Genomic DNA, 57,671 nt, shown 5'->3' with positions numbered 1-57,671 from the left:
CGTGTTGTCCACTCTTCATCATTTAGAAGACTTCAAGCAAAAACACAAATTTTCCCTAGTTTTGAAAATGACTTTTTTAGAAATAGGCTTACTCACTCTCTAGAAGTAGCGCAAATAGCTAAATCTATAGCTGTTAAACTCAACACAGAACATGGTCTAAATTTAGATTATGATCTAATTGAAACAGCAGCACTCTGTCATGATATTGGTCACCCTCCTTTTGGTCATAATGGTGAAGTTGCCTTAAATAAAAAAATGCGTAATTTTGGTGGTTTTGAAAGTAATGCTCAGACGCTACGACTAATATCACATACTGCGAAAAAAGATATTGATCAGAAGCAAACTTTTGGTTTAAACCTAACATATAGAACTCTCGCAGCAACTATAAAATATGATCAGCTTATTCCACCAATTAGTGATCTAGGTAAGCTTACGAAGGGCTACTATAATGAAGAATCAAGACTAGTTGAAGATATCAAACATAAGCTCCTCGAGCCCTATGGCATAACAACTACAGAAAACTTCAAAACTATAGAATGTTATATTATGGATGTAGCAGATGATATTGCTTATTCAACTTATGATGTCGAAGATGCTCTTAAAGGCGGATTTATAGATCCACTATCTATGGCAAGTATTGATAACAAGCTTCTAGATAAAATCTATAATGCAATGCCTAACGATTTAGAGATAACCAAAGATGAAATTCGAAATATCCTCAAAGATATATTTTCAGATTATATTGATTTCAATATAGATAGCACGGAGATATACAAGATATCAAAAAATATTGCTAATAATAGCTTGTTACGTACAAAACTAACCTCGAAACTAGTCAATAGTTGCATTCAAAATATTGAGCTAGACCTAAACCTAGAAGTTCCTATTATTTCAAAGGTATATTTAAATAATGAAATTAGAAAACAAGTCGAAGTACTTAAAAAATATATTTTATTTAAAATAATAAAATCACCTAAACTTAATGTCTTAAGGTATCGTGGTCGAGAGATAATTTCAGAGATTTTTGATATTTTGATTAGCTCAACTCCGGATGAAAGCCTACTACCAGATGATATTGGTGCTATATTCTATAACACTCATAGCTCTCATGGTAAAGCCAGAATAATAAGCGATTACATATCATCTATGACCGATAGATATATAATAGAACTATATAATCAATTCAAATCAGACCCTTCAGCAATGATTTTTAAGCCTTTCTCATAAACCAACTAGCCGTAGCAATCCCAAAAAATGATACAGCTCCAGCAAATACAACTAAATACACTGGTACTAAAAGGCTATTAGTTGTAGCTATAAGTGATATTGTCAGAGCAGGTATACCTGCAGAAAATATCAGATATCCCAAATTATAGGCAATACCATAACCACGACATCTATACTCTAATCTAAAAAAATTTGTAATAATCACATTGTATGTTGAAGCAAAAAATCCCATTATAATTGACAAAATAATAAAACATGCAAAAACATCAGTTCCGGCAATCATATTTTTATAGAAGATTGGGGTTACTGCTATACTTATCAAAATCAATAGCGCCATCATCTTAGACTTAGATACATAATCACTAATAAAACCACCTAACAAACAACTAACCGCCATAATTATAGAACCAGTTAGAAGTAAACTAGAAATATCATAATTTGACTCTACATACATTTGTTTATACGCGGGTAAAAACATATATAGCTGAGTAGTTAACATAGCAATACAAGCAACTAAGGCTATACCAACAATTACTTTCACAATAAACATAGAGTTTTCAGAGCGAGGTTTATCTAACATTTCAGTAACTTTAGGAATATCTACAATATTTTTTCTCAAGAAAAATAATATAAATGTAAAACAAGCACCTATAAAAAATCCAATCCGCCAACCGTAATTTTCGATAAAGCTTTGGCTAGTAAAATGATTTAATATAAACAGTACAAGTGATGTCATCATAATCCCAATACTCAAACAACAAAACACTATACTTGTCATAAAGCCTTGTCTTTGAGGGTAGTTCTCGACAATATATACTACTGATACTGGTATCTCAGCACCTACTGCCAATGATTGTATACAGCGCAATCCAACAAACAAAATAGTAGCTAAAACACCAATACTTTCTATCGTGGGTAAAAAAGCCAATGCAAGAGTTGCGAAGAATAGTAAGAACATATTAAGCCTCAAGACAAATGCTCTACCCTTCTTATCAGCGATATATCCAAACCCCCAAGCACCAATAGGACGCACAAGATATCCAACGATATAAACTAAAAAAACCAATAAAGTATTACTTATAGAACTACTTTTATCAAAAAACTTACTACCAATAGCTACAGCAAATACAGAATATATTGCAAAATCATAGAACTCAAAAGCAGCACCTAATGATGAAAATAGTAATCTATTATAGTTTTTCATTAATTTTCTAATATCTAAGTTTGAAGATTTTAGTATATATTAGTGAAATAATAACGATAATCAAATATTAATTAGCATAAGCAGTAGATAGCTCCATCAACTCTAAAGTTACACTATAATTGTCTAGATTAACTTCAGAATTTAATAATTGGCGAATTTTAGCTTTCAATTGTTGTGAGATTTCTTCTAGATGCTCAGGCTTTCTTCCTTTTAGAACTTTAATATGCACATGGATTACATCTAAGCTATAATCTCCTGCTACACTACTAAAACTGTACCTATAAACTCTACTTTTAAAGGTTTCTAATCTAGTTGGTAACTTCTCTACCAAAAATTGCTGCGCTAAATTTATTACCTTCTTTGCTAATTCTGTATCAAATTGTTGAGGTACTTCTAAGATTATATGCGGCATTTAAACTCCTTTTTTAATATACTCACCTAGTGGAGGCATCAAAAATACTGTTCTAGCTATATAGAATAATATTAGCGCAATCCATAAGCCATAATTTTCATAGGGTTGTAATAAAAAAACAAAAGCAATATACACTCCTGATGATAAAATCATCGCATTTCTCATTGCTACAGTCTTTAGGAGACCTACAAACACACCATCTATCCAAAAGCTAAAACTTGCAAATAACGGCATAAGAAACGAAAAAATAATATATTTATTTATCTGGATCTTAACATCTACAATATCGGTAAAGATTGATATTATATAACCACTAAAAGAAAAATAAACCAAAGATAAAACCAGAGTTAGTATCATACTTTGCACAAATGTTTTGTAAATAGTTTCTCTCAATAGGCTAGTATTTTTATCAACGTACGCTTGAGCAACTAACGACTCAGTTGTATTAGCAAGAGCATCTAGAAACATCGCAAAAAACATACCTATTTCTACAAGTATAGTATTTGCTGCTAGAATAGTTTTTCCGTAATTCGAAGAAAATATATAAAAAGAATTAAATGCTAATAATAAACATAAAGAACGCACAAAAATATTTATATTAAGTTGAAGAAAAGGCATATAACTACGCAAATTTAAGAGCTTATAATCCACCAACTTTTTGATACTAAAACTACCTAATTTATAGAAATATCTAAATATTTTTGTACTCAGATAAATACTACAACTAGCAGAGGCTATAACTAAAGAAATCGCTACACCAACAACATTGTAATTTAAAATAACCACCAAGAGCGTGCTCAAGCCTATTGCTACACTCATGTAGATAATAGAACTATAAAGTACTACTCTAGGATTTCCAACACCAATAAAGAAACCAATAAAAATATAATTTAGTAATGAAAAAAGCAAAATATAAATAGCAATATTATAAAAGTTTGCTAGTAACATTTTTATATCAAATGAAGTATTTACTATTTTTAATACAACAACCAGAATCACACTTTTAAGACTAAAAACAATTATTGATATTAGTAATGCAATTAACACGGCCTTTATAACTATTTCTAGCATCTTTTCAAGATTATTTAATGACTGAGCTATCAACCCTGTCAAACTCATTCTAAAAAATGAAAACATGAAACAAATAACATTTATTATTGAAACTCCTAAGCCTATTGCAGCAAGATAATTGCTGTCACTGAGATGTCCAATTAATGCAGTATTGACAATACCAACCATTGGTAAAACTAGATTCGATAGTATAAGTGGTAAAGATAATAAAAATATTTTTTTGTGCATCTAAAGAATCAAAAATCTACTTATGAACAAAATTATAGCATTTAAAAATATATAACAATTCCATTAGTTATAGATATTTTAGCTATTAGTTTTTACAGCCAGCTATTAGTTTTTGATAATTAACAATTTATCACAATATGTTATATTGTGTCGCAATCAATAATACATAACCAGCTTTAAAGAAAAATTAATATTTATTTATGCAAATCATAATAAACATCAGGAAAAATATTTTTTTCTTGATTAGCTTTATTTCGTAAGCATAAAATTAATTTGTAAGCAATACGCTTACGGTTATTAATACTTGTATTAGGAGAATTCCATTATGAAAAATAAACTTAAACTAACACCTACTATGGTTTGTGCTTTGATAGGTATAGGATCATTTTCAATAGCTAATGCTACTGATGCTTGGTCTACTGCAAACCTAAAGTCATATGTTGCAGGCTCTCAAGTAACTGATGGTGGCAAAACATATAAGTGTAAAGGCTGGCCAGCTTCTGGTTGGTGTCAAATTGCTGCATATAAGCCTAGTGGAACATATGGTTCTGATGCTTGGGATGTTATTGGTAATGATCCATCTCCGACTCCGGAGCCTACACCAGAGCCAACTCCGGAACCGACTCCTACACCAGACCCAGTAAATCCTGGTGATTCAGTACAACAATGGGATGCGAATACTGTATACAATCCAAGCGACAAATCCAAACCTTCTCAAGCTATATATAATGGTAACTTATATACTGCTAAATGGTGGACACGCGGAGAAAATCCTGGCCAATCTGGACAATGGGGGGTATGGAAAAATGAAGGACCTGTAACTGAACAAGGTAAAGCAACTGTCTCAATAGTACTACCTGCAAAACCTGACTTCATCGCAAAAGACAAATTAGCAGATGTTCAGATCCTAAAAGATGGTCAAAAAATAGCAGAATCAACTAATGCTAAATGGGGTTCTACTACTAATCTAGAAGTTGTAGTTGGAAATAGCTCAGATTTAACAGTAAGTGTACCAGCTATTGATGGTGCTACAGGTTCTGCTACACCAGCCTCATTCACTCTTGCTAAAAATGCCTCTAAAACAGTCAATATAGAATACACAGCTCCTAAGCCTGCCGAAGAAGGATCTATCAAAATAAATGCCTCAGCGGAAGTAACAGGCAACCCTACAGCTACGTATACTCTTAAAGATACCAATGGAAACGTTGTTAGTAATGGCAATCTTAAAATCAATGACTCTACAACTTTAGATCATATCCCTTCATCTGAAAGTGGTACAGGCTATACTCTTACTATAGGTAGTTTTACAACTAATGGTTATAACTATACTCCTAGCAAGACTTACGCTATAACTGTTACTAATTTTAATACAACAGCAGTTGATGTTACATTTGCTAAGAAACAGGTTCCTACCGAGAGTATTTCGATAGCAGTAGAAGGCCTGCCAAAAGATAAAGCAACAACTCTTACACTAACTAACGAAAATGGTGATACTAAAGAAGTTGATATTAAGAGTAACTCTTCAATTACTGTAGAAGTACCAAAAGACGGAAATACTTGGAATATTGCAGTAGCCGCAATTGCTGGATTTAAACTTGCTGTGACTCCAACATCTTTCACAGCTAACCAAGATACTCAACAAATCTCACTAAAAATTACTGAAAATAGCTCGTCAAAAGATGGCTGGCCTGATAGAGTTGTTGTAGGTTATGTTAAAGGCTACAACTCTACATGGTATAGTCAACCAGATACCACAAATCAAATGATTTCAACAGCTCTTGACAGAGGCTACAATGTACTAGTATATGCTTTTATTGGTCAAGATACTGACGGTACAGTTTTCTTTGACAGTCCTTTTGAGGTAGATAACATGCAACTTAAATGGGAAGATAGCCTAATTGCCCAGCTGCCTACTCAAATGGAAACAATTCATCAAAAAGGTGGTATTGCTTTAATAGCTATTGGTGGAGGAGTCAACTTCTTCAGACCTGATATGAGTGGAGAAAAAGCAGTATCTGCTGGTAAAGCTATGGGTAAATTCATTGCAGGACACAACTTTGATGGTTTAGATATAGATGTTGAGCACCCTGTTGGATCAGCTAAAATAGATGCAAACTTCTTACGCTATATCGAAGCAACTAGAGCCGAGTACAAAAACATCACTGGTAAAGACATGTATCTAACGGCAGCTCCTCAAATACAAGGTTGGTATGGAAGCGGTCAATGGGCAAGTGGTAGTGCTAAGTTTGCTGAACCTATGTATACTCAAAACTTTGTAAATAATGCTCACTTTGACGCTTTCTTTATACAAACATACAACCAGTATGGTGGTGCTAACTTCTCTGGACTTAAAGGACAAGATGTTGGCTTCTTGACCAAAACATTTGAGCTACTAAGCCCTCAAACACGCGATAAAATGCCTGGCGTACCTGCTGACGCATTTTATGTACCAGAAGAAACAAAGATAGTCTTAGGAGTACCAAACTTTAAAGATCCATCAGTATCTGAGTCTGAGTACAGAACAGGAACTTGTTTAGCGACAGCTGAATGCTCAGGTTCAGGATTATACAAACCTGCTGATATAACTAAAGACATTACTAACGGTGGTCTTGGTAACTATAGTCAATACGGCGGTGTAATGACTTGGATTCTAAATTCAGATGACTATCAAGGCTGGACTTGGGTTGATGGCATCAAAGGAGTAGCCTATAACTAATTCAGTCTAAAATTCTCAATTATCTTCTATAATTAAATTTCCTGATATAAATTTTAGCTTTTTAGATTAGTACTTTGCTTTACATTAACAACCTGTAGGGCAAAGTCTCTTAAAGAATTACTGTTTTATTATTGTAAATAAAAATTCTATCATTAAGAACTAGGCTCAAAGCTGTTGATAAGACATTTTTTTCAACATCATGTCCAGCATCTCGCATGTCTTGCCATGAGTAATTATGATCTACCCTAATTATATCCTGAGCTATAATTGGTCCTTCATCCAAGTCATCTGTGACAAAATGACTAGTTGCACCAATTATTTTCACCCCTCTTTCATAAGCCTGCTTATAAGGATTAGCCCCGATAAATGCTGGTAAAAATGAATGATGAATATTAAGTAACTTACCTTGAAATTGCTCAACAAAATTTGGAGACAATATTCTCATATACTTTGCAAGTACAATTACATCATAATCATAAGTTCTTATGATGTTTTGGACTCTTTCCTCATGTTCTTCTCGAGAAATCCTCTCATGAGAAACATACTCAAATGGGATATCAAACTTCTCTACCAGATTCTTAAGATTATCGTAGTTTGATATTACTGCGGTAATATTCGCATCTAGTTTTCCTTCCGCATGTTTTATGAGCAAATCCCCTAAGCAATGCATTTCTTTTGTAGCCAAGATAACTATATTTTTCTTAGAAGAATCTACTAGTTTAATCTCTGAATCAGTAGGTAAAGTACTCTCTAAATCAACCAGCATTTGCTCAATATTTACTTCTCCAGAAAACTCAGTACGCATAAAAAATTTATTATGCTGTTTATCAACGAATTCAGAGTTTCTCTCAACATTGAGATTATTTTCATAGATAATTTTTGAAACTTTATAAACCAAGCCTTTTTGGTCATCTGTCTCAATCAATAAGCGATACTTTTGCATTATATATTTTTAAAAGAAATTAATAGTAACCATAAACTATAATACATAATTATTATTTTAGTTAGATTTTTAGTTATTTTTTTGACTTATTTAGTTCCAAATATCTTATCCCCAGCATCACCAAGACCTGGAATTATATATTTTTTCTCATTTAGATGACTATCTATAGATGCTGTGTATAACTCAACATCTGGATGAGCATTCGCTAATGCTTCTATACCTTCTGGCGCAGATACCAGAGTAATAATTTTGATATCTTTTGATCCTGCTTTTTTTAATAATGTAACAGTCTCAATCATAGACCCACCTGTCGCCAACATTGGATCCACTATTAGTGCCACTCTCTCATCAAGCTTATCACAAAGTTTAGCAAAATAAGCCACTGGTTTAGCAGTTTCTTCATCTCGATACATACCAACCATACTAACTTTTGCAGCGGGTACATGCTCAAACACTCCATCCATCATACCAAGTCCAGCACGAAGTATAGGTACAACAGTCAATTTCTTACCTTTAATTTGATCAACTTCAATATTTTCACCTTGCCAGCCTAAAATTTCTGTTTTTTCAAGTTCAAACCCTGCTGTGACTTCATAAGTTAATAAGCTAGTTATTTCCTGAGTTAATCTTCTAAACTCTTGTGTGCTAATCACCGATGCGCGCATAAGACCTAATTTATGTTTAACCATAGGATGATTGATTTCAACTACTTTCATAATTTTCTCGAGATAGACTAATTTATTTAATTATAACAAAAGTTTATTAAATTAAGTGTTTTGAATTAGTTTATTACGATCTTTAAAATAAATAACCTCCTTACTGAATATTCAGGAGGTATATTGAAATAGGAAATAATATTATTTAGAATTTTTAGACAAAAGATTATTACTGTTTTTCCCAAACATTGCTGTTTGACGGAGTATCTCCTTGAGTCCACCATTTAGCTTTGTATGTAGATCCTTGATAAGTCACTGTTTGACCTCCAGAGTAAGCAACGCCACTCTCCCAAGCACCACCAGCTACAATAGGTTTCTTCCAAGCGCCACCATCAGAAGGCTTGTTACCTTGAGTCCACCACTGTGCTTCATAACTTACACCATTATAAGTTACTTTATCGCCTTTATTATAGACTTTTGTAGCATCCCAAGTACCTGAAGCTGATGAGTTATCATTATCATTACCTTGGTTTGTATCAGTATTACCTTGATCTGTGTTTCCTTGATCATTACCCTGGTCCGCGTCATCACTTTGGTTATTATCTTGGTTATCAGTCTGACCAGAAACTGTACGCCATACACCCCACTGACCTGTTTGAGTAGGATTCTCGCCTTGAGTCCACCATTGCGCTTCATATGTTACACCATTCATAACTACTTTGTCGCCTTTGTTGTATACTCCATCAGCTGTCCAAGTATTTGCTGCTCCATTATCAGTATTTTGATCATCACCTTGATCTTGATTTTGATCATCGTTATTGTTTTGATCATCATTCTGATCTTGGTTTTGATCATCAGCTGGTTCTGCACCTACAGTCTCAAAAGTTAGACTATCTTCTCTAGATGTAGCAGATGTATTTGCGATAACCTCTACATTATATCTTGTTCCTTTTTCTAAATTAGTCAGTACATAATTAAGGGCTGTAATATTCTCAGCAACCACATCACCATTAACTACTATCTTGTATCTAATAGAACCATCTAATTCTGGTTTATTCCATGATACTGTCGCTGAGTTTTCTGTAATATCTGTTACCGAAACATTAATTGTGTCTGATGCATAGACCTTAGCAACCGCATTTATTAATGATTTATTTGGATCTGTAGAATCATTGTCTGCTTGCCAGAACATAGTACCACCAAGATTTCTACTCTTAGTATATTTAGTCTTTTCACCTACAGACCATACGTCATCATAAGTTATAAATGATTTAGTTGATGGACTATATGCCCAAGGTTGCATAGCAACTTTACCATATTTGTTAAATACATCAACATTATGACTAATATCATAATACTTAAGATTAGATAGACCACTAACAGGCTTAGCTGTACCACATCCTGTTACAGGATCATTTACTGGATTCACTAGACATTTATAGTCAAATACACCAGCTTCGTAGTCACCAATACCTGGTGCTGTAATAGTCTGGAATAGACCACCATCAACATCACTATCAACCGTCATTGATCTAGCATATAACGGTAAACCAACAATTAACTTCTTAGCTGGCACACCTGCTGCAATATACGCATCTACAGATCCTTTGATTGACCAACCACCTTCTTTACCAATAGCTTGATCTAGAGTTACTCCATCAGCTGCAACATCAGTAACATTATCAACAGCATCAGTAGGACCTTTTCCAGCTGAGTACACTCTATTACTATACGGAGTATTACTAGGGAAATCAGTTGACGCTTGGAAGTATGCAGGGAAACCAGTACCCCAACCACCTTGATAGTCATAAGTCATAATATTGATTTCATCCATCAGCTCACCAGTTTGCTTCCAGAAATCTGATACGCTATTTGGATTACTCGGATTTTCCATTGCCTCGATACGACTTCTAGCACCGTTCACAGCTATAGCAAGATAGTATTTTTTACCATCTGCTTTACCTGCCTTGTCCAATTCAGTACGAAGAACTTTGAAGAAAGCCAACATCTTCTTAGCTGGCGCCACATCATTACCATAATCTGACCACCACTCCCAGTCGATATCAATACCATTAAAACCAAGCTTACGCATTAATTCAATCGACTGATCTGCAAAGTTTTGCATACTTTGCTGACTAGAAGCTAGCTTTTCAAACATTGGAGCCGTTGTAATTCCATTATTAGTCCAACCACCAAACGACAAGAATGACTTTAAGTATGGATACTTTTTAGCTGCTCTAGCTGCTGCAGACAGACCCCATGAGTCTGCTGAAGCATCTAATGTTTTGATATTACCAGTATTTTTATCAAACCCTATAAACGCATAAATTATAGTGTTTAACTTATCGTATTTGAAATCATACGGATTATATTTACGACCCCAGACAGCCCACTGTGCGTAGTATGCAGCATTTGTATATCCTGGAGTTGGATCCTCACAGACATTGTTTTCACACGGTCTTTGAATATCTAGATCTTTACCATCTACTTTTAGACTGCTTACGATGGGAACTACTACCCCTGGCAGCACAACTGCATTACCAGAGTCTGTACCCATGATGTCACATGACTGGCTAAAGTTAAATGATGCAGTATCATCTTTTAATGTCATTTTTGTTACAAAATCACCACTGGTATTCTGAGTAGTATCAAAATTAACATTATCAACAGTTGTACCAAAACAATTACCCCAACCTGCTTTAGGTTTAAAGTTACTTGTAAATTCAACTGTTTTACCAGATGCCACATTATTAATACTTAAAACAATTTTATTATTATAGTCCTTAAATGGTGCTTTAAAATCATAAGTTTTAACATCATTTACTGGAGCCGCTTCAGCTACTGCAAAAGAACCAACGCCCATCAAAGCGCATACCATTGAAACTAATTTTGTTTTGTTCATGAATTTCTCCTTATACAAACATTAATAACTGTAAGTTTATTGCTTACAGATTCATTTTATGCTTATCAAATCAAGCAAATCAAGCAAATTTTTTTTCAAAACCTATTTATTATGATTTGCATAAATAAATATTAATTTTTCTTTAAAGGTCCTGCTAGATTCTTATTGAGACACAATATAACATACAGCCAAAAATAAATAATTATCAAAAACTAATAGCTCCAGATAAAAAATAATAGCTGAAACTCGAATACGAAGATTAATTTATAGTTACATAATGAAATAAAAAACAAATAAATTATTAATAATTCAAATAGTTTTCTTTGCGCAAATTTACAGATTACGATCTAGCAAAAAGAAAATAACATTTATTGACAATATAATTTGACATTAAATTGTTTTAAAACTTATGTTTATTAGCTAATATTCTAAAGTCGAATATATTTTAAATTCTAATTTTTTGAGAGGAAACTAATCATGAATAATAATTTCTATACTAATGTAAATAATAAAATACTAGAAATAAAAGAAGCAGGCACATACAAAAGTGAAAGAATAATAGCTACTCCACAAGAACCTGTAATTAATCTAGAAAATGGTGAAACACTAATTAACTTCTGTGCAAACAACTATCTTGGCTTTGCAAATAATCCAGAAATAGTTTCTTATGCAAAAAACCATATTGAAGAATGTGGTTATGGTATGGCATCAGTTAGGTTTATCTGTGGTACAAACTCTGTGCATAAGCAACTAGAAAAAGAACTAAGTGAGTTCTTTGAGTTTGAAGATACAATCCTATATCCATCATGTTTTGATGCCAATGCAGGGCTTTTTGAGACACTTCTTACAAAAGAAGATGCTATTATAAGTGATTCTCTTAATCATGCTAGTATTATTGATGGTGTTAGATTGTGCAAGGCGATGCGTTTTAGATATAACAATAATGATATGCAAGACCTTGAAACAAAACTTATAGAGGCTGATCAAGCTGGAGCAAGATTTAAAATGATTGCTACAGATGGCGTCTTCTCAATGGATGGTATTATTGCTGATCTAAAATCGATCTGTGACTTAGCTGATAAATATAATGCTATTGTTATGGTTGATGATTCTCACGCTTCAGGGTTTGTTGGTAAAAATGGTAAAGGTTCAATTGAGCACTGTGATGTTATGGGTAGAGTTGATATCCTAACTGGTACTTTAGGCAAAGGATTAGGTGGCGCTTCAGGTGGATATATTTGCGCTAAAAAAGAAGTTGTGGATTTACTTAAAAATCTTTCTAGACCATATCTTTTCTCAAATGCTTTAGCTCCTATAATAGCTAAAACATCTATTAAAGCTTTAGAAATAACTAAAAATTCAAATGAATTAAGAGAGCAATTACAGGCAAATCAACAGAGATTTAGATCAAAAATGACTGCTGCAGGCTTTGATTTAATACCAGGAGAACACCCTATTATTCCTGTAATGATATATGATGAGAAAAAAGCAGCTGAATTTGCTGATAAGCTACTAGATTATGGTATATATGTAATTGCTTTCTCATATCCAGTGGTACCTAAGGGTAAAGCCAGAATTAGAACACAAATGTCTGCTGCCCATACTTTTGAGCAAATTGACAAAGCTGTTGATGGCTTTACAAAAGCTGCCAAAGAATTAGGTATTATATAGTTAATAGGAATCAAACTATGAAAGCACTTGCTAAATTAAAAAAAGAACCTGGTATTTGGATGTTTAATGATGCTCCTATACCAGAATATGGCTACAATGATGTTTTAATTAAAATTAAAAAAACAGCAATTTGTGGCACTGATTTACATATTTATAATTGGGATAAATGGTCTCAAGCTACCATACCTGTACCAATGATTACTGGACATGAGTTTGCTGGTGAAGTTGTAGCCAAAGGAAATGGTGTTACAAGTGTAGATGTTGGCGATAGAGTATCTGGTGAAGGTCATCTTGTATGTGGACAATGTCGTAATTGTAGGGCAGGTAAGCGCCATCTTTGTAGAAAAACCATAGGCATAGGTGTAAATGTACAAGGAGCTTTTGCTGAATACTTAGTAATGCCTGCTGTCAATGTTTTTAAGATTCCTGATTCTATCAGTGATGATATAGCTAGTACATTCGATCCTATGGGTAATGCTATTCATACAGCACTTTCATTTAACCTAACTGGTGAGGATATACTTATAACTGGAGCTGGTCCTATTGGACTTATGGCAGTCAAAATAGCAAGATTCTGTGGTGCTCGTAGAATAGTTATCACGGATATTAATGAATATCGTCTTCAGATGGCTAGAGACTTCGGAGCTACTGTTGCAGTAAATGTATCAGAGTTTCAAAATCAACAACAATTGACAGCACAAATGCGTAAAGTCATGTCAGAAATTGGCATGACAGAAGGGTTTGATGTAGGTTTAGAAATGTCTGGGATTAACTCAGCAATATCTATGATGCTTGATGTTATGAATCATGGTGGCAAGCTGTCACTTTTAGGCATATCAGCTGGAGATATCTCTGTTGACTGGGGAACCATTTTGTTCAAAGGTCTTACTCTTAAAGGTATTTATGGCAGAGAGATGTTTGAAACATGGTATCTAATGACTAGTATGCTTCAAGCAGGTATGGATATGGAACCAATCATCACACACAGACTTCATATCGATGATTATCAAAAAGGATTTGAAATAATGAAAAGTGGTCAATGTGGCAAAGTGATATTGGATTGGAGTAACTAAATGGAGAATTCGAATCACACAGATACAACTAAAGTTGATATACAGTGGATTTTTACACTATTTGGTACTGCTATCGGAGCTGGATTATTATATCTTCCTGTTCAAGCTGGGCATAGTGGGTTATGGGCTTTAGTAACAGTCCTTATTTTTGCACTACCATTAACATATTATTCACATAAGAATATGGCGAATATAGTTTTATATACAGATAATGGTGGCATCACAGATGTTTTCACACATAATCTTGGTAAGCTATTTGGGCTAATTTGTGTAGTCCTATATTTTTTTGCTATATTTTTAAATATGCCGATGTACTCAATTGGTTTAAATAATGAACTAAGTAACTTCTTATTAAACTATCATATTGTTAACACCAATCTTTCGACTAATATATGGTTTAGCTTTAGTATTCTTGCTGGACTATTAGTTATTGTTTCTTTAGGGATCAATTTAATCCTTAAATTTATGCAACTAATAGTAATATTTCTAATAATATTAGTAATTACACTGTCACTATATATAATTCCATATTGGAACTTTGAGTTTATAACTGATAGTCATTTTGACACTATTAGTTATATCACAGGTGTATTAATGGTCTTGCCAATTTTGATATTATCAATGAATCATTCACCGGTTATTTCTAGTCTAGTAATATTCTATCGTGATTATGTAAAAGTAGAGCGTTCGCAAGAGAAGTACAAAGTATATAAAATCCTTCAGATTAATGCATTGATTCTTTTTATATTTGTACTATTATTCGTAACATCTTGCTTACTCAGCACCACAATACATGACCTTGATAGAGCGAATATAAATAACCTCTCAATAGTAACTCTAATACAAGAACAACATCCAGGGACATTACTAAACATTCTAGCTCCTATGATAGTTTTTACAGCTATTATAAGCTCATTTATCGGTTGCTATATTGGCTCTAAAGAAGCATTAAAATATTTATTCAAATACTTTTTTAGAAATATCTATAAGATCAATATCACAGAAGCAGTCATAAATAGAATTTGTGTCGGTTTAATATTTATGATTTTATGGGTATGTACAATCTGTAATTTCAAGATACTTAACATTATAGGAATATTAGTCGCTCCTACCGTAGCTTTCTTATTGTACGTATTGCCCGTGATAATAATCTACAAAAACATACAATACAAAAACTACAGACGTGTAGTACTTGATTCTATTTTATTTATAATGGGATTAGTAATAATATTTGGATATGTAATAGGTTTACTACTAAAATAGATAACTAGCTAATCTGCCAGTTAGCAAACTCTAAATCATCTTGGGTTGTGATTTTAATATTCTTTCTAGAGCCTTCAACGACTATTGGGTTTATACCATACAGCTCCAAAGCCGATGCTTCGTCTGTTATTTTATCTATGAGATTATTTGTATAACAAAAATCAAATGCTTTTTCTAACTGACCAAGTCTTGATAGTTGTGGAGTCTGTGCAAGCCAAATATCTTGTCGATCAATAGTCTTAGCTATAATCATCTTTATAGCTACCTTTTTAACCGTCTCAAATGCTCTAATAGCCAAGATACCAGCTTGAGTATGAGAGTCTTGAGTTTGATTATAAAGCGCTATGACATCTTCTATATTCACACAAGGTCTAGCCGCATCATGTACAAATATCCAATCATCACTTTTACGATCACCGATAAATTTAAGCGCACTATAAACACTATGGAACCTTGTAGCACCACCTACACAGTATTGAACTTTTGGATGATCAAAATACTCAGAAGTATTCCAAAGATTATCGCTATCACTAATCGCCACAATAACTTTGTCAAAGAAAGAATCTTCCACAAATTTTTCTAAAGTATTATCAAGTATAGTTTTACCATTAATGAGTTTGTAATATTGCTTAGGAATATCCAACTCCATCCTTGAGCCTATACCAGCAGCTGGAATTATTACATACTTATTTGACACTATAAAAAATCTCTCCCTGCTTTATCAACCCCATATTTTCACGAGCCAAACTCTCAAGCACTTCACTATTTTTACGCAGCGAAACTACTTCTGAATACAGTTGAGCATTGGTCTGAGATTTATGCTTGATTTCTTTTGTCTGTGTAGCAATTGATTTTTTTAAAATCTCATACTTTAATAAGCCTGTATTACTAAACCAAAGTTGATATTGTAATAAGGCAATTAATAATAAAACTATTGAAATAAAAATATAAAAAAAAGAATTAGATTTTATACTCATGAAACTATTATTCTTCTACTTGAACCACAACTTTTTCAGTTTCACTTTCTTCTACAACAATTTCTTGAACTTCATGATCAGCTTCTTCTGAACTAAAGACAAATGCCTTAACACCTGGATAGATAGCATTTTCACCTAGCTCTTCTTCAATTCTGATTAGTTGATTGTATTTAGCTATACGATCAGACCTAGATAAAGAACCTGTTTTAATTTGTCCTGAACATGTTGCTACTGCCAGATCTGCAATGATAGTATCAGATGTCTCACCTGAGCGATGAGATACTACACATGTATAACCCGCTTGACCAGCCATTGCCATTGCTTCGAAAGTCTCAGTTAAAGTACCTATTTGATTTAGCTTAATCAAAATTGAGTTAGCGACACCTTGCTCGATACCTTTAGCTAGGATACTTGGATTAGTAACAAATAAATCATCTCCAACTAACTGTACTTTATTACCAAGTTTCTCAGTCATTAGTTTCCAACCAGCCCAATCTTCTTCTGCCATACCATCTTCGATAGATACGATAGGATATTTTTCTACCCATTTAGCATAGTATTCAACCATTTCTTCAGAGTTTAGAGACTTCCCTTCAGATGCTAGCTCATATTTACCATCTTTGTAATACTCACTACTTGCTGGATCTAAAGCTATAAATACATGTTTGCCTGGCTCATATCCAGCTTCCTTAATAGCTTTTAAAATCGCTTCGATAGCTGCTTCATTAGATGGCAAATCTGGAGCATAACCACCTTCATCACCAACACCAGCGACACTGTAACCGTCTGCTATTAGCACTTTCTTAAGTGTATGAAAAACCTCTGTTCCACATCTTAACGCTTCAGAGAATGTCTCAAAACCAGCAGGAACAATCATAAATTCTTGCATATCAACATTATTATCCGCATGTGACCCGCCATTAATAACATTCATCATCGGAACTGGCATCAAATACTCTTTAACATCCATTAAGTAACGGTAGAAAGGTTTTCTCAACTGAGATGCTGCAGCTCTAGCTGTTGCCAATGAAACACCTAGAATAGCATTAGCTCCAAGATTACCCTTATTCTCTGAACCATCAAGCTCTATCATAGTCTTGTCTATTAATCTTTGATCTAACGCATCCAAACCTTTAACAGCTTGAGCAATTTTTGTATTAACATTCTCAACTGCCTTGTAGACACTTTTACCCAAGAAAAGAGATTTATTACCATCTCTTAATTCCAATGCTTCTCTAATACCCGTAGAAGCTCCTGAAGGAACAGCAGCACGACCAAAAGCACCACTTTCTAAAATCACATCCACCTCAACAGTAGGATTACCACGCGAATCTAATATTTGTCTAGCAAAAACTTGCTTGATTTGTGATGACATAACTATAATCTCCTTTAGATAAATTAAGTCTTATTATGAATTTAAAAAAATCCTATCAATTATAAGCTAGCAATGTATGCTTTGCAATTTAATATACTTAGATTATTTTTCTGAAACTATCTCCTGAGCCTCACTAAAGTTAAGACTCTCTGGCGTAACTATGGTGAATGAAGAAGTATCTACCGCTGACTTTCTTACAAAAATTCTATATATTGAATACACACACAGAATAGCACTAAGTATTGCTGTTATGATAAAAAATCCAAATGGCCCAAATACAGACATAACACTAGATATTATAATAGGACTAGCAACGGATCCTATACCATAAGCAATTGTTAAAACCCCTATTGCTCCTAGCACCTCATTCTCCTCCAAAAAGTCACTAGCATGTGATATTGACAATGGATATATCACAAAAGCACAACCACCAAATACAAATATCACTATTGCAAATATTAAATAAGATGTGTGGAATAGAGCTATAAGAGAAGATGCTATAAATATACCGGCACCTGCTAATAATATTACTTTTCGTCTATCGATAAGATCTGAGATTTTACCCATAGGAACTTGTAGTAACATTCCTCCAAGAATAGTTGTCATCATTAACACGGAAACCATATCATGATCAATATTTACTCTAACCATAAATATTGGTAACAAAGTATAGATAGAACCTAAAAGGGATCCACCTATAACACTGGCAGCCATAGCAAGAGGTACTTTCTTGATAATTTTTATTGGTGAACAAACCTCCTCAGAATGTGGTACCGGAGCAACTGTTTTTGTGAATGCCATCAAAACAATTGCAATACTACAAAGCGACGATATAAAGCAATATGCCAATAGTCCACTGCTAAAATGAACATTTATCATTAACTGTGATAATGCTTGAGTCCCATAATATACAAATAGATATATCGAAAATACTAAACCTCGATTTTTTTTCTCTGCAGATAAAATACACCAACTCTCTATAACGATAAATAATGCTGCAAGAGAATACCCACATACAAATCTGAAAAACACCCAAACAGGTACGCTTTTATTGACACCTACAATCAATGTACTAATTGCCATAAGAGACGCAAATAAAACAAAAGCACGAATATATCCGACTCTAACTATCGTAAATTGAGAGAAATATGATCCTGCTGTCATTCCAAAAAAATAGGCTGCTGATATTATACCTATCATTAAGTTAGAACGACCAAGGCTATTTAGCTCTATTGATGAGTAAGTTGTGAAGAAACCATTGCCAAATGATAGTACACACATTGCAACTATAGGAGTAAGAATAAGAAATAGAGTTTGTCTAACAGTCATTGCTCTACCCTCCGTAAGATATATAATCAATACAGCAGATTATATAGAAATGGACTAAGTAAGTTAAGCAAATTATAGGAAAGTTTTTATAAGAAATTCTATATGTCTTTTTTAAGCTTTAGCCAGTTTATATAGCCATATATTGCATTAAATAGATATATCAACCACATCGCCAAAAATGCGACACCATCCCCTGAACCAGAAAAATACTGTTGCGCCCATATAACTGTTGAGAGAGTATTAATAACTATCCATAATACCCACTGCTCAATATATGCTTTAACCATCAAAATAATTGCTACAACTGATACCACACCAGTTAGAGAGTCAGCAACTAAGCCTATCTGTTGATGAAAGTATCCTTTTAGAATGAAAAAACCATACAAAAATGCAGCTAGCACAATTCCACTAATAAGATAAATCCTATATTTGTTAGATAGCGTTTTTGTGATGATATCACTATTTTCTGTTATATTCTGAGGCTTAGTCCAAGTATATAAACCATAAAATTGCATTGGAAAAAAGAAAAATGCAAAAAGTAAAAACTGTCCATAAATACCCTGAGTATAACAAATGTAAGCATAAGTAAGATTATTTACAAACGCAAAAAAATAATTAAGTATCTTACCTTTAGCAACTAACAATAAATTTAACATACCAGTGACTGTAGCTATAACTGTGAGCACTAAATAATCATCTGTAGTCAAAATACTTATGACAGCTAGAATACTCACAGAAGCTATAAGCCATACTATCTCAAAAATATTCCAATCATTAAAAATTTGCGTCAAACTTATATTTCTAAAGCCTTTAAAATAAGCAGACAATTGAGAAAAAAACTCACTTAGAACACGAGTCATATTAATATAATCCTAATTAGATTAACCAGCAACTAACTCCATAGCACCATAAATTCCTGCTTGATCCCCGAGCTTTGCAAGTTTAAATTGACACTCTGCATAAATATCAGCAAATGAATTTCTCATAGCAGCTCTTTTGATTTGTGGTAAATATTGTTCACCAATAGCTTCCATAACACCACCTCCTAATATCACCATCGAAGGATTTATCATATTTAAAGCACTACCTAATCCAGTACCTAAATACTCCATAGCCTCACTAAGTATATCCTTAGCTATCTCATCATTTGTTTCAAGTGCTTTTTTGATATGACCACTCTTTAGCTTACCATCATTTTCAGTTACTAATTCAATAAGAGTACTTTTGATCTTCTTTTTTGCTAAGTTTTCAATCTTTTTCTCTATACCTACTTTACCAGCATATGCCTCTAAGCAACCTTGAGATCCACATCCTGGACAGTATGCTCCACCTTGTTTTATGATTGTGTGACCTAACTCAGCAGCTAAACCGCTATTACCACCATAGAGTTTACCATTTAGAACTAGTCCACCACCGATACCAGTACCAACAAAAGCCCCAACTATATCATCATGGCCAATACCAGCTCCATATTTTGCTTCCCCTAAAATACCAACATTAACATCGTTATCTACTTCAGACTTAATCTTGTACCTATCTTCAACAACTTCTTTCAGATTAACACCATCAAGGTTTATGTTAACACTTCTACGAACAACAGATGTTCTTTTATCTATAAGCCCTGCTACACCAATACCTATACCATCAAGCTTCTTGTCTGAAGGAATTTCTGCGATTAACTTATCGATAACTTTAAATAATTGACCTATGACAATACTTGTTTCTTCTTTTGCTTTTGATTTAACTTTTGCCGTAGCTACTACTTTTTTACTTTCATCAAACAGTCCAGCAGCCATATTTGAACCGCCAATATCTACACCTATTAACATTACCAATTTCCTTCCAATCTATTAACTGCTATATCCATAGCTCCATAAACACCTGAGTTATCACCCAAAGTTGCGATTTTTAATTCACAAGCATCCAACATTGTCTTAAAAGCATATTTTGAGCATGAGTAATATATAGCATCTAAATACTCACTCCCAATTGCTTCCATAACGCCACCACCAAACAATACAAGTGATGGATTCAAAAGATTTATATAATTAGCTACTGCAATACCTAAATTCGTCATTGCTAAGTTAACTATGTCTTCTGCTACAGGATCTTTGGCAGCTAATGCTTTTTTTAGGTGAGATCCTTTCAGTTTACCATTATTTTCTAGAACCAAGTCTATAAGCAAGCTTTTAATACCCTTTTTATGTAGGTTTAGAATCCTATTTTCCATACCTACCTTACCTGCATATGTCTCTACGCAACCCTGTGAACCACAACTTTGACAATAAGTGCCTTCAGTATTAATAGTAACATGGCCAACAGCTCCAGCACCGCCGGTAACACCATATAGAAACTGATTATTTATAACTAGGCCACCACCAATCCCTGTGCCTGCAAATATACCAACGATATTTTCATGTCCCTTACCAACTCCATATTTCCACTCGCCGATGACACCTACATTTACATCATTTTCGACAAAAACAGGTACATTATCAAATTTTTGACTAACTCTTTTAGCTATATTTATACCGTTGAGGTTGATATTTGCACTAAAGTTTAAAATACCATTTTTCGAATCAACAAAACCTGCTATACCAATACCTATAGCTTTTATTTTATCTCTTGTTAAATCATCAATTAATTTGTTAATAACTTTAAAAATTTGACCCAAAATCGTATCAGAATCACTTTTGCCTTTTGATTTTACCTTGGCTGTCTTAAGTAGATTTTTATGTTCATCAAAAATTCCTGCAGAAATATTACTACCACCAATATCTAAACCTATGTACATAATTATACCTTCTCAAAAACAGCTATTGACTCAACATGCATAGTATGAGGAAACATATCCATGACTCCGGCACTAACTAGCTTATAGCCTTTGTCATTTACTAAAATTCCAGCATCTCTGGCTAAAGTAGCCGTATCACATGACACATAAACAATACGCTCAACATCAAATTTTTCAATATTGCTACAAACTTCTTGAGCCCCAGCTCTCGGTGGATCTAAAAGCATTTTGTTATATTCAAAATTATTAAACCACTCTTTATCTTCGAAACTTTCAAAAAGATTAGCTGCATAAAATTTAACATTATTAATACTATTACTAATAGCTGTTTCTTTAGCTCTACTAACCATTGTCTGCTCACCTTCTACGCCAATTACTGTTTTTGCATACTGAGAAATTGGCAACGTAAAGTTTCCTAAACCACAAAACAAATCAATAATAGAATCATTTTCTGATATTTCTAAAAGATCAATAGCTCTTTTAATCATCTTTCTATTAATATCATTATTAACTTGAGTAAAATCATTAGGCTCAAAACCGATATTTATCCCTGTAACTGGTTGATAGCTTAACTTCTTGGGCTCAACATCTTCTTGTGGATATAGCCTATAGATAGTATCAGGACCTTTTGATTGCAGATATATCCAGTAGCCATTTTCCAAACCAAAAGCTTTTAGCTTTTCGAGATCTTCATTCACAAATGGTTCAAGGTGGCGCACGATAAGCGCTGGTCTAGCATCATCAATTGCAATCTCTAATTGAGCTATGTGCTGATATATAGAAAGTGTCTCTATGAAAGAGGCAATTTCTGTTAATTTCTCTCCCACAAGAGGATTTAAGACTATACATTTATCTATATCAGCCAAAAATCTGCCATTACGTTCTCTAAAGCCTACTAAAATTTTGCCCTTTTTATTGACATATCTAACACCTAAACGTGCTTTATTACGATATCCTTCGGTTTTAGCCGTACGTAATGGTTCTAGAATACTCAGAGGTTCCACTCCTTGGCCAATATACTTAAGTTGATTCAGTAAGGTTTGTTGCTTGTGCTCAATCTGTGCATCTGTAGACATATGTTGTAAGCTACAACCTCCACAAATTTCAAAATATTTACAAGGAGGATTAACTCTATTAGATGATTTTTTAATATATTCAACTACTTTTGCTTCATCAAACTTAGCCTTTGTAAATGTATACTCAAACTTGACTACTTCCCCTGCTAATGTAAATGGAATAAAAGTCGTTTTACCATTAACTTTTGCTATTCCTCTACCATCATGACTAAATGCTATAATTTCAGCTTCAAAAACACCTTCTTGAGGTTTCTTATGTCTTCTAGATCTTCCCATAAAAAATTCTAACAAAATATATTACGACAATTGTATTTAATTAAATTTGTAAATACAACCAAAGGATTTATTTCAGATTCATTGCTTTATCATCATATGCAGCAATATGTCCTGGAGCAAATTTATACACTCCAGCTTTTGAGTGAGAAAAAATCATATCAATTTTGCCACTATTTGATAATCCTGATATTTTCTGAGGATAAATAGCAAAGTTAACCTTTCCTAATGATGATAATAATAATTTAATCTGGCCGGCCTCTGGTTTTGTATCCAACGGTTTAGTTGGACCATATACTCCACCAATATTTGCATAGACATCATATTTAACACCCTGTTGCAGTTTTTCTGGTACGAATATAAACATATTAGAACCCTTCATGGTCTCTGCACCAAACCCAGCAGCAAACCATCCACTACCGCCTTCTTGCCAGTCACTATTTTTACTCATATCAACACTCAAAACAGCACATATATGATCTTCATATTGTGAATATTCAAAGGTCATGTCTCTCATATTAATAGTTTGATATTTCAAATCAGCTGGGCACACTGTAGTACCCGAATCATCTGCATAAGACAATGAACAAATACTCAAAGATAAAAACAACGAACTCAATAATATTTTTTTCACACTAACTCCTAACTACATTATCTATATAAATTCTAGCACACAAAAACATAATAATCTTAAAGATAATGTATATGAAAAAATATTAGACATAAAAAAAGCGACTAATGTCGCTTTTTGGAATCGTGGTGGGTGCTGAGGGGTTCGAACCCCCGACCCTCGCCTTGTAAGGGCGATGCTCTCCCAGCTGAGCTAAGCACCCGATAACTGAGAATTATACAGCCTTATAAAAACAAGTCAAGCTTTTTATATAGATTTTATTAGCCTTCTATTTCATTTCTTAAGATTTGTTCTGGAGATATTTCAGATTCTGCTATTTCTCTCAATGCTACCACAGTAGCCTTTTCTCTTTTTTCATTATCTACAGACTCTGAATAACCTTTTTTAAGTATATTATTCGCTCTCATCGAAGCTAAAACTACTAAATCAAACCTTGTTTCTACCTTATCTAAGCAATCGTCAACCGTTACTCTAGCCATTTTTTACTCCATTTTTCTTCAATAATTGTTTTACTTTGTTATATATTATATCAATCACAGTTTTATTTTGAGCTCCATCAGGAACTATAATATCAGCCTTTCTCTTTGATGGCTCAATAAATTTTATATGCATAGGTCTAACTGTTTCTAAATACTGACTTATAACACTTTCAACACTTCGGCCTCTTTCATTTTGGTCACGCATAAGCCTTCTAATGAAACACAGATCAGATGGTGTATCCATATATACTTTGAAATCCATCATTTTTAGTAGCTTACGATCATTAAATAACATAATGCCTTCAAGTATAATGACACTTACACCACCAGCGATCTCTTCTGACTTTTCTTTGACTCTTGAGTGAGTTGTATAGTCATAGTAAGGAATATGGATATCTTTACCCTCAACCAAATCAGCTAAATCTTTCCTTAAGAGTTTGTGATCAAAAGCATCTGGATGATCATAATTAATTTTATTCGCTTCTTCAAAGCCAACCATCTCTCCCCAATTTTTATAATATCTGTCTTCAGAAATTACTGCTATTTGGTTTAGATGTTTTGATTTTAATTTTTTTATAATTTCATTTGAAAATAAAGTTTTACCGGAGCCAGATCCACCAACAATACCGATTATGAAAACATCGCCTTTACCAGCCATTATTTTTTACCTTATAATTCTATTTTTGGTTGACTTTTAACTAAATGATCCAGTTCTTTTAATAAGCTTAAAAACTCTTTTATTTTATACATCGGGAATGAATTTGGACCATCACTTAATGCTTCTTCTGGCTTTGGATGAGTCTCCATAAAAAGACCATCAATACCGACTGCCATAGCAGCCTTTGATAGAACAGGTACAAATTCTCGTTGACCACCTGATGAGCTACCTTGTCCACCTGGTAATTGCACTGAATGAGTAGCATCAAACACTACGGGGCAACCTGTATCTTTCATTATCTCAAGAGAGCGCATGTCTGAAATCAAATTATTGTAGCCAAAGCTTACACCTCTTTCACAAACCATGATCTGCTCATTACCTGTGGATTTTGCCTTAGTAACAACATGTTGCATGTCCCAAGGAGCTAGAAATTGACCTTTTTTGATATTCACAGGTTTGCCTTGCTTACATACATCTAGTATAAAATTTGTCTGACGACACAAAAAGGCTGGCGTCTGCATCACATCAACAACTTCTGCTACTTCAGCAAAAGGAGTATCTTCGTGGACATCTGTAACAACTGGTACATTATAGGTTTTTTTAACTTTAGATAAAATCTCAAGACCCTTATCAACACCAAGACCTCTAAAACTGTTAATAGAAGAACGATTCGCCTTATCAAAAGATGACTTATATACAAAATTAATGCCTAAATCATTAGTGATCTCAGCTAGGTACCCAGCTGTATCCATAGCCATTTGTTCTGATTCAATCACACACGGCCCAGACATCAAGAAGAATGGCTTACCATTTCCTACTTCAAAATTAGCAATTTTCATAAAACATTTCTACTTTAAATAAGTTTGATTACGATTAAATATTATACAGAAAAAGATGAACCACAACCACATGTTGTTTTCGCATTTGGATTTCTTATCACAAAATAAGCTCCTTCAATATCATCTTTATAGTCAACATCAGCCCCAACTAAATACTGAAAGCTCATAGAATCAACAAGAAGGCGAACACCATTTTTCGTAACAACCATATCATCTTCTTTTATCTCATTATCAAATGCGAAAGCATATTGAAATCCTGAACATCCACCACCAGTTATATAAACTCTAAGACTAAGAGAGTTATCTCCCTCTTCTTCAATTAGCTCTTTAACCTTTAAAGATGCCGATTCTGTAAAGTTGATTGGATCAACACTTTGAACTACTTCACTCATAAAATTACCTCGCTACAAGAGAAAGTTTAACTCTACCACCTCTGTCTATATTTTGAACCAAGACTTCTAAGCCCTGACCCTCGACTAATGAATTAGTTTTCATACCAGCTTGTTCAATTTCTGAGAATGGTAAATATCCATCTTGACTACCAAGAAGATTAACAAATGCGCCAGAGTCTAAAAGCTTAACAATCTTACCCTTGTAAATTTGCCCTTCTTCAACTTCAGCAACAATTTCTTCAACTATAGATTTAGCCAAATCTAATGATTTTTTATCTTTAGCAAATATTTTAACCTCACCAGAGTCACTAGTATCAATTTGAGCTCCAGTTTTTTCTACGATACCTTTTACAACAGATCCACCTCGACCAACAACATCTTTTATCTTAGCTGGGTTTATATTCATGACATGAATTTGTGGAGCAACATCAGAAACAGATTCTTTATGCTCTCTTATTACTTCATTCATAATCCCTAAGATATGCAACCTACCTGTTCTAGCTTGCTCAAGTGCTTGCTCAAGAATCTCTCTAGAGATGCCTTTGATTTTGATATCCATCTGAAGTGCTGTAACACCATATCTAGTACCAGCAACTTTGAAATCCATATCTCCCAAATGATCTTCATCACCTAATATGTCTGATAAAACTGCATATTTTGCGCCATCTTTGATAAGACCCATAGCAATACCTGCAACTGGCTCAGCTATTGGTACACCTGCGTCCATCATAGATAAAGATGAGCCACAAACAGTTGCCATGGAACTAGAGCCATTTGACTCCAATATTTCCGATACTATTCTTACGACGTATGGATAAGCAGTTTCATTAGGAAAAACCGCTTGTGTTGCACGTTTAGCTAGGTTTGCATGACCAACTTCACGACGCTTCGGAGCCATACCCACCATACCACACTCCCCTACAGAGTATGGAGGAAAGTTATAATGAAGCATGTATCGTGATTTTTCCATACCATCTAAAGATTCTACAAGCTGGGCATCTCTATCGCTACCGAGAGTTGTAACCACTAAAGCCTGTGTCTCACCTCTAGTAAATAGAGCTGAACCATGCACGCCTGGCAATACACCAACTTTCACATTGATAGGTCGTATTGTTTCCGTACATCTTCCATCAATTCTTGGCTTACCATCTAAAATATTTGATCTAACAAGATCCTTTTCAATATCATGGAAAGCTTCTAAAATTTCTTTTTCGGTATATTCATTACCATCAACATCACTCGAGAATATATGCTCTAAAACATTTTTTCTTACTTCATTAAGCTTAATATTTCTCTCTTGCTTAGATGCTATTGTATATGCGTTTTTGATTTCACCAAAGAAATGTGACTTAATCTGAGATTTTAACAACTTATTTATCTCATAAATTGTATATTCTATACGTGGCTTTGAAGCTACTTTAGCAAGTTTATTAATAGAGCTAATAATAGTTCTAAGATGCTTGTGCGCATATAGGATACCACCGAGCATCACAGATTCTGGCAAACTATTAGCTTCTGACTCCACCATTAGTATTGCATCATCAGTACCAGAAACTACTAAATCAAGATCAGACTCTTTTAAATCTGCTTTATTAGGATTAAGAATATACTTACCATTAGTATAACCAACTCTTACACCAGCAATAATATCATCATAAGGCGCTCCTGATATTGCTAAAGAAGCAGATGCTCCTATTAGTGCCAACATATCTGGTGAAAATGTCCCATCATAAGATAAAACTGTAGCTACAATTTGAATCTCATTAAAAAATCCATCAGGAAATGATGGTCTTATAGATCTGTCTATTAATCTAGAAATAAGAATCTGTTCTTCAGAAGGTCTTCCCTCTCTTCTTAAGAAGCCTCCAGGTATCTTACCTGCTGCGTATGTTTTCTCTAAATAGTGTACCGACAATGGAAAGAAATCAGCACCTGCTGATACTGATTTTTTAACTACTGTAGTTACCAATACAACATTATTACCACAACTTACAGTCACAGACCCATCTGCTTGACGAGCCATACCACCTGTTTCTAGAACTATTTCTTTGTTACCTAGTTCAAAGACTTCTCTAAATATTTTCACAGTTTAACCTTATATAATTATTTGATTTAATGACGTAAGAACGATTAGAATGAAATTATTATCTACGTAAGTTTAATTTCTTGATTAGAGCACGGTATCTTTCTACATCTTTACCATGTAAATAGTCTAATAATTTACGACGTTGACTTACTAACCTTAAAAGACCTCTTCTTGAGTGATTATCTTTTTTGTGAGTTGCAAAGTGTCCTTGCAAGTCGTTAATTCTAGCAGTTAAAAGAGCAACTTGCACTTCAGGTGAACCAGTATCGCCTTCAGACTGCTGATTTTCTTTAATAATATTTTGCTTATCTTGAGTTGTTAACATAACATTTCTCCATTTGTTTCTATTAATTAATGTGTACGACAAACCGCACAAAGGAACAGTTTACCGGTTAAAGATTATATACCATTAAAGCAAAAAAGACAAAAGATTTAGTTACCAATCTTATCAGGCCTAATACCCAATATTTGCAAACTATTAAGTGCTACATCAGCAAAAACTGGAGCGGCTACAGAACCTCCTCCGTACTTATCACCTTTAGGATCTTTTATTGTAACAACAATAGCCAACTGTGGATCACTAGCTGGCACGACACCAACGAAGCTTGCCAAATATTTCGCACCATACGTCCCTCCTGACAGCATCCTAGCCGTACCTGTTTTACCTGCAACATGGTATAAAGGAATTTGCGCTTTTGCTCCTGTCCCACCAACCCCTTCAACAACAGATTGCATCATACTAACCATTTCTTCAGAAACCTTTTTAGATGCTACCGGCCTAGAGTCAATTTCTTCTCCAGCTCTTCTTTTAAGAATTGTTGGCTTAATATACTTACCATCATTGGCAATTGCTGAGACTCCAGCAACTAGCTGAAGATCTGTTGCATTCATACCATACCCAAAAGATAAAGTTGCTAGCTGAAAATCTCCCCACTTATCTTTAGCTGGGACAAATCCATCACGCTCACCAGGTAGTTGTATACCTGTTTTATCACCAAATCCGAAGTTTCTAAGTGATGGCTCAAGTATTGTAGGATCAGTTAGGCTCAATATCATCTTTGATATACCAACGTTACTAGATTTCATAAGAATATATCTTAAATCTTCTTCACCATAATCTCTTTCATCTCTCACAGTATTTTTACCAATACGATAATAGCCTGGGTGCGAATTGATAATAGGTTGCTCTGGTGTCACATTATCACCATAAATAAGCGCAGTAGCCGCTGCAAAGACTTTCATTACCGAACCCAACTCATACACATCCGTAATAGCTCGATTTCTGCGTCTATCAGGATAAGCATCTGCCATACTATTAGGATTATACGAAGGATAATTAGCCATAGCTAATATCTCACCTGTATGAATATTTTCAATAATAACTGAACCCGCTTCAGAATTCGTCTTGATCACGCCTTTTTTCAGATACTTATATGCAATGTACTGTAGTCTAGAGTCAATACTTATTTGAAGATTATGACCATTTTTAGGCATTATAAAGTTATCTTCAACTTTTGCAACACCACCATGTAAATCTTTCTTATACTCGAAATATCCATCTTGTCCTGTCAAAAACTTATTAAATTCTAGCTCTAGACCTTCTTGACCTTTACCATCAACATTAGTAAAACCAACAATATGGGACGCAACCTCAGCCATTGGATAATATCTCTTAAATTCACGTATCACATGAATACCTGTAATATCCAAATCCTTAACTTTTTGTGATAAATATGGCTGAACTTTTCTCTCAATATAGACGAAGCCACTCCTTCCTTCTCTGACTTTAACTTGTCTTTCTATCTTTTCTCTTTTTTCTTTAGATAGTTTTAAAATACTCATAACTTCTTTCAATTCAGAGCTATCTGCACTGACATAGTAAGGGTCAACCCAAATGGTATCAACCGGAGTACTTATAGCCAAAGGATTACCATTTCTATCAAGAATTATGCCTCTATATGATTTTATATCTATACTTCTATCACTACGATTATCACCTTCTTGCTTAAGTTTAGGATACTGAATTGTTTCCATATAAATCAATTTGGCAAATAGGACTATAAAACTTAACAATAGCAATAGAATGATCACTAAGTGTCTTAATTTTGGCCTATAGCTATTCATTTGCAGAGTTCTCCTCTTGATTACTCAATGTACCTATACTCTTTCTAGTTGGTAAAGACATCTTTTCTTTTTCAGCAAATTTTTCTACAGCTGTGGGTGTTGCCAATGAGCTATACTCTAATACAATTTGACTCCACTGCTCATCTAACTGGGTCTGCTCAACAATTAGATCTTTACGCTCATTTAACAGAAGTTTAAACTCAAAACGTGTCACAATCAAAGCAAATGCCGTAAGCAACAACACAAATAAAAGTACAAATGCAATAGCCACCGTTTTCTTAAAAAAACTATTTTTTAACGACTCAAATAATCTTATCCGTATTTGACGGTTTGTTAGCATCATATCTTTTCAACAATCCTTAAGATAGCACTTCTAGAGCGAATATTTTGACTAAGCTCATCTTGATTTGCTTTAGCTTTTTTTGTAATCCATTTCATTTTTACTCCACTGGTATCTTGTGGAAGCAACTTTGAAATCCTATTTAACTCTTGTTTTGGATTAATAAGAGAAGTGAAATTTTGTTTAACTATACGATCCTCTAATGAATGGAAAGAAATAGTAGCAATTCTTCCACCCTTTTTAACAACATCTAGAATATCTCCTAAAAGGAACTCTAAATCCTTAAGCTCATTATTAACATATATACGTAATGCTTGAAAACACCTTGTCGCAGGATTTTTTTTCTCTCTTTTACCAATGGTTGCTCGAATAAGGTCAGCTAATTGATGTGTTCTAGTTATGCTTCCATTCTCAGCTATATAGTCTTTAACTCTTAGAGCAATTTTTTTTGCAAAACGTTCTTCACCATAAACCTTAAAGATGTAAGTTAACTCATCTACTGATAACTCTTCTAAAGCTTGGCTAGCAGTAAGGCCTTTTGATGTGTCCATTCGCATATCTAGTGGACCATCATGCGTAAAGCTAAACCCTCTATTAGCATTATCTAATTGAGGAGAAGAAACTCCTAAATCCATAATGACACCATCAATCTCACCTAGAAGATTATTCTGAGAACAATAATCATAAATACTAGCAAAACTTGCATGAACTATCTGGAAACTTTCAAACTGGAAATTTTCTTTTGCATAATTTATAGCATCCAAATCCTTATCAAAAGCAATAAGCTTTCCAGATGTTAGTCGATCCAATATGGCTTTTGAATGCCCGCCCCTGCCAAATGTTGCATCAATATAAATACCATTTGGCTTTATATCCAAACCATCTACAGACTCTCGAAGTAAAACTGAGAAATGCATCTAACCTATGCCTTAACTAATTCATTAGTGAGCTTTTTGGCCTTAGAAAAGTCTGTCTTCCCAGAGCCTAATTTAGGTATTGATATAACCTTGAAATAGTTGGTTGGCTTATAAAGATTTTCAATACCAGAGTGTCTTACGATCTCTTTCAACTCAGTTGGTTCTAAGTCTTCTAGATTATATAGTAAGTTAATAATCTCGCCTCTTTTAGTATCTGATGTAGCCACAGCTAAAACCTCAAAATCAATTTTATGAGAATCATAACCCTTTTCTCTCAAAGTATCATAGACTTTTTGCTCCAAAAGCCCCAAACTCACCATTTCACCAGCAACTTTTGCAAACCTAGAGTACCTATCAACTACCGTCAAATAACCTTCGCCATCAATCTTACCCTTATCTCCTGTTATGTACCACTTATATCCATATTTCTCGATCATAACCTCGTTAGTTTTTTTAGGATCATTAAGATAGTAGTCCATTTTATTAACACCGCGGTATATAATCATACCCTCTACACCAATAGGTAGCTCTTCATGAGACTCAGGATGTATAATTTTGAATTGACCACCAGGAACTGTCAAACCTACAGTACCTACTTTATTTGGCGACTTAGTGGGTCTATTAACAGCAGCTACTGGTGAAAGTTCGGTAGTCCCATATCCTTCATTAATAACCTTATCAAACTTGTCTTCAAACATAGTGCGTACTTCTTTAGAGAGTTTTTCAGCACCTGTAATAATAAGCCTAAGTGTTGCAAGATCTTCTTTTTTGACTGCTTTATTTTTGGTATAAATTCTTAAAAATGTTGGTGTCGCACACAGCACTGTAGTTTTATTTTTTTTGATTAAACTAGCAACACCCTTAGCATCTGTTGGATCTGGATGGCATGCTATATACCCCCCTTGAAACAGAGAAACTAGTGAGATTGTAAGACCAAAAGCATGAAATATAGGCAAAATCCCTGCCACAGAATCATTCTCTTGGCACTCGATAACATTTGTGCTTTGATAAACATTTGCAAGAAGGTTTTTATGCTTGATCGCAATACCTTTAGGTACTCCTTCACTACCACTACTAAATATTATAAAGGCCAAGTCATCTAGCTTAGTTGGCTTAAGGTATTTCTTAACTAACCATGACGCAGGTAACATTTTGATTTGCAAGAATGTTTTTATTGACTCAGCTTTGGTTATTTTTGCTTTGATATCTTCTAAATATACAATCTTGCACATCGAAAAAATCTCTTCAACAAAGAAACCTTTGTGAGTTAATTTCTCAACAAATGCTCTAGAAGTAATTATTGTTTTAATTCCTGCATTATTAATAGCATGTCTTAATGCTTCCTCTGAAGCTGTATAATTTAGATTAACTATTGCCTTTGCACTCATCATTAATGCTAATATCGCCAAATAACCGCCTGCGCTTGTAGGTAAACAAACACCAACATTATCTTCTTGCTTAGTAATTTCTTGAAGTTTTTTGGACATCAATGCTGCCCCTGTCGCAAACTTGTAGCCATCTAAAGCGACACCTGTCGTATCAGTTAATACCAAGTTACTTTTAGCGTTTAACATTTGCCTAAACCAAATCTCAGCAGGAGCCTTCAAAAGAGCTAAATACTCCTCCCAAGCTTTCACAGAAAGATCATCCATCTCCTCATTTAGACTTCTCAAACTTTTAAGTTTAGCAATATCAAAAAATACCTGTCTATCTAAATTTTTACGGTCTGAAAAATATGGCATCTCAGGTCCACATACAAACAACAAGAATCTATTATCATTTTGCTCAACCTGAGAAATAAAACCCTTGTCCACAATAAGTACACCTTGATGATCCCAAAAACTAATATCATCAATATATTTTATTTCAGCATTTGCTATAGCTTTTTCAAAACATTTAACTCTAGTATCAAAGTGGCCCAAAACCGTTATCGTTTTTTCTTTCAGAAAAATCTTTAAAGCTAGTATCGTGATTATTGAAGTATCATTCGCAATAATTATAGAACCATTTATGATTTTGCTAAAGTCTATCTGTTTATTGCAGTCATATATGTAAGATTGATTTAATTTTTTATGTATAGAAGATTTAAGCTGTTTTAGGCGCATTTTTATACCAGTATTAGTTGTAATAATAAGCTCATAGATAACCTATTATGTTATCATATAGTAATCTTAATTTTTATAGTAATATTAAATTTATGCCTGAACTTCCTGAAGTAGAGACTGTCAAAAGAGGTTTAACCAAAAATATTATTAACAAAAAGATTAAAAGCATACAGATAAATACAGATAAGCTTCGCTACCCCATAGATAAAGTTCAACTTCTATCACTAAAAAGTAAAGTAGTGAAAGATGTCCAAAGAAGAGGCAAACACCTAATTATTTTTATGGAAGATAACTTGCAGTTGATTATTCATCTTGGTATGTCAGGTGTTGTCAAAATTATAAATACCTCTGAATATGATAAGATCAAACATGACCACATTATCTTAGAATTATCTGATAACCTAAGTCTAGTCTACAATGACCCACGTAAATTTGGATACTGGCTAGTCAACACAAACGAAACACCACTACAACATAAAGTTTTAGCAACTCATGGCGTTGAACCCTTAACAGATGATTTCAATGTCAAATACTTGATATCTAAACTAAAAAAAACTACTAGAAAGATCAAACAAACTATCATGGATAATAGCATAGTTGTTGGTGTAGGAAATATATATGCTAGTGAAGCATTATTTGATAGTAATATTCTACCTACAAGAGCTTCTAACACTATCACAAAAAAAGAGGCTGAAAAGCTTTTAACTTCAATTAAGAAAATACTTGATAAAGCAATTGCAGAAGGTGGTACAACACTCAAGGACTATAAAAATACAGAAGGTAAACCTGGCTACTTCACGCAACAACTCAATGTTTATGGTAGAGCCAATCAAAACTGTCATATCTGTAACACTAAAATTGAAAATTTAGTGATAGCTCAAAGAAACACATTCTTTTGCAAAAAATGTCAAAAATAAATTTATATGTTTAGAAAATACTTATGCACAGAAGAGTCCTCAGTCAACTCAGGATGAAAACTACTCACTAAAATATTACCTTGCCTAACTAGTACAGGTAAATCATCAAATTTAGCCAACACCTCAATATTATCTCCCACTCTAGTAAATTTTGGAGCTCTAATAAATACGGCTTTGATAGAATTACTCATAAAAGCTAAGTCTGTGACAAAACTATCAACTTGACGTCCATAGCCATTTCTCTCTACCTCCAAATTTATAAGACTTAAATACTCAGAGCCTTTTGATAGAATTATACTACCTGCACAAGTTCCAAAAACTGGTTTTCGTGAGCAAAAATCTTGTAATTCATCAAAAATTTGATGCTTATTCAAAAGATTTAGTAATGCTGTACTTTCTCCTCCGGGAATAATAAGCCTATCAATTTTATCAAAATCATTTGCAAGTTTGACTAACTTAACCTCTGCCCCCAAAGATTCAAGCATCTCAGCATGCTTTTGGAACCCACCTTGAATAGCTAGTACGCCCACACTCACAGACATTTTTTACCATCCTCTTTGTGAAAACTTCTCAAAATCACAATTAATACCCGTCATAGGCTCACCAAGATCTTCTGAAACTTCAGCTAATATTTTTGGATCATTAAAATATGTAACAGCACTAACTATAGCCTTAGCTCTCTTTAAAGGATCTGCTGATTTAAATATCCCAGAGCCTACAAATACTGATTCTGCTCCTAATTGCATCATAAGAGCCGCATCAGCTGGGGTTGCCACACCTCCTGCAGAAAAGTTTGGCACTGGTAACTTACCACTTTCATGTACATACTTAACCAAATCATACGGAGCCTGCATGTTTTTTGCTATAGCCATAAGTTCTGATTGATCAGCACCTTTAATGTAACTGATATCTTTATTAACCTGTCTTAACTGCCTAACAGCTTCAACAATATTGCCAGTCCCTGCTTCACCTTTTGTTCTAATTAAAGCAGCCCCCTCACCAATCCTTCTTAGAGCTTCACCTAAATTTGTACAGCCACATACAAAAGGAACTTTAAAACTATCTTTGTCTATATGATTAAGATCATCTGCAGGACTTAAAACCTCACTTTCATCAACAAAATCAACACCCAAAGATTCAAGAATCTGCGCCTCAACAAAATGTCCTATACGAGCTTTTGCCATCACAGGTATTGAAGTTACTGACATAATTTCTTTAATCAACTTTGGGTCTGACATTCTAGCGATACCACCATCTTTACGGATATCTGCCGGCACTCTTTCTAAAGCCATTACAGCCACTGCACCTGCCTGTTGAGCTATCTCTGCCTGCTCAGCATTGACGACATCCATGATAACACCACCTTTTAACATCTCAGCTAAACCAATCTTTAAATTAATATCTAACATCTATAAACTCCACTAAATTTGTTGTGTTTTAAAATTTATGAAAGATTATAATTTTTAAATTTGCTGTAGATAAATTAATTTTTATTAAGATTACTAAATTAAAGATATATCAATTAATTTAGCTAAATAAATAGACTAACTACTCTTTAAAGGATTGCCATATTTTTTCAAATACAACTCACCAATTAGATTTGAGCCATACTCGTTAAGATGTGCATTATTAAGACCATTATCCATAGAATTACTATCCATATATATTATGTGCCCATCAATTGTATTAGAGCAAAACCCTTTCTCACAAATAATTTTTTTTGGATCAATAATAACTAAATCACTGAATCTAGAACTCAGGCTATTTATATAACTCAACTCGATACTTTGCAATCTTATAACATCTGATAATGGTCTAGTGCACTTCATATCCAATAATTGTTGAAGTTTTGTCATTCCACAAGTAGGCTTCATTCCCTTAAGTGACGGCCAATCTAACACAATAAAGGATTTTACATTATTGTTTTCTAAAATACTTAATATATTGCCAATCACATGAAGCTCTTTGTTATCAGTTAAGCCAGTAGCATTTTTTGTATATGAATTCCACCAGCCAACCAATATAACTATTTTAGGATGAGCTTTTTCTATGATCAAATTTATTATACTTTTGTAAGAATTATCAATAATTTCCTGTCTAATAGCTCCTTGCGTCCCTCCTATCAAAATAGAGCTATAGCCAAGATCTTTGGTCCAGTTATTTATCATAGATACTGAGGCTTCAGCATGTGAGTCACCAAATATAACAACATCATATTTTTTATCAATTAATTTTGACAAATCACTAACATTATTATACCCGTTAGCTTTCCATATAGTTTTAAATTCATAAAAATTATTCAGTCTGGTTTGATATCCAGGATACTGATACGTCGATGTGCCTGTGCTTGTCTCTCCAGTTATAACATAATTACCAATTGGTTTGTTAAACCCGAAATTATTAATATATTTAGAACCTAAAGCGAAACAACATGCGATTGCTATTGGAATTATCCATAAGGTTATAAGTGTCTTTTTAAATGATGCCTTAAACTTATATCTAAATGGCTTCTCCACAAATAAATAAGTCAATGTAGCCAATACAATACTTACAATCAGTATGATCAATTTAACTAAATGTGTCTTCTCTATACTTAAATAATTTAAATACGCAATAATTGGCCAATGCCATAAATATAGCGAATATGAAATCAAACCTATAAATACAATTGGCTTAATCGATAAAAACCTATTAACTAAAGTATTATATTTTTCATTACAACCAGCATATATATACAATACCGCTCCAACACATGCAATAACTGTCCAATTACTTGGATAAGACACATTCTTAAACAATATTGGATACATCATAAGCAATATCGAAATAATTGATAATAGCTCAAGTATTAGCTTGTTATTTGTTGGATTATATTTTGTAAGATAAATAGCAAGTGCGCATCCAAACAAAAGCTCAAATGCCCTTGTTAATGGAAAATAATAAAATTTCTCATGATTAAAGTAATCATATATCTCAAAATAACTAAAATATCTAAAACAAAATAAAGATAAAACTATAAGTATTAGACTTATAATCAAATACTTATCAAAATTACTCAACGCTTGTTTATCTTTCCAACCTATTCCTATATATACATTAAAAGCAAATATTAAAAATAAAGGCCAAAATATATAAAATTGTTCCTCAATTCCTAAAGACCATGTATGTAATAAAGGTATTACCGTCGCATCTGTACTAAAGTAACCAAAACTTAATGTCTTGAAAAAATATAAATTTGAGAATGATCCCAATGCACTTACTAACGATTTAGAGTAATTCTTTAAATCTTGTGGTAACAATATCAACCATGCAAAAATCGTAGAAAATATTAATACAGTAATTAAGGCTGGAAGTATTCTTCGCATTCTTCTTAAATAAAAGTTCTTTAATGAAAAACTTTTATTCTCTAAATCTCTAATAATAATACTAGTAATTAGAAAGCCTGATATAACAAAAAATATATCAACCCCCAAAAATCCAGACTTAACTAAATTTATATCAAGATGAAAAAATACTACCGATAATACCGCAACAGCTCTTAAGCAATCTATGTGTTTATAATACCTCATCAGAAAATATCAAGTTATGAATGTATAAGTAGCAGAATTATAGCGTAATTATAACTAAAATAATAGTAAACAAGATACGAGGAATTAAACATCCAAATTGACAACATTAAGCGCGTTAGACTCAATAAAATTCCTACGAGGTTCAACTTCATCACCCATAAGAGTAGTAAATAAAGCATCTGCCTCAACAGCGTCTTTGATTGATACTTGAAGCAAGACTCTATTATCAGGATCCATAGTTGTCTCCCAAAGCTGGTCCGGGTTCATCTCACCTAGACCTTTGTAACGCTGTACATCATTACCGCGTCTTGCTTCTTTAAGTAACCAGTCAATTGCTGACTCAAAGTCATCAACATATTCCTTTTTAGTGCCCCTTTCTACATAAGCACCTTTAAAAGAAATATCTGATAATACATCACCATAAGTAACAAGATCTTCATAATCTTTAGTAGTAAAGAAACTATTTCTAACAATATAATCCGTGTCATAACCATTTATATAGTGATTCACACCGTAAGAGATAGTTTCCTGACCGTCTTCATCAACATCTTTAGTTTCTATAAGCTTAAATCTTTCATAAGATAATGCTTTTTGATTACATGCTTCAGCAATAGTCTCCCACCATTTCTTGATATCTGCATTCTCATCTACATACTTAGCACTATAAGCCATTACTCTGAGCAGTTTTTCAGGATATGTCTTTGCGTACTTTTTGATTACCTTCTCAGATTTTTGATAAAGTTCATAATAGTTATTTAAAATTTGACCAGAAATAGCATTACCATCCTCAAGTAAGATATTAGCCCCTTCAAGACCAATATTACCTAGATATACCGCCAAAGCATCTTCATCTTTCAGGTATGTTTCCTGCTTACCTTTCTTGACCTTATATAAAGGCGGTTGCGCAATATATAAATACCCTCTTTCAACAAGCTCCGGCATTTGTCTATAAAAGAATGTTAAAAGAAGAGTTCTAATGTGAGATCCATCAACATCAGCATCAGTCATCAAAATAATCTTATGATACCTAGTTTTATCAGGATTATAATCTTCTGCGCCTATACCACACCCTAGTGCTTTTATGAGAGTAGCAACTTCTTGAGAGCCAAGCATTTTATCAAAGCGAGCTTTTTCTACATTCAGAATCTTACCTTTTAAGGGTAGAATTGCTTGCGTCTTACGATCACGAGCCTGTTTAGCTGAACCTCCTGCAGAATCTCCCTCCACAAGGTATATTTCAGATAATGAAGGATCCTTTTCTTGGCAATCTGCAAGCTTACCTGGAAGACCGGCTATATCTAAAGCTCCCTTACGACGAGTCATATCACGAGCTTTACGAGCTGCTTCACGAGCCTTTGCTGAGTCTAGAATTTTTTCACAAACGATTTTAGCCTCTTTAGGGTTTTCTAATAAGAATTCTTGAAGTTTTTCATTTACTAGTGACTCAACAGCTGATTTAACATCTGATGATACTAATTTATCTTTTGTTTGAGATGAGAATTTTGGATCTGGAACTTTCACAGATAAAACAGCAGCCAAACCTTCTCGAGTATCCTCACCTGTTAGAGATACTTTTAGCTTTTTATTTAAACCTTCTGACTCAATATATGTATTCATTGTACGAGTAACAGCCGCTTTTAGCCCCGATAAATGAGTACCACCATCGCGTTGAGGAATATTGTTTGTAAAACAAAAAATTGATTCTTTGTAAGAGTCATTCCACTGTAATGCAAGCTCAACCTGAATATCATCTTTGATACCACTTACAGCAATAACATTTTCATGAATAGGCTTTTTACTATTGTTTAAATATCTAACGAACGCTGCGATACCGCCATCATACTTAAATACTTCAGACCTATTATTAATTTTATCGATAAGCTCAATTTTGACACCTGAATTTAAGAAAGATAATTCACGAATTCTTTTCATCAAAATGTCATAATCAAAATCAACAAAAGAGAATGTATCTTTACTTGGTTTGAATGTAATTATTGAACCTGATTTATCTGTTGGCTCTAACTGTTTTAGCGGATAATCTGGCACACCATGCGTGTACTCTTGGTAATACCTATAACCATTACGAGATATATCCAAAGTGAGCTTTTCTGACAGTGCGTTTACAACTGACACACCCACACCATGTAGACCGCCAGATACTTTGTATGAATTATCATCAAATTTACCACCAGCATGAAGAACTGTCATAATAACTTCAGCAGCTGAGCGACCTTCTTCCTTATGAATATCTGTAGGTATACCACGCCCGTTATCAGATACAGACACTGAACCATCCTTATTGATGATAACTTTAATATCATCACAATGGCCCGCTAAAGCCTCATCGATAGCATTATCAACAACCTCAAACACCATATGATGCAAGCCACTACCATCATCTGTATCACCGATATACATCCCTGGTCTTTTTCTAACTGCATCTAAACCCTTGAGTACTTTAATACTCGATGAGTCATAAGCTTTATTTTCAGACATTAACAAGCTCCAATATATATTTATACTTAAAATCCACAATCACATCATATTATAACACAAATAAAGATTTATATTAATTTAGATCAGTAACCTTGTAATAATCCTTCAGGGGTTTTCATTTGATATAGAAATGCTAATATAATCTTATACTTTAGATATAAGGCAAGTTTGAAAACCTTGAAAAAGAAAAATTTTTTAGTAGTAATATTGTTAGTTGCTGTAATCGCCTCTAGTTTTCTGATTGGGAAAAAATCAGGTATTAAAAAAGCAGAATCAATACACCAAAGTGAACTTAAAATACTTGAACAGAGTAAGTTATCACAAACACCAGAGAATAGCATAAATTGTCGCCCAAAAGTGAGCTCAAAAAGAAACAACTACGTTATTGGTTATGGAAGCTTGATGAACAAGGATTCTAGACAAATAACTGTTCCTGAAGCGACTTATGCTGCGCCAGTACTGGTTAGTGGCTTTGAAAGACTATGGGCATCAAGAGGAGAAAAATCTCACGCTACATTTTTACTAGCGGTCCCTAACAAAGGCTATGCTATGAATGCAATATACTACAAAGCTAGTGCTTCTGATATTTCTGCGACTGATTTGAGAGAAGCATCATACTGTCGTGTAAAAATACCTCGTAAAGATATAGTACCACTAGGTGTCAAAAGCTTACCTAAGGGTGATTACTGGATGTACGTGAAGGACTTTAAGGATGCCGACTTCCCAAATAAGAGCTATCCAATTCTACAAACTTATGCTGATGTTTTCATGACAGGGTGTTTACAAACTCAAGCAGAGTTTAATCTAACAGAATTTGGTAAACTCTGTTTCCAGACTACTTACGGATGGGACTTAGCTAACTGGTTATATGATAGATCAAACCCACAGTATAGTAGATACTCAAAAGATACAGTAAAATACCGTACACAAATAGATAGCATCATTCATCGCTTAACTTTTGACGATGATCCATTATAATTATCAGTAATTAATCTTTTGATCAGAATAATAAAAAATGAAATCTTCCAATAGAAAAATATGTATTGCTCCAATGCTAGATTGGACTGATAAACACTATCGCTACATGATGCGTCTAATAACAAAGCACACTATGCTGTATACAGAGATGATTACCTTGAATGCCATAATACATGGTAATAAAGATTTCTTATTAAAATATAATCCTGAAGAAAATCCTGTTACATTACAGCTTGGAGGGTGTGTACCAGAGGATTTCATAACATGTGGTAAACTTGCACAAAATCTTGGCTACAATGAAATAAATATAAATGTAGGCTGTCCTAGTGAAAGAGTGAAAAAAGGTAATTTTGGCTTATCTCTAATGGCAGAACCTGAGCTTGTAGCAGATTGTGTCAAGGCTATGAAAGATAATCTAGATATACCTATCTCTGTAAAATGTCGTATTGGCTACGATCATAATGACAGTTATGAAGAGCTATATAATTTCGTTGATAAACAAGTACAAGCTGGGGCAGATTATCTCTGTATTCATGCTCGCAAAGGATGGCTTAGTGGCTTATCTCCAAAAGAAAATAGAACTATTCCTGAACTAAAATATAGTACTGTTTATAATATCAAAAAAGATTTCCCAAATCTTGAGTTAGGCATCAACGGTGGTATCACAACCATAGAAGACACCCAAGAACATTTAAAACATGTAGATAGCGTAATGATTGGACGCGAAGCCTATCATAACCCAATGTTATTTAAAGATTTTGACAATCTATTCTACAACCAGCACATTAATGATATCTCCCCACTTGAGGTAGCCTACAAGATGGCTGATTATATAAAAATCAAGCTAGACAATGATCCTAATATGAAGCTTAATAATATAACAAAGCATACATTGAACTTATTCAATGGTTTACCTAATGCCAAAGTCTTCCGTCGCTATTTAAGTGAAAATGCAACCAAAAAAGATGCTAATGTAGATACTTTCCTGAAAGCCCTAGAAGTATTTGAGTAAACAAATCTAAGAATATGCCCCCATAGCTATATTCACTTGATCAAATTTCGATTCATCATAAGGCCCATCATCAGTCAAGATAATATCGAAAAATAGTCACACTCCTCTTATAGAAAAAAACATAGATGTTACTAATTCGAATTCTATAACAAACACTCAAACCATAAAACTGCCTGCAAGTATTGAAGGAACTCCATATACACTTATATGTTCACAATTTGAGCATGTAAAGTATATCTATTATGCGGATGAGCTAAAAAAGCCTATATCTGTAAAATACAATGAAGTCACTAAAGTAAAAATTTTGTACCATAAAGAAAAGCCTAAGAGCAATATTTTAAGTGCCAAAGGCCTTTGATAAAAAATACTACAGCTATAGCTAACGTCTCAATCAATTCTCCCAAAAACCTAACGAACAATTATTTGTAAGTTGAACACTTCTTTTAAACATATGGGCTACTTAGTGGAATTTTTTGATTTAATTAATTTTGATCCCAAACTGAGAAGCTATATTTTGAACATCTTTTTTATTGATCTTTTTGATGTCATTTGCATTTAAATCTTGGATAGACTTACCATTAATTTTAGTATTATTAATAACTTGTTGTGCTTTCTTATCTAAACCTGCTTGCTTAGCAACTTGGCTAGCAACATTTTTGACTGTATCGACATTCAATAGACTCTTCAAAGAAGATGCATCAACACTAAAGTTGAGTTTATTCAAATCACCAGTGATAACACCGTTTAATGTTAAGCTAGGTATTTTCTGAGTAAACTGGTTAAGGCTAACACTCACAATATCAAATTTTAGCTGCAAAGGAATATTGAACATTATATTTTTTACTCCACTAAACTGCCAAGTTCCTTGACCAGATATTGTTAAGCTATTAGCATTTATATTAACCCCTTGAATATTCAAACCTTTAATTGCATTCCCAGCTACATTTTGCAAATTAAACTTGACAGTATTATCAACATTTAGCTTATTTGAAACAACTACGCTAACATCAACATCACTATTATTCACAGATTTAACATTAATTGCTGTTGGCTGACCTAATAGCACAGGGTTTGTTGATATATTAGTTATATTAGCATCGTATGTAGTACCTGCATTTTGATAACCTTTTATATCAATATTTTGAATTACAAAACTAGGATACTTATCACGAAGCATTTCATTTTTTACATTCGCATAACCATATACTTTAGCTTGTTGCTTCGGTGTAATTGATTCTGTCTGTTTAGTACCAGTTGCATCATCATTACTAGAACTAAAGTTTGATAAGAACTCTGCTGCTTGCTTAATACCATCAGCAACTTCTTTAGTTCGCTTTGCATTAGCTTCTAACTTTTGAAGATCTACTTGTTGTAAATTTTGACTTGCCTTACCAATACTTTCTATAGCTTTCTTCTTAAACTCTTCTGAATTCATGCTAGCATCATCTTTAGATGTTGCTTTAGTATTGATATATAAACTAGCTTTCTTAGCTCTTTGTTTATCTAAAGATACACCAGTAACCAAAACATTTCTTAATGTTAACTGTCTAGTAAGTAAATTTGAAATATTTAGACTCGCATTCACATTCTCAGCATAGAATCTATCCTTATCAAGATTTTTTGGATCTGCTACGCCTAAGCCTTTAATATCAAGGCTTGCATTTGTAAAATCTAAACTTAAAGACTGATAGTCAACTGTTGCTCCATTTGCTTTAGTCAACTGTTGCTTAATGATATTTGATACCATTGATGTTTCTAAAAGCTTAGGAGAATATATCAAAGCCGCAATAATTAAAGCTACAAGAACAATTCCTGTTAATCTAAATGGCTGTCTAAACTTACGATTTTGCATTTCAACCCAGTCAACTTTTGCAATATTCTTACCCAAGAAGATCCAACTAGCTATCTTAACAAAAAAATTCTTAGTGATTTTGTTATATAGTTCTGTACCTGACTGAATAGATGACATTTTTGCAATTATCTTTTTGTATATCTTTGCGATAATAAGGCCAAATATAACACCTAAGATTATTGCTAGAACAAACCCTCCTGCGACGAGATAATAATCAAATCCAGCATAGGCTAAGACTGGCGTATTAACCATAGCCTTGAAAATAGGTTGTGTAAAACCATCTAGCAAGAATTGTCCGAATGAGAAACTAACAATCTCAAGCAAAAATGAAAGTGCTTTTGCAATAATCGCAATAAATACAAACACACCAATATTTATTCTAAGAATTATCACCAATGTTATTACTGCTACAAAGAGTAATGGAGAGTATGAGACTCCTGGAATAAAACCAAACACAAACGCTAATACTGATGTAATTAACAATTGTGCAGGCGTGAGTTTAGAAAAAATAGTCGATTTAATTTTATTAAATATGTAATCAAACATTCCCAATCACCTTATTTTATTTTTAAATTTACCAAATAATATTACTATAATTGCATTTTATTAACGACTTTTTTAGGACTAATCTTTCAGCATTCGAGAGTTTTAGTAAATTATTACTTACTTTAAGTAAAATGTAACAACACCATGAACGAAATATTTATAGACAATAAAATCAATGATATTCAGCACTCCATAACATACACTACCTAAAGAGTTTTCATATATCTAAATCTTTAAATCTAAATTATGTTTTTTATTAGAAAAAATAGCGTAAATGAGTTATTATTTGAGATGTTATTTAACAAAAATTTTCGTCAAACGATCAAATAAGGAAGAAAATCAATGAACTTACATGAATATCAAGCTAAAGATCTTTTAGAAAGCTATGGTCTAAAAGTTCAAAAAGGTATCGTAGCTCATAACCCAAATGAAGCTGCTCAAGCATTTGACCAACTTGGTGGTAAATTTGCTGTGGTTAAAGCTCAGGTACATGCTGGTGGTCGTGGTAAAGCTGGTGGTGTAAAAGTTGTTAAATCATCTCAAGAAGCTCGTGAAGTAGCAGAGAGCCTAATCGGTACAAACCTTGTTACTTTCCAAACTGATGCTGAAGGTCAGCCAGTTAATTCTGTAGGTGTATTTGAAGATGTATACCCTGTTACTCGTGAGTTATATCTTGGTGCTGTAGTTGATAGATCTAGCCGTAAAGTAACATTCATGGCTTCAACTGAAGGCGGTGTAGATATTGAAGAAGTAGCTCACAATACTCCAGAGAAAATCCTTAAAGTAGAAGTAGATCCCTTAGTTGGTCTTCAACCATTTCAAGCTCGTGAAGTAGCTTTCAAACTTGGTCTTGAAGGCAAGCAAATCAATGATTTCGTTAAAACTATGCTAGGTGCTTACAAAGCATTTGTTGAGTGTGATTTTGCTTTATTTGAAATCAACCCTCTTGCAGTTAGAGAAAACGGTGAAATCGTTTGTGTTGATGGTAAAATTAACCTTGATTCAAATGCTCTTTACAGACACCCTAAATTATTAGCTCTAAGAGACAAATCTCAAGAAAATGCTAAAGAACTTAAAGCTTCTGAGCATGAGCTAAACTACGTAGCTCTTGAAGGTAACATCGGTTGTATGGTAAACGGTGCTGGTCTAGCGATGGCTACTATGGATATCATTCAACTATATGGTGGTAAGCCTGCTAACTTCCTAGATGTTGGTGGTGGAGCTACTAAAGAAAGAGTAATCGAAGCTTTCAAACTAATCCTAGATGATGAGAATGTAAAAGCTGTTTTAATTAACATCTTCGGTGGTATTGTTCGTTGTGATATGATCGCAGAAGCAATTATCGAAGCTGTTAAAGAAGTAAACGTAACTGTACCAGTAGTTGTTCGTCTAGAAGGTAACAATGCAGAAAAAGGTGCTAAAATCCTATCTGATTCAGGTTTAAAACTAATACCTGCTGATGGTTTAGCTGATGCTGCTGATAAAGTTGTAAAATCACTAGGTTAATAAATTAAAACAGTTAAAAGGATATTAAATAATGAGCGTATTAGTTGATAAAAATACAAAAGTTTTAGTACAAGGTTTTACTGGTAAAAACGGTACTTTCCACTCAGAGCAAGCTATTGCTTATGGTACAAACATCGTAGGTGGTGTAACTCCTGGCAAAGGTGGTACTACTCACCTAGATAGACCAGTTTTCAACACAATGGCTGAAGCTGTTGCAGCTACTGGTGCCGATGCATCTGTAATCTATGTACCGGCTCCATTTGTAAAAGACTCTGCTATCGAAGCAATCGATTCGGGTGTTAAACTAGTTGTAATCATCACTGAAGGTGTTCCAACTCTAGATATGCTAGTAGTTAAAGAGTACTTAAAAGGTAAAGATGTACAAGTAGTTGGTCCTAACTGTCCTGGCGTTATCACTCCAGGTCAATGTAAAATTGGTATTATGCCTGGTCATATTCATCAACCTGGTAGAGTTGGAATCATCTCTCGTTCTGGTACTTTAACTTATGAAGCAGTTGCTCAAACTACTAAATTAGGCTTTGGTCAGTCTACTTGTATCGGTATAGGTGGTGACCCAATCCCTGGTATGAACCAAATCGAAGCTTTAAAACTTCTAGAAAACGATCCTCAAACAGAAGCTATCATCCTAATCGGTGAAATTGGTGGTACAGCTGAAGAAGAAGCTGCTGAATACATTAAACACAATGTTACTAAGCCAGTTATTGGATATATTGCTGGTGTTACAGCTCCTCCAGGTAAGCGTATGGGTCATGCTGGTGCTATCATCTCTGGTGGTAAAGGTACTGCTGATGAAAAATTCGCTGCATTTGAAGCTGCTGGTATCGCTTATACTAGATCACCTGCAGAGTTAGGTTCTAAACTTAAAGAAGTTACTGGTTGGTAATTCTTATTTTCTAAATATTTTTTCTTTATTTATATTTCAATTTCATAATTTTCAAAAATCTAATTTAAAGTGATAATATAACTTAATATAAGTTATTAACTTACTAATGAAATTATGTTTAAAAAAGTAATCTTATTTTTTAGTCTTACAACATTACTCCTAACTACCAGCATGGGATATTGTTTATCAGAAGATAAAAATATAAATTCTGTAGCACCAGGAACATTAAAAAGCGAAAGTTATAAACAAAACAAAGAATGTGGCACGCTATCTACTATCCTTATGACACCTATCTCAGCAATAGGTATAGGAGTAGGAACTATTCTAATGGTACCTGTAGGTTTATTAGGAGGAATGGTTGGCGGAGCCATGATGTCTCCAATGATGTTTGATAGTGGTGGCTTAAGTAAAAACTCATTTATACAACCATTCCAAATAGGTGGGGCTGTTATTTTAGGAGCTATTTTAGGCGCAGGAGTAGGAGCTGTTGAACTACCTAAAAGTACCGCAAAGAGTTTAATTAGTGATGCCAAAACTAATTGTCATATAATATAAAACCAAATATATAAGTACTAAAATAATGCAAAAAAATATTTTAATTACGGGCGCGAATAGAGGAATTGGGCTAGGTTTCGTTGAACACTATTTAGCAAAAAACTTTAATGTAATTGCAACTTGCCGTGATCCATCTAAAGCAAATGACCTAAAAGAACTTTCTAAGAAATATCAAAAACTTATTATAGAAAAACTTGATGTTAGTAGTCCTACAGACCAAAAACAATTATTTCAGAAGTATAAAAGTATTGTTATTGATATATTAATAAACAATGCCGGTATTTACCCTGAGAACCATCAAAAATTTAGTATTTCTGAGACTAATCCAAACTGGATAAATAATGCTTTTCAAACGAACTGTTTAGGAGCTTTTTATCTTATTCATAATTTCAAAAAGAATCTGCTAAAATCTGCTAATCCAATAATTATCAATATGGCTAGTCAAGCTGGCTCTATAGAGCAAACAAAAGCTGGTTTTGGTTATTCATACCGCATATCAAAAGCAGCTCTAAATATGTTAACAAAAACATTTGCTGCTGAGTGCCCAGAGATAATTACCATAAGTCTTCGACCTGGTTGGGTTAAAACTAAGATGGGTGGAGATAATGCTACTATGGAAATTAGTGATAGCATCCAAACAATGACGAATCTTATTGAGAATCTTCATCATAAAGATTCTGGAAAATTTTTAGATGCTCAAGGAAATATTGAGCAATGGTAAAATCTCTCGAAATGCTTCTAAACATTGATAAATCAATCTTGTTAAACTTTAGAATCAACTTAAATAGTTGTAAGTTTTATGAATTAAGCTTATAGAGCAGTTTATAAAACTTAAACATATTGCTATTCTTTATTCTAATTATTACTACAACTATAAATAAAATGTCACTACAAACTATTAAAAAACTATCTATTATTTGCATTATTGGTGCTTTAGTAATGTGGGTTTTATACCCTTTTGTTTACTCTATTCTTTTTGCAGGACTTTTGGCAATAATACTGGCTCCCCTTCAAGAGTACTTAGAGCAACATATTGGTAAACATAGAAGTAGTTTCCTATTAGTTATGGGAATTCTTCTGTGTGTTTTTATTCCTATATTAATTGTTCTATACTATGCTATCTCAGAGATTGTTTCATACTTACAACATCCAGAAACACTCTCACAAACTTTTGCTACGCTTGGTGATTCTATAGGTAAAATTCCTTACATAGGAAATATCCTTCAAGAACATTTTGACAAACTAATAAAGGCAATTAACGATGATAGTGACACCATAATCTCCAATTTAGGTCAAATATTACCTAAAGTTAGATACGTAGGCTCAACATCTATAAGTTTTATAACAGATTTTTTAATTACACTTTTACTGGTATATCAATTCCTAGTTAGTAGCTCTACTTTAGAAAAATTTGCAAAAAAAGTAGTACTTAAGGACTTTGATGATAGCGATAGTTTCATATCTACAGCAATTATTACAACTCGTAGAGTAAGTTTAGCAATTTTTCTAACCGCATCACTTGTTGGTACTGTTATGGCTATAGTATTTTTACTAACAGGTATGCCAACACCTATTTTACTTGCATTTACCGTAGCTATTGCATCTATGATCCCATTTATGGTTGGCATTGTTTATATACTCATCGGAGCCAGTGTATTTGTAGTATATGGTGCTACTAAAGCTATTATCATACTAGTAGTTGGTTTTGCTTTAAATATTTTCACAGACAATATTATGCAACCCAAAATTATCAATAAACAAGTACAACTTAGTTTTGCTGCCTCATTGATAGGTATACTAGGAGGAATCCAAGCTTTTGGTTTTATAGGAATATTTCTTGGACCTGTAATATTTAATGTTACATTCGTTGGTATAGAAAAACTTATGAAAAATAGTAAGTAATATTATTCTTTAAGGCATTGGAAAAGCATCAAAACTATGAGCTGATGCTAAATTTTCATCCCAATTAGCTTTACTAGCCATAAATATATTAGCTGTCGGCTTAATATCTACTTTATCATCTAGACTACCAGCAGGCACTACTACTAAATTAAATTCTGATTGCTCAAAAGGTAATGCTGAACCACATTCACTACAAAAACTTTTTGTATGATGTGATGCAGGTAGTTTATATTTTTTGACTAATTCTTGACCAGATTGCCAATTTAATTTTGCATTTGATGAAAACAAATTAGCTGCATGAGCTGAACCTGTATCTTTACGACAATGCTCACAATGACACAGAAAGAAATTTTCAAAACTACCATCAATTTCAAATTTAACAGAATTACAAAGACATGAACCTTTGAATGACATACTTATTTACCTTGGGTTATTAATTTATATAAGAGCGGAAATTATATTCAATATACATTAGATATCAATAGCTACTAAGACTTTTTAGCTATTAAAAGTACATTTAGCAATAGCTTATTAATGATTTATATTTAGTGTTTAGTTAAAATGAATTTACCCTATATTTTAATAAAATCAAAAATGGAACATCTTAGGCATCCTCAAGGACTCAAATTCTTATTTTTCGCAGAAATGTGGGAACGCTTCAGCTTTTACGGATTATCAGCTATTTTAATTTTATACATGACTCAGCGATTAGATTTCACAGATGCTAATGCTGCTCTAGTTTTTGGTAGCTATGTAACATATCTATATATCACTACCGCTGTTGGTGGGATTTTAGCAGATAGAATTATTGGCTACAGGCGTTGTGTGCTGATTGGTGGTGTCTCAATTATGACTGGTCATATAATTATGGCACTATCTGGATCTAGTGATACTGCATTATTTTTAGGGTTAGGTTGTATTTCTGCTGGCACAGGTTTTTTCAAGTCAAATGTCTCTACAATGGTTGGTAGACTCTATGATGATAGAGAGTCTCTACGAAATAGTGGCTTTGCCTACTTTTATACAGGTATAAACTTTGGTTCTGTATTAGCAACTTTTATAGTTGGTTTTGTCGGTGAGAAAATTGGTTGGCATTATGGTTTTAGTTTAGCCGCTTTTGGAATGGCTCTCGGGTTAATATTTTTTGAATCAGGTAAAAAGCATTTCCCCAAAAGCTGTGATGCGCCAAACTATGAAGTTATGCAAAGAAAACTTTTCTTGGGATTAAATGTTTGGCAAGCAATTATATTATTTGTGATTTTTTCAGCATGTATTTTTGCTTATTTAATAGCTCACCCGACTCAATCAATGATAATTATTTCATTATCTGGAATTGTTCTGTTGATTTATCTAATATCTCTTTGGAAATCTCTTGGAAGTAATCAAAAGACTAATATTGCTATTCTTTTAATACTATCAATATTTATGCTTTTTTACTGGTCACTGAGTAACCAAACTTCTATTAGTATTCCTATATTTATCAAGCATAATATTGAACTTAATATCTTAGGTTTTAATATGCCTGTTACTACTGTTATGGCAACACAACTGACTTTATTAGTTATAATTACCCCTTTTTTTGGTGTTTTATGGCAGAAACTAAGTCAACGTAACATAGAACCTTCTGATGAGTTAAAATTTGTATTTAGCTTAGTATTTCTTGCGTTATGTTTCTTATTCTTAAGCATAGCTGGATCAATAGCAGCTCAGTCAGGTCATGCTAATGTAATATGGTTATTACTATGCTATCTAATGCTTGTATTTGGTGAGCTGTGCATTTCACCTGTTGGATTAGCCTTAGTCACTCGCCTTGCTCCTGAGCATCTAAAATCAACAATGATGGGTGTATGGTGGACAATTAGTGCTTATGCTGGATTCTTTGGTGGTGTAATTAGTTCACATATTGCTGTAGATAAAAACACTCCTGCAAATAGTTTTGCATCAGGATATTTTAAACTTTTTATTGCAGCAATTATTATGGCTGTTATATTATTTGCATTAACTCCAGTATTAAAAAAACTTACTAAACTTAGGATATAAAGATGATTCTAATTGCAAATGATGAAGGTCGTAGTGGCGTACCTGAAGCTTTCAAACGACTTAAAAATAAAGAAAATGGTCTCAGATCTATAATTGAAGGTATTAAACTTGTAGAGAATGATACTACTATCAAAACTGTAGGTAGAGGCTCTTGGCCTGATATTTTGGGCAATGTAACTCTAGATGCTTCTGTAATGGATGGTGATGATCTGCGTACAGGCTCTATCGGTGCTCTAAAAGGTTATGCTAATGCTGTCGAGGTTGCTCATGAAGTTATGCAAAGATTACATCATGAGATATTAGTTGCTGAAGGAGCAAATCGATTTGCTAATGAAATTAATGCTACTAAAATCGATAACTTATTACCAGATATTAAAAAAGTTTGGTTAGAACATTTAGATAAACATTTAACTGCTGAGCAAAAAGCTAAGTTTCCAAATATTCCGCTGATAGAACTAAGTAAATTTGCTGTTGATCCTGAAAAAATATTTGATACTACAGTCTATCTATCAAAAGACCATAATAACACTATCTCATCTGCTACAAGCACTTCTGGCTGGGGCTGGCGTTATCCTGGTAGGTTAGGTGATAGCCCAATTATTGGTGCTGGCTCGTATGCCGACTCTAGATATGGTGCTTGTGCTTGTACACATACTGGTGAGATGGCTATTCGTTGTGGTACTGCAAGATCTGTAGTTTTATATATAAAAATGGGGATGTCTGTAAAAGATGCTGTGTTAGAAGCTGCTAAAGATTTACGCCATCTTAAAACTGGATATTTAGATGAGCTAACAATTCATGCTATTGATAGTCAAGACAATCACTATGTGGCAAGCTTTAAAGGTAGCGAACCAGTTTATTACTGGATTTGGACTGATAATATGCTTGAGCCTATTAAAAAACAAGCAAGGCTGATTTTGTAGCTTATTCAACATTTAAAGCGCTCTTCAATCAAATCATGTTTTTAAGACTTCTCTTTTCTATATTTTTTATTCTTTTCTCTAAGCAAACGATCTTCATACTTTGTTAACAACCAACCTAATATTTTATATTTATAATAGCTATATGGCTTAGCAACTATTGGTTCTTGCTGATACTCAAGCTTATACTTTTTTTCAAGATTATCTTTCATATCAAGTATATTTATATTTTCAAAAGAAATAGCTTTTGATTTTTTTAGATTATTAAAAAATAGTTCCAAATTTTTTTTAGATTCTAAGCAATCTTTTGTAAGCTGAAATTCATTAAACTTTGCAAGCTCATGATCTCCTGGATATATTGGTATAATTTGTTCTCCATTTTTTGTTTCCATATCAACAATATATAGAACATTACCCCCGTAACTTTTGTTTTTATAAACTGTTCTTCTAATATTTATAATAGCTGTAGAATAATTTTTAAAGAAATCAACTATTGGATCCCAGTACCTAACATGATCTTTAATCACATACTTCCCTCTTGAAGTCGAAATAACTATTCTTTTTTTTACATTATCATTTCTAAAAAGTTTATTTAGATCAATCTTCCTCATGCTCACACTATATAAATCGATATGCCCATATTCTTTATTAAAGGCTTCAAATGGTTTAAGTATAAGTGGTGCATCTCCAAAATCATCAATTTCTACAAAATAATTATGTCCTATTAGTAAATATATTTTAAATATTACCGTTGATTTGTCTTTGAGATTCTCTAATGTAACTCTAGAAACATATTCATCTTCACATGCAATACTTGAACATGTTCCATAAGACCCTCTAATTTTTGTACCTGATTTAAGTAAATACGTTTTAACTGTATATATTAGAGCTATAACTGAAATAATTAGTGCTACAGCTGAATTAATTAATGAAATTATTGAACTATCCATAGCATTACCCAATTACCCTATATCCAAACCAATCAGGTTTTAAATCATACACTTCATCACTTAGAGTTAAGTGGATATACTTACCATCAATAGAGCTAAGCTCTAAACAATCATCAACTTCCATAAGATTATCTTTATGCTGATGTAAAGAGTTTTTTAGTAGACTCTGCTTTGCTTTTTCTTTTGCTTCTGTTTTATCTGCAGCAACAAATAAAGCAAACTCATGTAGCTCATTTAGCTTAGATTCATCATAGCCACCAAGATTGACAAAATATAACTTTTTATTAAAGTTTTGAGGTCTATCTTGGATAGATATTTGATAACCATCTGCACCTTTGAGAGCTTTATAACTATCCAAATGCAATCCTTTGACCGTGCCAAACCAATTTTGTCTAAGTTGCTCATAGGTATCTTCGATAATATTACCTATTACAAACTGTACATCATGTAACTCGATATTTGCTTTGGGTGCGCTCCCGCCAAGATAAACGATAAATAGTTGACTCATAAAAACTCTATAAAATTAATTTTATTACAAACAATTATACCAACTCTAAAACAAATTGAAGACTATGAATTATGATTAATAAAGGGTTACTCATTAGTGGTTAGTAGCGAAACCAACATAAAACTAATGTTATAATATGATAAATCAAAGTTAGATAATCTGCTCATCCATGACAACCCTAGAAATCTGTATAGATAACTATCAATCAATACTCAATGCCCAAAAAGCTGGCGCTGATAGATTAGAACTATGCTCCGCTCTTGGAGTAGAAGGACTTACACCCTCGCCTAGTTTAGTCAAATTTGCCAAAGAGAATTTTATAGGTTCATTACAGGCTATGGTTCGCCATCGTACTGGTGATTTTTATTACGATAAGATAGACCAGCAAATTATGCTTACTGATTGTAAACTGATGCTAGAGCTTGGTGTTGATGGTATTGTCATTGGTGCTTTGACTAAAGAAAATAAAATAGATAAAGAGTTTCTAAAGCCATTTATCAAGCTGGCAAAACAAGCCGAAAAAGAACTAACATTTCATAGAGCAGTTGATTTAACAACAGATATATACACAGTTACGCAAGAAATTATTGAGCTTGGCTTTGATAGAATCCTAACATCTGGAGCTAAACCAAATGTAATACAAGGTTTAGAAATTATAAAAAATCTACAAGAAAAGTTTGGAAGCCAAATTCAAATTATGCCGGGTGGTGGAATTAACTCAACTAATGTAAAAGAGATACTAGAAACTACAAAAGTAACAAATATTCACTGCTCTGCTTCTAAAAAAATTTTACGAGATATTGACTCTACAGCATTCCCAGCTTCCGCCCTAGAAATCAAAGTTAGTCAGATTGATGAGATGACTGCAATAAAATCAAAACTTAAAAATTAAATTTAAACTATATTCTAAGCACTTTGAGTAGCCATTGATAACCTATATTTAAGCATAAATATCATTAACACTCCTAATATAGAAACTATCATACCTGCAATTACACTACTTGAGTATGAAAAACCATAAGCAATTGGTAGACCTCCAGCAAAAGCACCTATTGCATTAGCAATGTTAAATCCTGCGATACTTAGCGTAGAGCCTAACATTTCAGACCCTTTGAAAACTTCTATCACTAAGGTTTGGACAGCTGGAACTAGAGCAAATGCAAAGAATCCTAATCCAAAACTTATGACTATTGCAAAAATTTTAAAATTAGCTGTTAGATACATCAATAATAACGCTAATACAAGACCAACTAAAGTAACAACTGTAGCATTTATTGCTCCAACTTTATCAGTTAATTTACCACCATATAGGTTCCCAAAAAACATTCCTAAACCAGCTAAGAATAATATATACGGAATAGTTGTATTTGAAAGCTCTGTTACATTTATCATTAATGGAGATATATAACTATACCAAGCAAACAATCCAGCAAAACCTAAAGAAACTACTCCTAAAGCTAACCAGCTATTAGATTTTAATAATATATGTTTATCTGATGTACTGGTAGAGTCCTTAGATTTTTCTAGCTCTAGATTTGGAATAAACAACAACACCGTAACAACTGTCATAATACCTATCAAAGCAACTATCACAAATGCTATTTGCCATCCTACCATCAGTGCTAAAGATGTTGTCAAAGGAATACCCAGAAGATTAGCTACAGTTAATCCAGCAAACATCAAAGCTATAGCTTGTGATTCTTTACCTGGATCAGCTATACGCATAGCAACTACAGAACCAACGCCAAAAAAGGCACCATGAGGTAAACCAGATAAAAATCTTGCAACCATTAGGAACTCATAATTTGTCGCAAATATTGATAAACCATTAAATAATGCCAGCATAATACTTATCACTATAAGTAACTTTTTAGGGCTATATCTTGATGAGAAAAATATTAATAATGGTGCTCCAACTACAACTCCTAATGCATATATACTTATCAAGTGTCCTGCCTCTGGAATACTCACATTAAAATACCCTGCTACCTGAGGAAGTATTCCCATCATGATAAATTCTGTCATCCCTATCGCAAGACCACCCAACATCAGTGGAATTAAACCTTTTTTCATAATCTTATCCTTATAAATTTAAATCTTTATTACTTGCCACCAATTATACTTTTAACTTTTTAAATGATAATATACAAAAATATCAAATAACTTTTTAGAAAATCTAAAAGATGAAAATGTTATATGAGCTCAAATTATTCGTAGCTGCTATCAACTACGGTAACTTATCTGCTGCTGGACGAGAGTTTTATTTATCCCCCGCTAGTATTAGCAATAAAATTAATGCCCTTGAAGAGTATTACCAAACTAAACTTCTAATAAGAACCACAAGGAAAATAGAACCTACTAAAGCAGGAGAAAAGCTTTACATTACTGCTATTAAGTTGCTAGAACAATTAGAAAACTTACAAGAAGATATTCAAAATAATGAGAATACTGCGGAAGGCATTATTAAGATAACGATTCCTTTTGACTTAGGTAAACAGATAATCCTACCAATTTTAGATGAGTTCAAAGAAAAAAACCCCAACATCCAATACGATATAAATCTAACTGATGATGTAATTTCCTACAATCAATTCCCTTTTGATATAGCAATTAGATATGGCAATCTACCAGATAGTAACTTTATTGCAAAAAAGCTCGTCGATAACTATAGAATGTTATGTGCCAGCCCCGAGTATCTACAGAAGATGAATATATCTAACATCAATGATATAAATATGTTAGATAACTATGATTTCATAACACTAAAAATAAACTCTAACACAATCAAAAAATTGTACCTAATTGATCAGGAAAATAACAAATATGAAGTTAACATAAAACCATCTTACATAGTTAATAATGGTTATATAAGCAGACAAATGTGTATTAATGGAAATGGGATAAGTGAAAAATCATATTGGGATGTTAAGCAAGATTTAGAATCAGGAACATTGGTACAGGTTCTACCAAAATATAGAGTAACACTCAATAAAAATGATAAACCTGAAAACATGATAAGTATAGTACATCCTTCGAAGCAGTTTCAGCCATATAGAATAAGAATGCTAAGCGAATTTATAGTAAATAGTTTTTCAAAACTCAAAAGTTAGAAACATTACTTAAACTTAGAAAGACTGTTGATTTAATCTTTCATTAAACTTATGAACTTTTGTAAAATATAGATATCGTAGATATTTATATTTTTAGTAGTTATGGATTTTTTCTTTTTAGGTTTAGAAGAATCATTAGGTAATG

Annotated in this window: 51 protein-coding genes and 1 tRNA gene (1 of these 52 running past the window's edge); 17 read left to right on the top strand and 35 right to left on the bottom strand. The window is 33.3% G+C overall.

Annotated features, from left to right (window positions below):
- Positions 1-1,227 carry the 3' portion of a dGTP triphosphohydrolase gene (gene dgt / locus F3D57_RS02505; RefSeq protein WP_150465078.1) on the top strand. Its footprint begins 96 nt before the window's first position, so only the last 1,227 of its 1,323 coding nucleotides appear in the window; its start codon lies beyond the left edge, outside the window; it ends in the stop codon at positions 1,225-1,227.
- Here dgt and F3D57_RS02500 read toward each other — a convergent pair.
- From F3D57_RS02500 to F3D57_RS02490, 3 genes are all read right to left on the bottom strand, one after another.
- Positions 1,211-2,431 (bottom strand): MFS transporter, encoded by a 1,221-nt coding sequence (locus F3D57_RS02500; RefSeq protein ID WP_150465077.1) that lies wholly within the window; start codon positions 2,429-2,431, stop codon positions 1,211-1,213. The two genes, dgt and F3D57_RS02500, sit on opposite strands and share 17 nt — an antisense overlap.
- A 67-nt stretch (positions 2,432-2,498) precedes the next feature.
- On the bottom strand, positions 2,499-2,843 hold the full coding sequence (locus F3D57_RS02495) for a hypothetical protein (RefSeq protein WP_150465076.1): 345 nt from the start codon (positions 2,841-2,843) through the stop codon (positions 2,499-2,501).
- On the bottom strand, positions 2,844-4,142 hold the full coding sequence (locus F3D57_RS02490) for an MATE family efflux transporter (protein WP_150465075.1): 1,299 nt from the start codon (positions 4,140-4,142) through the stop codon (positions 2,844-2,846). It lies immediately after the preceding gene.
- Positions 4,143-4,467: 325 nt separating this feature from the next.
- On the opposite strand from F3D57_RS02490, the gene F3D57_RS10415 reads away from it, so the two are divergent.
- A complete protein-coding gene (locus tag F3D57_RS10415; RefSeq protein WP_150465074.1) occupies positions 4,468-6,858 on the top strand; it encodes a glycosyl hydrolase family 18 protein in 2,391 nt (796 codons plus the stop codon).
- A gap of 109 nt (positions 6,859-6,967) precedes the next feature.
- Here F3D57_RS10415 and purU read toward each other — a convergent pair whose 3' ends face one another.
- The 3 genes from purU to F3D57_RS02470 all read right to left on the bottom strand — a co-directional run bounded on the left by purU (position 6,968) and on the right by F3D57_RS02470 (position 11,359).
- Entirely contained in the window at positions 6,968-7,801 is an 834-nt protein-coding gene (gene purU, locus F3D57_RS02480) for a formyltetrahydrofolate deformylase (RefSeq protein ID WP_146421101.1), read from the bottom strand.
- Between the two features lie 86 nt (positions 7,802-7,887).
- Positions 7,888-8,517: a uracil phosphoribosyltransferase gene (gene upp / locus F3D57_RS02475; protein WP_146421100.1), complete on the bottom strand. Its 630-nt coding sequence runs from the start codon at positions 8,515-8,517 to the stop codon at positions 7,888-7,890.
- 169 nt (positions 8,518-8,686) lie between these two features.
- Complete coding sequence (locus tag F3D57_RS02470) at positions 8,687-11,359, bottom strand: glycosyl hydrolase family 18 protein (RefSeq protein ID WP_146421099.1); 2,673 nt, start codon at positions 11,357-11,359, stop codon at positions 8,687-8,689.
- 477 nt (positions 11,360-11,836) lie between these two features.
- On the opposite strand from F3D57_RS02470, the gene F3D57_RS02465 reads away from it, so the two are divergent.
- Genes F3D57_RS02465 through F3D57_RS02455 form a run of 3 tightly spaced genes read left to right on the top strand, consistent with a single transcriptional unit; the run spans position 11,837 to position 15,366 of the window.
- Positions 11,837-13,030: a glycine C-acetyltransferase gene (locus tag F3D57_RS02465; protein WP_150463795.1), complete on the top strand. Its 1,194-nt coding sequence runs from the start codon at positions 11,837-11,839 to the stop codon at positions 13,028-13,030.
- 17 nt (positions 13,031-13,047) lie between these two features.
- A complete protein-coding gene (gene tdh / locus F3D57_RS02460) occupies positions 13,048-14,103 on the top strand; it encodes an L-threonine 3-dehydrogenase (protein ID WP_150465073.1) in 1,056 nt (351 codons plus the stop codon).
- Positions 14,104-15,366 carry an amino acid permease gene (locus F3D57_RS02455; RefSeq protein ID WP_146421096.1) on the top strand — a complete coding sequence of 421 codons (1,263 nt, stop codon included), beginning with the start codon at positions 14,104-14,106 and terminating at the stop codon, positions 15,364-15,366. It abuts the gene before it with no gap.
- A gap of 4 nt (positions 15,367-15,370) precedes the next feature.
- On the opposite strand, the gene ispD is transcribed toward F3D57_RS02455, so the two are convergent.
- From ispD to F3D57_RS02355, 20 genes are all read right to left on the bottom strand, one after another.
- A complete protein-coding gene (ispD, locus tag F3D57_RS02450; RefSeq protein WP_146421095.1) occupies positions 15,371-16,063 on the bottom strand; it encodes a 2-C-methyl-D-erythritol 4-phosphate cytidylyltransferase in 693 nt (230 codons plus the stop codon).
- Complete coding sequence (locus F3D57_RS02445; protein WP_013923473.1) at positions 16,053-16,343, bottom strand: FtsB family cell division protein; 291 nt, start codon at positions 16,341-16,343, stop codon at positions 16,053-16,055. The genes ispD and F3D57_RS02445 overlap by 11 nt, the downstream gene beginning before the upstream one ends.
- Before the next feature lie 7 nt (positions 16,344-16,350).
- Complete coding sequence (gene eno / locus F3D57_RS02440) at positions 16,351-17,718, bottom strand: phosphopyruvate hydratase (RefSeq protein WP_150465072.1); 1,368 nt, start codon at positions 17,716-17,718, stop codon at positions 16,351-16,353.
- A 102-nt stretch (positions 17,719-17,820) separates the two neighbouring features.
- Positions 17,821-19,047, bottom strand: a complete 1,227-nt coding sequence (locus F3D57_RS02435) for an MFS transporter (RefSeq protein ID WP_013923475.1) — start codon at positions 19,045-19,047, stop codon at positions 17,821-17,823.
- A 98-nt stretch (positions 19,048-19,145) separates the two neighbouring features.
- Positions 19,146-19,907: a nicotinamide riboside transporter PnuC gene (gene pnuC, locus F3D57_RS02430; protein ID WP_150465071.1), complete on the bottom strand. Its 762-nt coding sequence runs from the start codon at positions 19,905-19,907 to the stop codon at positions 19,146-19,148.
- 21 nt (positions 19,908-19,928) lie between these two features.
- Positions 19,929-20,876 (bottom strand): ROK family protein, encoded by a 948-nt coding sequence (locus F3D57_RS02425; protein ID WP_150465070.1) that lies wholly within the window; start codon positions 20,874-20,876, stop codon positions 19,929-19,931.
- On the bottom strand, positions 20,876-21,841 hold the full coding sequence (locus F3D57_RS02420; RefSeq protein ID WP_150465069.1) for an ROK family protein: 966 nt from the start codon (positions 21,839-21,841) through the stop codon (positions 20,876-20,878). Before F3D57_RS02420 ends, F3D57_RS02425 begins: the two co-directional genes overlap by 1 nt.
- Before the next feature lie 2 nt (positions 21,842-21,843).
- The gene (rlmD, locus tag F3D57_RS02415) at positions 21,844-23,193 is read right to left on the bottom strand and encodes a 23S rRNA (uracil(1939)-C(5))-methyltransferase RlmD (RefSeq protein ID WP_150465068.1); all 1,350 of its coding nucleotides are present in this window, start codon (positions 23,191-23,193) and stop codon (positions 21,844-21,846) included.
- 67 nt (positions 23,194-23,260) lie between these two features.
- Positions 23,261-23,824 carry a hypothetical protein gene (locus F3D57_RS02410; RefSeq protein WP_150465067.1) on the bottom strand — a complete coding sequence of 188 codons (564 nt, stop codon included), beginning with the start codon at positions 23,822-23,824 and terminating at the stop codon, positions 23,261-23,263.
- A 123-nt stretch (positions 23,825-23,947) separates the two neighbouring features.
- Positions 23,948-24,023 (bottom strand) — tRNA-Val (locus tag F3D57_RS02405).
- Between the two features lie 58 nt (positions 24,024-24,081).
- Positions 24,082-24,300 carry a DNA-directed RNA polymerase subunit omega gene (rpoZ, locus tag F3D57_RS02400; RefSeq protein ID WP_150465066.1) on the bottom strand — a complete coding sequence of 73 codons (219 nt, stop codon included), beginning with the start codon at positions 24,298-24,300 and terminating at the stop codon, positions 24,082-24,084.
- A complete protein-coding gene (udk, locus tag F3D57_RS02395) occupies positions 24,293-24,958 on the bottom strand; it encodes a uridine kinase (RefSeq protein WP_013923482.1) in 666 nt (221 codons plus the stop codon). The genes rpoZ and udk overlap by 8 nt, the downstream gene beginning before the upstream one ends.
- A gap of 11 nt (positions 24,959-24,969) precedes the next feature.
- Positions 24,970-25,797: a 3-deoxy-8-phosphooctulonate synthase gene (kdsA, locus tag F3D57_RS02390; RefSeq protein ID WP_150465065.1), complete on the bottom strand. Its 828-nt coding sequence runs from the start codon at positions 25,795-25,797 to the stop codon at positions 24,970-24,972.
- A 41-nt stretch (positions 25,798-25,838) separates the two neighbouring features.
- Positions 25,839-26,189, bottom strand: coding sequence for an iron-sulfur cluster insertion protein ErpA (erpA, locus tag F3D57_RS02385; RefSeq protein WP_150465064.1), 351 nt, complete (start codon positions 26,187-26,189; stop codon positions 25,839-25,841).
- A 4-nt stretch (positions 26,190-26,193) separates the two neighbouring features.
- Positions 26,194-28,275, bottom strand: a complete 2,082-nt coding sequence (gene pnp, locus F3D57_RS02380; protein ID WP_013923485.1) for a polyribonucleotide nucleotidyltransferase — start codon at positions 28,273-28,275, stop codon at positions 26,194-26,196.
- 58 nt (positions 28,276-28,333) lie between these two features.
- Complete coding sequence (gene rpsO, locus F3D57_RS02375; RefSeq protein ID WP_004288130.1) at positions 28,334-28,600, bottom strand: 30S ribosomal protein S15; 267 nt, start codon at positions 28,598-28,600, stop codon at positions 28,334-28,336.
- Positions 28,601-28,707: 107 nt separating this feature from the next.
- Positions 28,708-30,399 carry a peptidoglycan D,D-transpeptidase FtsI family protein gene (locus F3D57_RS02370; protein WP_150465063.1) on the bottom strand — a complete coding sequence of 564 codons (1,692 nt, stop codon included), beginning with the start codon at positions 30,397-30,399 and terminating at the stop codon, positions 28,708-28,710.
- Positions 30,392-30,742, bottom strand: coding sequence for a cell division protein FtsL (ftsL, locus tag F3D57_RS02365; RefSeq protein ID WP_150465062.1), 351 nt, complete (start codon positions 30,740-30,742; stop codon positions 30,392-30,394). The genes F3D57_RS02370 and ftsL overlap by 8 nt, the downstream gene beginning before the upstream one ends.
- Positions 30,739-31,656: a 16S rRNA (cytosine(1402)-N(4))-methyltransferase RsmH gene (gene rsmH, locus F3D57_RS02360; RefSeq protein WP_150465061.1), complete on the bottom strand. Its 918-nt coding sequence runs from the start codon at positions 31,654-31,656 to the stop codon at positions 30,739-30,741. Before rsmH ends, ftsL begins: the two co-directional genes overlap by 4 nt.
- A gap of 5 nt (positions 31,657-31,661) precedes the next feature.
- Entirely contained in the window at positions 31,662-33,761 is a 2,100-nt protein-coding gene (locus F3D57_RS02355; protein ID WP_150465060.1) for an AMP-binding protein, read from the bottom strand.
- Positions 33,762-33,853: 92 nt separating this feature from the next.
- On the opposite strand from F3D57_RS02355, the gene mutM reads away from it, so the two are divergent.
- Positions 33,854-34,678, top strand: coding sequence for a bifunctional DNA-formamidopyrimidine glycosylase/DNA-(apurinic or apyrimidinic site) lyase (gene mutM, locus F3D57_RS02350; RefSeq protein ID WP_191092335.1), 825 nt, complete (start codon positions 33,854-33,856; stop codon positions 34,676-34,678).
- A 2-nt stretch (positions 34,679-34,680) separates the two neighbouring features.
- On the opposite strand, the gene pdxT is transcribed toward mutM, so the two are convergent.
- The 4 genes from pdxT to gyrB all read right to left on the bottom strand — a co-directional run bounded on the left by pdxT (position 34,681) and on the right by gyrB (position 40,743).
- The gene (gene pdxT, locus F3D57_RS02345; RefSeq protein ID WP_150465058.1) at positions 34,681-35,220 is read right to left on the bottom strand and encodes a pyridoxal 5'-phosphate synthase glutaminase subunit PdxT; all 540 of its coding nucleotides are present in this window, start codon (positions 35,218-35,220) and stop codon (positions 34,681-34,683) included.
- Between the two features lie 3 nt (positions 35,221-35,223).
- Positions 35,224-36,087: a pyridoxal 5'-phosphate synthase lyase subunit PdxS gene (gene pdxS, locus F3D57_RS02340; RefSeq protein WP_150465057.1), complete on the bottom strand. Its 864-nt coding sequence runs from the start codon at positions 36,085-36,087 to the stop codon at positions 35,224-35,226.
- 135 nt (positions 36,088-36,222) lie between these two features.
- Positions 36,223-38,247 (bottom strand): acyltransferase family protein, encoded by a 2,025-nt coding sequence (locus tag F3D57_RS02335; protein WP_150465056.1) that lies wholly within the window; start codon positions 38,245-38,247, stop codon positions 36,223-36,225.
- Between the two features lie 84 nt (positions 38,248-38,331).
- A complete protein-coding gene (gene gyrB, locus F3D57_RS02330; protein ID WP_150465055.1) occupies positions 38,332-40,743 on the bottom strand; it encodes a DNA topoisomerase (ATP-hydrolyzing) subunit B in 2,412 nt (803 codons plus the stop codon).
- Positions 40,744-40,920: 177 nt separating this feature from the next.
- On the opposite strand from gyrB, the gene F3D57_RS02325 reads away from it, so the two are divergent.
- A complete protein-coding gene (locus F3D57_RS02325; protein ID WP_146421082.1) occupies positions 40,921-41,721 on the top strand; it encodes a gamma-glutamylcyclotransferase family protein in 801 nt (266 codons plus the stop codon).
- A gap of 37 nt (positions 41,722-41,758) precedes the next feature.
- On the top strand, positions 41,759-42,733 hold the full coding sequence (gene dusA, locus F3D57_RS02320; RefSeq protein ID WP_150465054.1) for a tRNA dihydrouridine(20/20a) synthase DusA: 975 nt from the start codon (positions 41,759-41,761) through the stop codon (positions 42,731-42,733).
- 478 nt (positions 42,734-43,211) lie between these two features.
- Here the strand turns inward: dusA and F3D57_RS02310 are convergent, their stop codons facing one another.
- Complete coding sequence (locus F3D57_RS02310; protein ID WP_150465053.1) at positions 43,212-45,131, bottom strand: TIGR03546 family protein; 1,920 nt, start codon at positions 45,129-45,131, stop codon at positions 43,212-43,214.
- 342 nt (positions 45,132-45,473) lie between these two features.
- Here F3D57_RS02310 and sucC point away from each other — a divergent pair, with 342 nt between their 5' ends.
- The 5 genes from sucC (at position 45,474) to F3D57_RS02285 (ending at position 49,998) form a co-directional block, all read left to right on the top strand.
- Entirely contained in the window at positions 45,474-46,637 is a 1,164-nt protein-coding gene (gene sucC / locus F3D57_RS02305; protein ID WP_013923499.1) for an ADP-forming succinate--CoA ligase subunit beta, read from the top strand.
- 31 nt (positions 46,638-46,668) lie between these two features.
- Entirely contained in the window at positions 46,669-47,541 is an 873-nt protein-coding gene (sucD, locus tag F3D57_RS02300; RefSeq protein WP_150465052.1) for a succinate--CoA ligase subunit alpha, read from the top strand.
- Positions 47,542-47,655: 114 nt separating this feature from the next.
- Positions 47,656-48,096 (top strand): hypothetical protein, encoded by a 441-nt coding sequence (locus F3D57_RS10320; protein WP_224728140.1) that lies wholly within the window; start codon positions 47,656-47,658, stop codon positions 48,094-48,096.
- Between the two features lie 25 nt (positions 48,097-48,121).
- Complete coding sequence (locus tag F3D57_RS02290) at positions 48,122-48,817, top strand: SDR family oxidoreductase (protein ID WP_150465051.1); 696 nt, start codon at positions 48,122-48,124, stop codon at positions 48,815-48,817.
- Positions 48,818-48,978: 161 nt separating this feature from the next.
- Positions 48,979-49,998 carry an AI-2E family transporter gene (locus tag F3D57_RS02285; protein WP_150465050.1) on the top strand — a complete coding sequence of 340 codons (1,020 nt, stop codon included), beginning with the start codon at positions 48,979-48,981 and terminating at the stop codon, positions 49,996-49,998.
- Between the two features lie 9 nt (positions 49,999-50,007).
- Here the strand turns inward: F3D57_RS02285 and F3D57_RS02280 are convergent, their stop codons facing one another.
- Positions 50,008-50,412, bottom strand: a complete 405-nt coding sequence (locus F3D57_RS02280) for a GFA family protein (RefSeq protein WP_146421074.1) — start codon at positions 50,410-50,412, stop codon at positions 50,008-50,010.
- 180 nt (positions 50,413-50,592) lie between these two features.
- On the opposite strand from F3D57_RS02280, the gene F3D57_RS02275 reads away from it, so the two are divergent.
- Both F3D57_RS02275 and F3D57_RS02270 read left to right on the top strand, forming a co-directional pair.
- On the top strand, positions 50,593-52,038 hold the full coding sequence (locus tag F3D57_RS02275) for a peptide MFS transporter (protein WP_150465049.1): 1,446 nt from the start codon (positions 50,593-50,595) through the stop codon (positions 52,036-52,038).
- A 2-nt stretch (positions 52,039-52,040) separates the two neighbouring features.
- On the top strand, positions 52,041-52,961 hold the full coding sequence (locus F3D57_RS02270) for a N(4)-(beta-N-acetylglucosaminyl)-L-asparaginase (RefSeq protein WP_150465048.1): 921 nt from the start codon (positions 52,041-52,043) through the stop codon (positions 52,959-52,961).
- 41 nt (positions 52,962-53,002) lie between these two features.
- Here the strand turns inward: F3D57_RS02270 and F3D57_RS02265 are convergent, their stop codons facing one another.
- Together F3D57_RS02265 and F3D57_RS02260 are read right to left on the bottom strand one after the other, a co-directional pair.
- Positions 53,003-53,908 carry a hypothetical protein gene (locus F3D57_RS02265; protein ID WP_150465047.1) on the bottom strand — a complete coding sequence of 302 codons (906 nt, stop codon included), beginning with the start codon at positions 53,906-53,908 and terminating at the stop codon, positions 53,003-53,005.
- Positions 53,909-53,912: 4 nt separating this feature from the next.
- Entirely contained in the window at positions 53,913-54,416 is a 504-nt protein-coding gene (locus F3D57_RS02260) for a DUF1543 domain-containing protein (protein WP_150465046.1), read from the bottom strand.
- Positions 54,417-54,585: 169 nt separating this feature from the next.
- Here F3D57_RS02260 and F3D57_RS02255 point away from each other — a divergent pair, with 169 nt between their 5' ends.
- Positions 54,586-55,308, top strand: coding sequence for a copper homeostasis protein CutC (locus tag F3D57_RS02255; protein ID WP_150465045.1), 723 nt, complete (start codon positions 54,586-54,588; stop codon positions 55,306-55,308).
- Positions 55,309-55,322: 14 nt separating this feature from the next.
- Here F3D57_RS02255 and F3D57_RS02250 read toward each other — a convergent pair whose 3' ends face one another.
- Positions 55,323-56,489 (bottom strand): MFS transporter, encoded by a 1,167-nt coding sequence (locus F3D57_RS02250; protein WP_150465044.1) that lies wholly within the window; start codon positions 56,487-56,489, stop codon positions 55,323-55,325.
- A gap of 110 nt (positions 56,490-56,599) precedes the next feature.
- Between F3D57_RS02250 and F3D57_RS02245 the strand changes: the two genes are divergently transcribed.
- Entirely contained in the window at positions 56,600-57,526 is a 927-nt protein-coding gene (locus F3D57_RS02245; RefSeq protein ID WP_150465043.1) for a LysR family transcriptional regulator, read from the top strand.
- The last annotated feature ends 145 nt before the right edge of the window (positions 57,527-57,671 follow it).

Source organism: Francisella sp. SYW-2, from assembly GCF_008711475.1.
GTDB lineage: Bacteria > Pseudomonadota > Gammaproteobacteria > Francisellales > Francisellaceae > Francisella > Francisella salimarina.
The sequence above is the reverse complement of the archived record's forward strand: the minus strand, read 5'-3'. Positions and strand labels throughout refer to the sequence as shown.

Excerpts from the sequence above, each read along its gene's own strand:
- F3D57_RS02500 (WP_150465077.1), bottom strand. The coding sequence starts at position 2,431 with ATGAAAAACTATAATAGATTACTATTTTCATCATTAGGTGCTGCTTTT.
- F3D57_RS02495 (WP_150465076.1), bottom strand. The coding sequence starts at position 2,843 with ATGCCGCATATAATCTTAGAAGTACCTCAACAATTTGATACAGAATTA.
- F3D57_RS02490 (WP_150465075.1), bottom strand. The coding sequence starts at position 4,142 with ATGCACAAAAAAATATTTTTATTATCTTTACCACTTATACTATCGAAT.
- F3D57_RS10415 (WP_150465074.1), top strand. The coding sequence starts at position 4,468 with ATGAAAAATAAACTTAAACTAACACCTACTATGGTTTGTGCTTTGATA.
- purU (WP_146421101.1), bottom strand. The coding sequence starts at position 7,801 with ATGCAAAAGTATCGCTTATTGATTGAGACAGATGACCAAAAAGGCTTG.
- upp (WP_146421100.1), bottom strand. The coding sequence starts at position 8,517 with ATGAAAGTAGTTGAAATCAATCATCCTATGGTTAAACATAAATTAGGT.
- F3D57_RS02470 (WP_146421099.1), bottom strand. The coding sequence starts at position 11,359 with ATGAACAAAACAAAATTAGTTTCAATGGTATGCGCTTTGATGGGCGTT.
- F3D57_RS02465 (WP_150463795.1), top strand. The coding sequence starts at position 11,837 with ATGAATAATAATTTCTATACTAATGTAAATAATAAAATACTAGAAATA.
- tdh (WP_150465073.1), top strand. The coding sequence starts at position 13,048 with ATGAAAGCACTTGCTAAATTAAAAAAAGAACCTGGTATTTGGATGTTT.
- F3D57_RS02455 (WP_146421096.1), top strand. The coding sequence starts at position 14,104 with ATGGAGAATTCGAATCACACAGATACAACTAAAGTTGATATACAGTGG.
- F3D57_RS02445 (WP_013923473.1), bottom strand. The coding sequence starts at position 16,343 with ATGAGTATAAAATCTAATTCTTTTTTTTATATTTTTATTTCAATAGTT.
- eno (WP_150465072.1), bottom strand. The coding sequence starts at position 17,718 with ATGTCATCACAAATCAAGCAAGTTTTTGCTAGACAAATATTAGATTCG.
- F3D57_RS02435 (WP_013923475.1), bottom strand. The coding sequence starts at position 19,047 with ATGACTGTTAGACAAACTCTATTTCTTATTCTTACTCCTATAGTTGCA.
- pnuC (WP_150465071.1), bottom strand. The coding sequence starts at position 19,907 with ATGACTCGTGTTCTAAGTGAGTTTTTTTCTCAATTGTCTGCTTATTTT.
- F3D57_RS02425 (WP_150465070.1), bottom strand. The coding sequence starts at position 20,876 with ATGTTAATAGGTGTAGATATTGGCGGTTCAAATATGGCTGCTGGACTG.
- F3D57_RS02420 (WP_150465069.1), bottom strand. The coding sequence starts at position 21,841 with ATGTACATAGGTTTAGATATTGGTGGTAGTAATATTTCTGCAGGAATT.
- rlmD (WP_150465068.1), bottom strand. The coding sequence starts at position 23,193 with ATGGGAAGATCTAGAAGACATAAGAAACCTCAAGAAGGTGTTTTTGAA.
- rpoZ (WP_150465066.1), bottom strand. The coding sequence starts at position 24,300 with ATGGCTAGAGTAACGGTTGACGATTGCTTAGATAAGGTAGAAACAAGG.
- udk (WP_013923482.1), bottom strand. The coding sequence starts at position 24,958 with ATGGCTGGTAAAGGCGATGTTTTCATAATCGGTATTGTTGGTGGATCT.
- kdsA (WP_150465065.1), bottom strand. The coding sequence starts at position 25,797 with ATGAAAATTGCTAATTTTGAAGTAGGAAATGGTAAGCCATTCTTCTTG.
- erpA (WP_150465064.1), bottom strand. The coding sequence starts at position 26,189 with ATGAGTGAAGTAGTTCAAAGTGTTGATCCAATCAACTTTACAGAATCG.
- rpsO (WP_004288130.1), bottom strand. The coding sequence starts at position 28,600 with ATGTTAACAACTCAAGATAAGCAAAATATTATTAAAGAAAATCAGCAG.
- F3D57_RS02370 (WP_150465063.1), bottom strand. The coding sequence starts at position 30,399 with ATGAATAGCTATAGGCCAAAATTAAGACACTTAGTGATCATTCTATTG.
- ftsL (WP_150465062.1), bottom strand. The coding sequence starts at position 30,742 with ATGATGCTAACAAACCGTCAAATACGGATAAGATTATTTGAGTCGTTA.
- rsmH (WP_150465061.1), bottom strand. The coding sequence starts at position 31,656 with ATGCATTTCTCAGTTTTACTTCGAGAGTCTGTAGATGGTTTGGATATA.
- F3D57_RS02355 (WP_150465060.1), bottom strand. The coding sequence starts at position 33,761 with ATGCGCCTAAAACAGCTTAAATCTTCTATACATAAAAAATTAAATCAA.
- mutM (WP_191092335.1), top strand. The coding sequence starts at position 33,854 with ATGCCTGAACTTCCTGAAGTAGAGACTGTCAAAAGAGGTTTAACCAAA.
- pdxT (WP_150465058.1), bottom strand. The coding sequence starts at position 35,220 with ATGTCTGTGAGTGTGGGCGTACTAGCTATTCAAGGTGGGTTCCAAAAG.
- pdxS (WP_150465057.1), bottom strand. The coding sequence starts at position 36,087 with ATGTTAGATATTAATTTAAAGATTGGTTTAGCTGAGATGTTAAAAGGT.
- F3D57_RS02335 (WP_150465056.1), bottom strand. The coding sequence starts at position 38,247 with ATGAGGTATTATAAACACATAGATTGCTTAAGAGCTGTTGCGGTATTA.
- gyrB (WP_150465055.1), bottom strand. The coding sequence starts at position 40,743 with ATGTCTGAAAATAAAGCTTATGACTCATCGAGTATTAAAGTACTCAAG.
- dusA (WP_150465054.1), top strand. The coding sequence starts at position 41,759 with ATGAAATCTTCCAATAGAAAAATATGTATTGCTCCAATGCTAGATTGG.
- F3D57_RS02310 (WP_150465053.1), bottom strand. The coding sequence starts at position 45,131 with ATGTTTGATTACATATTTAATAAAATTAAATCGACTATTTTTTCTAAA.
- sucC (WP_013923499.1), top strand. The coding sequence starts at position 45,474 with ATGAACTTACATGAATATCAAGCTAAAGATCTTTTAGAAAGCTATGGT.
- sucD (WP_150465052.1), top strand. The coding sequence starts at position 46,669 with ATGAGCGTATTAGTTGATAAAAATACAAAAGTTTTAGTACAAGGTTTT.
- F3D57_RS10320 (WP_224728140.1), top strand. The coding sequence starts at position 47,656 with ATGTTTAAAAAAGTAATCTTATTTTTTAGTCTTACAACATTACTCCTA.
- F3D57_RS02290 (WP_150465051.1), top strand. The coding sequence starts at position 48,122 with ATGCAAAAAAATATTTTAATTACGGGCGCGAATAGAGGAATTGGGCTA.
- F3D57_RS02285 (WP_150465050.1), top strand. The coding sequence starts at position 48,979 with ATGTCACTACAAACTATTAAAAAACTATCTATTATTTGCATTATTGGT.
- F3D57_RS02280 (WP_146421074.1), bottom strand. The coding sequence starts at position 50,412 with ATGTCATTCAAAGGTTCATGTCTTTGTAATTCTGTTAAATTTGAAATT.
- F3D57_RS02275 (WP_150465049.1), top strand. The coding sequence starts at position 50,593 with ATGGAACATCTTAGGCATCCTCAAGGACTCAAATTCTTATTTTTCGCA.
- F3D57_RS02270 (WP_150465048.1), top strand. The coding sequence starts at position 52,041 with ATGATTCTAATTGCAAATGATGAAGGTCGTAGTGGCGTACCTGAAGCT.
- F3D57_RS02265 (WP_150465047.1), bottom strand. The coding sequence starts at position 53,908 with ATGGATAGTTCAATAATTTCATTAATTAATTCAGCTGTAGCACTAATT.
- F3D57_RS02260 (WP_150465046.1), bottom strand. The coding sequence starts at position 54,416 with ATGAGTCAACTATTTATCGTTTATCTTGGCGGGAGCGCACCCAAAGCA.
- F3D57_RS02255 (WP_150465045.1), top strand. The coding sequence starts at position 54,586 with ATGACAACCCTAGAAATCTGTATAGATAACTATCAATCAATACTCAAT.
- F3D57_RS02250 (WP_150465044.1), bottom strand. The coding sequence starts at position 56,489 with ATGAAAAAAGGTTTAATTCCACTGATGTTGGGTGGTCTTGCGATAGGG.
- F3D57_RS02245 (WP_150465043.1), top strand. The coding sequence starts at position 56,600 with ATGAAAATGTTATATGAGCTCAAATTATTCGTAGCTGCTATCAACTAC.